The 56,513-nt window shown below is 44.6% G+C and carries 58 protein-coding genes and 4 riboswitches (2 of these 62 only partly in view); of the genes, 45 read left to right on the top strand and 13 right to left on the bottom strand.

The window, feature by feature from the left end; all coding sequences use genetic code 11:
• Together ACQCV8_RS01210 and ACQCV8_RS01205 are read left to right on the top strand one after the other, a co-directional pair.
• Positions 1 to 936 carry the 3' portion of a UDP-N-acetylmuramoyl-L-alanyl-D-glutamate--2,6-diaminopimelate ligase gene (locus ACQCV8_RS01210; protein WP_426842718.1) on the top strand. Its footprint begins 534 nt before the window's first position, so 936 of the gene's 1,470 nt are visible here — the last part of the coding sequence; the start codon falls outside the window, past its left edge; it ends in the stop codon at positions 934 to 936.
• Between the two features lie 157 nt (positions 937 to 1,093).
• Complete coding sequence (locus tag ACQCV8_RS01205) at positions 1,094 to 2,260, top strand: D-alanyl-D-alanine carboxypeptidase family protein (RefSeq protein ID WP_426842717.1); 1,167 nt, start codon at positions 1,094 to 1,096, stop codon at positions 2,258 to 2,260.
• A 299-nt stretch (positions 2,261 to 2,559) separates the two neighbouring features.
• Here ACQCV8_RS01205 and ACQCV8_RS01200 read toward each other — a convergent pair whose 3' ends face one another.
• A complete protein-coding gene (locus tag ACQCV8_RS01200) occupies positions 2,560 to 3,978 on the bottom strand; it encodes an amino acid permease (RefSeq protein WP_426842716.1) in 1,419 nt (472 codons plus the stop codon).
• A 114-nt stretch (positions 3,979 to 4,092) separates the two neighbouring features.
• Positions 4,093 to 4,270, bottom strand: a riboswitch (Lysine riboswitch).
• A 208-nt stretch (positions 4,271 to 4,478) separates the two neighbouring features.
• Between ACQCV8_RS01200 and ACQCV8_RS01195 the strand changes: the two genes are divergently transcribed.
• Positions 4,479 to 4,667, top strand: coding sequence for a twin-arginine translocase TatA/TatE family subunit (locus ACQCV8_RS01195; protein WP_426842715.1), 189 nt, complete (start codon positions 4,479 to 4,481; stop codon positions 4,665 to 4,667).
• 342 nt (positions 4,668 to 5,009) lie between these two features.
• On the opposite strand, the gene ACQCV8_RS01190 is transcribed toward ACQCV8_RS01195, so the two are convergent.
• A complete protein-coding gene (locus ACQCV8_RS01190; RefSeq protein ID WP_426843341.1) occupies positions 5,010 to 5,945 on the bottom strand; it encodes a DUF6612 family protein in 936 nt (311 codons plus the stop codon).
• 228 nt (positions 5,946 to 6,173) lie between these two features.
• Positions 6,174 to 6,313: riboswitch (cyclic di-AMP (ydaO/yuaA leader) on the top strand.
• A 169-nt stretch (positions 6,314 to 6,482) separates the two neighbouring features.
• On the opposite strand from ACQCV8_RS01190, the gene ACQCV8_RS01185 reads away from it, so the two are divergent.
• From ACQCV8_RS01185 to ACQCV8_RS01170, 4 genes are all read left to right on the top strand, one after another.
• Positions 6,483 to 7,730, top strand: a complete 1,248-nt coding sequence (locus tag ACQCV8_RS01185) for a dicarboxylate/amino acid:cation symporter (protein ID WP_426842714.1) — start codon at positions 6,483 to 6,485, stop codon at positions 7,728 to 7,730.
• A gap of 130 nt (positions 7,731 to 7,860) precedes the next feature.
• Positions 7,861 to 8,457, top strand: a complete 597-nt coding sequence (locus tag ACQCV8_RS01180; protein WP_426842713.1) for a DedA family protein — start codon at positions 7,861 to 7,863, stop codon at positions 8,455 to 8,457.
• Between the two features lie 363 nt (positions 8,458 to 8,820).
• Positions 8,821 to 8,966: riboswitch (cyclic di-AMP (ydaO/yuaA leader) on the top strand.
• A 320-nt stretch (positions 8,967 to 9,286) separates the two neighbouring features.
• A complete protein-coding gene (locus ACQCV8_RS01175) occupies positions 9,287 to 9,943 on the top strand; it encodes a potassium channel family protein (RefSeq protein ID WP_426842712.1) in 657 nt (218 codons plus the stop codon).
• 3 nt (positions 9,944 to 9,946) lie between these two features.
• Entirely contained in the window at positions 9,947 to 11,272 is a 1,326-nt protein-coding gene (locus tag ACQCV8_RS01170) for a TrkH family potassium uptake protein (RefSeq protein WP_426842711.1), read from the top strand.
• 74 nt (positions 11,273 to 11,346) lie between these two features.
• Here the strand turns inward: ACQCV8_RS01170 and ACQCV8_RS01165 are convergent, their stop codons facing one another.
• Together ACQCV8_RS01165 and ACQCV8_RS01160 are read right to left on the bottom strand one after the other, a co-directional pair.
• Positions 11,347 to 12,072, bottom strand: a complete 726-nt coding sequence (locus ACQCV8_RS01165; protein ID WP_426842710.1) for a ZIP family metal transporter — start codon at positions 12,070 to 12,072, stop codon at positions 11,347 to 11,349.
• Positions 12,073 to 12,337: 265 nt separating this feature from the next.
• Entirely contained in the window at positions 12,338 to 13,324 is a 987-nt protein-coding gene (locus tag ACQCV8_RS01160) for an ABC transporter substrate-binding protein (protein ID WP_426842709.1), read from the bottom strand.
• 169 nt (positions 13,325 to 13,493) lie between these two features.
• Between ACQCV8_RS01160 and ACQCV8_RS01155 the strand changes: the two genes are divergently transcribed.
• Genes ACQCV8_RS01155 through ACQCV8_RS01135 form a run of 5 tightly spaced genes read left to right on the top strand, consistent with a single transcriptional unit; the run spans position 13,494 to position 17,446 of the window.
• On the top strand, positions 13,494 to 14,498 hold the full coding sequence (locus ACQCV8_RS01155) for a FecCD family ABC transporter permease (protein WP_426842708.1): 1,005 nt from the start codon (positions 13,494 to 13,496) through the stop codon (positions 14,496 to 14,498).
• Positions 14,495 to 15,547 (top strand): FecCD family ABC transporter permease, encoded by a 1,053-nt coding sequence (locus ACQCV8_RS01150; protein ID WP_426842707.1) that lies wholly within the window; start codon positions 14,495 to 14,497, stop codon positions 15,545 to 15,547. The genes ACQCV8_RS01155 and ACQCV8_RS01150 overlap by 4 nt, the downstream gene beginning before the upstream one ends.
• 39 nt (positions 15,548 to 15,586) lie before the next feature.
• The gene (locus ACQCV8_RS01145; protein ID WP_426842706.1) at positions 15,587 to 16,405 is read left to right on the top strand and encodes an ABC transporter ATP-binding protein; all 819 of its coding nucleotides are present in this window, start codon (positions 15,587 to 15,589) and stop codon (positions 16,403 to 16,405) included.
• Complete coding sequence (locus ACQCV8_RS01140) at positions 16,398 to 17,180, top strand: (2Fe-2S)-binding protein (RefSeq protein ID WP_426842705.1); 783 nt, start codon at positions 16,398 to 16,400, stop codon at positions 17,178 to 17,180. Before ACQCV8_RS01145 ends, ACQCV8_RS01140 begins: the two co-directional genes overlap by 8 nt.
• Before the next feature lie 2 nt (positions 17,181 to 17,182).
• Positions 17,183 to 17,446 (top strand): DUF2573 family protein, encoded by a 264-nt coding sequence (locus tag ACQCV8_RS01135; protein WP_426842704.1) that lies wholly within the window; start codon positions 17,183 to 17,185, stop codon positions 17,444 to 17,446.
• A gap of 1,100 nt (positions 17,447 to 18,546) precedes the next feature.
• On the opposite strand, the gene ACQCV8_RS01130 is transcribed toward ACQCV8_RS01135, so the two are convergent.
• Positions 18,547 to 18,894, bottom strand: coding sequence for a spore coat protein (locus tag ACQCV8_RS01130; protein ID WP_426842703.1), 348 nt, complete (start codon positions 18,892 to 18,894; stop codon positions 18,547 to 18,549).
• A 28-nt stretch (positions 18,895 to 18,922) separates the two neighbouring features.
• Positions 18,923 to 19,192, bottom strand: a complete 270-nt coding sequence (locus ACQCV8_RS01125) for a hypothetical protein (protein ID WP_426842702.1) — start codon at positions 19,190 to 19,192, stop codon at positions 18,923 to 18,925.
• 527 nt (positions 19,193 to 19,719) lie between these two features.
• Between ACQCV8_RS01125 and ACQCV8_RS01120 the strand changes: the two genes are divergently transcribed.
• Positions 19,720 to 20,637 carry a proline dehydrogenase family protein gene (locus tag ACQCV8_RS01120; protein WP_426842701.1) on the top strand — a complete coding sequence of 306 codons (918 nt, stop codon included), beginning with the start codon at positions 19,720 to 19,722 and terminating at the stop codon, positions 20,635 to 20,637.
• A 64-nt stretch (positions 20,638 to 20,701) separates the two neighbouring features.
• On the opposite strand, the gene ACQCV8_RS01115 is transcribed toward ACQCV8_RS01120, so the two are convergent.
• On the bottom strand, positions 20,702 to 20,851 hold the full coding sequence (locus tag ACQCV8_RS01115) for a YuzL family protein (protein WP_426842700.1): 150 nt from the start codon (positions 20,849 to 20,851) through the stop codon (positions 20,702 to 20,704).
• A gap of 170 nt (positions 20,852 to 21,021) precedes the next feature.
• Between ACQCV8_RS01115 and ACQCV8_RS01110 the strand changes: the two genes are divergently transcribed.
• From ACQCV8_RS01110 to bla, 20 genes are all read left to right on the top strand, one after another.
• Positions 21,022 to 23,403: a 3-hydroxyacyl-CoA dehydrogenase NAD-binding domain-containing protein gene (locus ACQCV8_RS01110; protein ID WP_426842699.1), complete on the top strand. Its 2,382-nt coding sequence runs from the start codon at positions 21,022 to 21,024 to the stop codon at positions 23,401 to 23,403.
• Positions 23,404 to 23,417: 14 nt separating this feature from the next.
• Positions 23,418 to 24,593, top strand: coding sequence for an acetyl-CoA C-acetyltransferase (locus tag ACQCV8_RS01105; RefSeq protein WP_426842698.1), 1,176 nt, complete (start codon positions 23,418 to 23,420; stop codon positions 24,591 to 24,593).
• Between the two features lie 105 nt (positions 24,594 to 24,698).
• Complete coding sequence (locus ACQCV8_RS01100) at positions 24,699 to 26,483, top strand: acyl-CoA dehydrogenase family protein (RefSeq protein WP_426842697.1); 1,785 nt, start codon at positions 24,699 to 24,701, stop codon at positions 26,481 to 26,483.
• Between the two features lie 185 nt (positions 26,484 to 26,668).
• Positions 26,669 to 27,025 carry an arsenate reductase family protein gene (locus ACQCV8_RS01095; RefSeq protein WP_426843339.1) on the top strand — a complete coding sequence of 119 codons (357 nt, stop codon included), beginning with the start codon at positions 26,669 to 26,671 and terminating at the stop codon, positions 27,023 to 27,025.
• Positions 27,026 to 27,186: 161 nt separating this feature from the next.
• A complete protein-coding gene (gcvH, locus tag ACQCV8_RS01090) occupies positions 27,187 to 27,570 on the top strand; it encodes a glycine cleavage system protein GcvH (protein ID WP_426842696.1) in 384 nt (127 codons plus the stop codon).
• A gap of 60 nt (positions 27,571 to 27,630) precedes the next feature.
• Positions 27,631 to 27,876: a YusG family protein gene (locus tag ACQCV8_RS01085; RefSeq protein ID WP_426842695.1), complete on the top strand. Its 246-nt coding sequence runs from the start codon at positions 27,631 to 27,633 to the stop codon at positions 27,874 to 27,876.
• A gap of 149 nt (positions 27,877 to 28,025) precedes the next feature.
• The gene (locus ACQCV8_RS01080; protein WP_426842694.1) at positions 28,026 to 28,367 is read left to right on the top strand and encodes a toprim domain-containing protein; all 342 of its coding nucleotides are present in this window, start codon (positions 28,026 to 28,028) and stop codon (positions 28,365 to 28,367) included.
• Positions 28,368 to 28,387: 20 nt separating this feature from the next.
• Complete coding sequence (locus ACQCV8_RS01075; RefSeq protein WP_426842693.1) at positions 28,388 to 28,696, top strand: thioredoxin family protein; 309 nt, start codon at positions 28,388 to 28,390, stop codon at positions 28,694 to 28,696.
• Between the two features lie 212 nt (positions 28,697 to 28,908).
• Positions 28,909 to 29,021: riboswitch (SAM riboswitch) on the top strand.
• Positions 29,022 to 29,109: 88 nt separating this feature from the next.
• Positions 29,110 to 30,135, top strand: coding sequence for a methionine ABC transporter ATP-binding protein (locus ACQCV8_RS01070; protein ID WP_426842692.1), 1,026 nt, complete (start codon positions 29,110 to 29,112; stop codon positions 30,133 to 30,135).
• Complete coding sequence (locus ACQCV8_RS01065) at positions 30,128 to 30,796, top strand: methionine ABC transporter permease (RefSeq protein ID WP_426842691.1); 669 nt, start codon at positions 30,128 to 30,130, stop codon at positions 30,794 to 30,796. The genes ACQCV8_RS01070 and ACQCV8_RS01065 overlap by 8 nt, the downstream gene beginning before the upstream one ends.
• Positions 30,797 to 30,808: 12 nt before the next feature.
• Positions 30,809 to 31,642, top strand: coding sequence for a MetQ/NlpA family ABC transporter substrate-binding protein (locus ACQCV8_RS01060; RefSeq protein WP_426842690.1), 834 nt, complete (start codon positions 30,809 to 30,811; stop codon positions 31,640 to 31,642).
• 157 nt (positions 31,643 to 31,799) lie between these two features.
• On the top strand, positions 31,800 to 32,168 hold the full coding sequence (locus tag ACQCV8_RS01055) for a carboxymuconolactone decarboxylase family protein (protein WP_426842689.1): 369 nt from the start codon (positions 31,800 to 31,802) through the stop codon (positions 32,166 to 32,168).
• Positions 32,169 to 32,519: 351 nt separating this feature from the next.
• Positions 32,520 to 33,641: an IS200/IS605 family element RNA-guided endonuclease TnpB gene (gene tnpB, locus ACQCV8_RS01050; protein ID WP_426842688.1), complete on the top strand. Its 1,122-nt coding sequence runs from the start codon at positions 32,520 to 32,522 to the stop codon at positions 33,639 to 33,641.
• Positions 33,642 to 33,931: 290 nt separating this feature from the next.
• Positions 33,932 to 34,084 (top strand): hypothetical protein, encoded by a 153-nt coding sequence (locus ACQCV8_RS01045; protein WP_426842687.1) that lies wholly within the window; start codon positions 33,932 to 33,934, stop codon positions 34,082 to 34,084.
• A gap of 372 nt (positions 34,085 to 34,456) precedes the next feature.
• Entirely contained in the window at positions 34,457 to 35,242 is a 786-nt protein-coding gene (gene sufC, locus ACQCV8_RS01040) for a Fe-S cluster assembly ATPase SufC (RefSeq protein WP_426842686.1), read from the top strand.
• An 18-nt stretch (positions 35,243 to 35,260) separates the two neighbouring features.
• Positions 35,261 to 36,559 (top strand): Fe-S cluster assembly protein SufD, encoded by a 1,299-nt coding sequence (gene sufD / locus ACQCV8_RS01035; RefSeq protein ID WP_426842685.1) that lies wholly within the window; start codon positions 35,261 to 35,263, stop codon positions 36,557 to 36,559.
• The gene (locus ACQCV8_RS01030; protein WP_426842684.1) at positions 36,559 to 37,779 is read left to right on the top strand and encodes a cysteine desulfurase; all 1,221 of its coding nucleotides are present in this window, start codon (positions 36,559 to 36,561) and stop codon (positions 37,777 to 37,779) included. Before sufD ends, ACQCV8_RS01030 begins: the two co-directional genes overlap by 1 nt.
• Positions 37,769 to 38,209, top strand: a complete 441-nt coding sequence (gene sufU / locus ACQCV8_RS01025) for a Fe-S cluster assembly sulfur transfer protein SufU (RefSeq protein ID WP_426842683.1) — start codon at positions 37,769 to 37,771, stop codon at positions 38,207 to 38,209. Before ACQCV8_RS01030 ends, sufU begins: the two co-directional genes overlap by 11 nt.
• Before the next feature lie 37 nt (positions 38,210 to 38,246).
• Entirely contained in the window at positions 38,247 to 39,644 is a 1,398-nt protein-coding gene (sufB, locus tag ACQCV8_RS01020) for a Fe-S cluster assembly protein SufB (RefSeq protein WP_426842682.1), read from the top strand.
• Positions 39,645 to 39,789: 145 nt separating this feature from the next.
• Entirely contained in the window at positions 39,790 to 40,710 is a 921-nt protein-coding gene (gene bla / locus ACQCV8_RS01015) for a class A beta-lactamase (protein ID WP_426842681.1), read from the top strand.
• 192 nt (positions 40,711 to 40,902) lie between these two features.
• On the opposite strand, the gene ACQCV8_RS01010 is transcribed toward bla, so the two are convergent.
• Complete coding sequence (locus tag ACQCV8_RS01010; protein ID WP_426842680.1) at positions 40,903 to 41,547, bottom strand: VC0807 family protein; 645 nt, start codon at positions 41,545 to 41,547, stop codon at positions 40,903 to 40,905.
• Between the two features lie 163 nt (positions 41,548 to 41,710).
• Between ACQCV8_RS01010 and ACQCV8_RS01005 the strand changes: the two genes are divergently transcribed.
• The 5 genes from ACQCV8_RS01005 to yunB all read left to right on the top strand — a co-directional run bounded on the left by ACQCV8_RS01005 (position 41,711) and on the right by yunB (position 45,986).
• Complete coding sequence (locus ACQCV8_RS01005) at positions 41,711 to 42,568, top strand: DUF72 domain-containing protein (protein ID WP_426842679.1); 858 nt, start codon at positions 41,711 to 41,713, stop codon at positions 42,566 to 42,568.
• Between the two features lie 21 nt (positions 42,569 to 42,589).
• On the top strand, positions 42,590 to 43,405 hold the full coding sequence (locus ACQCV8_RS01000; protein WP_426842678.1) for a sulfite exporter TauE/SafE family protein: 816 nt from the start codon (positions 42,590 to 42,592) through the stop codon (positions 43,403 to 43,405).
• A 21-nt stretch (positions 43,406 to 43,426) separates the two neighbouring features.
• Positions 43,427 to 44,821 carry a bifunctional metallophosphatase/5'-nucleotidase gene (locus ACQCV8_RS00995; protein ID WP_426842677.1) on the top strand — a complete coding sequence of 465 codons (1,395 nt, stop codon included), beginning with the start codon at positions 43,427 to 43,429 and terminating at the stop codon, positions 44,819 to 44,821.
• A 105-nt stretch (positions 44,822 to 44,926) separates the two neighbouring features.
• On the top strand, positions 44,927 to 45,193 hold the full coding sequence (locus tag ACQCV8_RS00990; protein ID WP_426843338.1) for a YunC family protein: 267 nt from the start codon (positions 44,927 to 44,929) through the stop codon (positions 45,191 to 45,193).
• Between the two features lie 67 nt (positions 45,194 to 45,260).
• The gene (gene yunB / locus ACQCV8_RS00985; protein WP_426842676.1) at positions 45,261 to 45,986 is read left to right on the top strand and encodes a sporulation protein YunB; all 726 of its coding nucleotides are present in this window, start codon (positions 45,261 to 45,263) and stop codon (positions 45,984 to 45,986) included.
• A 413-nt stretch (positions 45,987 to 46,399) separates the two neighbouring features.
• Here the strand turns inward: yunB and ACQCV8_RS00980 are convergent, their stop codons facing one another.
• Positions 46,400 to 47,383: a M23 family metallopeptidase gene (locus tag ACQCV8_RS00980; protein ID WP_426842675.1), complete on the bottom strand. Its 984-nt coding sequence runs from the start codon at positions 47,381 to 47,383 to the stop codon at positions 46,400 to 46,402.
• 230 nt (positions 47,384 to 47,613) lie between these two features.
• Between ACQCV8_RS00980 and lipA the strand changes: the two genes are divergently transcribed.
• Positions 47,614 to 48,510: a lipoyl synthase gene (gene lipA, locus ACQCV8_RS00975; RefSeq protein ID WP_426842674.1), complete on the top strand. Its 897-nt coding sequence runs from the start codon at positions 47,614 to 47,616 to the stop codon at positions 48,508 to 48,510.
• A gap of 110 nt (positions 48,511 to 48,620) precedes the next feature.
• On the opposite strand, the gene ACQCV8_RS00970 is transcribed toward lipA, so the two are convergent.
• Positions 48,621 to 49,304, bottom strand: a complete 684-nt coding sequence (locus ACQCV8_RS00970; protein ID WP_426842673.1) for a YhcN/YlaJ family sporulation lipoprotein — start codon at positions 49,302 to 49,304, stop codon at positions 48,621 to 48,623.
• Positions 49,305 to 49,426: 122 nt separating this feature from the next.
• On the opposite strand from ACQCV8_RS00970, the gene ACQCV8_RS00965 reads away from it, so the two are divergent.
• Positions 49,427 to 49,702: a YutD family protein gene (locus tag ACQCV8_RS00965; protein ID WP_426842672.1), complete on the top strand. Its 276-nt coding sequence runs from the start codon at positions 49,427 to 49,429 to the stop codon at positions 49,700 to 49,702.
• A 33-nt stretch (positions 49,703 to 49,735) separates the two neighbouring features.
• On the opposite strand, the gene ACQCV8_RS00960 is transcribed toward ACQCV8_RS00965, so the two are convergent.
• Positions 49,736 to 50,002 carry a cytosolic protein gene (locus ACQCV8_RS00960; protein ID WP_426842671.1) on the bottom strand — a complete coding sequence of 89 codons (267 nt, stop codon included), beginning with the start codon at positions 50,000 to 50,002 and terminating at the stop codon, positions 49,736 to 49,738.
• A 125-nt stretch (positions 50,003 to 50,127) separates the two neighbouring features.
• Positions 50,128 to 50,391 (bottom strand): DUF3055 domain-containing protein, encoded by a 264-nt coding sequence (locus ACQCV8_RS00955; RefSeq protein WP_426842670.1) that lies wholly within the window; start codon positions 50,389 to 50,391, stop codon positions 50,128 to 50,130.
• A 213-nt stretch (positions 50,392 to 50,604) separates the two neighbouring features.
• Here ACQCV8_RS00955 and ACQCV8_RS00950 point away from each other — a divergent pair, with 213 nt between their 5' ends.
• From ACQCV8_RS00950 to ACQCV8_RS00940, 3 genes are read left to right on the top strand one after another with little or no spacing between them, the layout of a single operon-like run.
• Positions 50,605 to 51,912, top strand: coding sequence for an EAL domain-containing protein (locus tag ACQCV8_RS00950; RefSeq protein ID WP_426842669.1), 1,308 nt, complete (start codon positions 50,605 to 50,607; stop codon positions 51,910 to 51,912).
• Between the two features lie 14 nt (positions 51,913 to 51,926).
• Entirely contained in the window at positions 51,927 to 52,364 is a 438-nt protein-coding gene (locus ACQCV8_RS00945; RefSeq protein WP_426842668.1) for a DUF86 domain-containing protein, read from the top strand.
• 31 nt (positions 52,365 to 52,395) lie between these two features.
• On the top strand, positions 52,396 to 53,166 hold the full coding sequence (locus ACQCV8_RS00940; RefSeq protein ID WP_426842667.1) for a TIGR01457 family HAD-type hydrolase: 771 nt from the start codon (positions 52,396 to 52,398) through the stop codon (positions 53,164 to 53,166).
• 27 nt (positions 53,167 to 53,193) lie between these two features.
• Here ACQCV8_RS00940 and ACQCV8_RS00935 read toward each other — a convergent pair whose 3' ends face one another.
• Positions 53,194 to 53,691: a phosphatidylglycerophosphatase A family protein gene (locus tag ACQCV8_RS00935; RefSeq protein WP_426842666.1), complete on the bottom strand. Its 498-nt coding sequence runs from the start codon at positions 53,689 to 53,691 to the stop codon at positions 53,194 to 53,196.
• 315 nt (positions 53,692 to 54,006) lie between these two features.
• Between ACQCV8_RS00935 and yutH the strand changes: the two genes are divergently transcribed.
• Both yutH and ACQCV8_RS00925 read left to right on the top strand, forming a co-directional pair.
• Positions 54,007 to 55,014, top strand: a complete 1,008-nt coding sequence (yutH, locus tag ACQCV8_RS00930; protein ID WP_426842665.1) for a spore coat putative kinase YutH — start codon at positions 54,007 to 54,009, stop codon at positions 55,012 to 55,014.
• A 218-nt stretch (positions 55,015 to 55,232) separates the two neighbouring features.
• Positions 55,233 to 56,513, top strand: partial view of a homoserine dehydrogenase gene (locus tag ACQCV8_RS00925; protein WP_426842664.1) — the 5' portion only. The gene runs 18 nt beyond the window's last position; 1,281 of the gene's 1,299 nt are visible here — the first part of the coding sequence; the start codon lies at positions 55,233 to 55,235; its stop codon lies off the right edge, out of view.

Below are 56,513 nucleotides of genomic sequence, written 5' to 3'. Positions count from 1 at the left end.
TCACATGGCATCAGCCAGCATCGCGTGGAAGGCCTTCAATTTGATTACGCGCTGTTTACGAACCTCGACCGGGATCATCTCGATTACCATGATACGATGGAGGAATATTTTCAAGTGAAGTCCCGGCTATTCGCCCAGATGTCCCCTGCAGGGAAGGCGATTGTTAATACGGATACACCGTGGGGAAGGAAGCTTACAGAAAATATAAAGGCAGAAGGACATGATGTTCTGACATTCGGGGAAGGCCTTGAAAATGACCTTAGTTTATCAGAATGGAAGGCAAATACGCTACCGTCTGCCATTTTTAAAGAAACTGAAAATAGAGGTCATTTTATCCAGCTTGCGATTCCAGGTCTTCATAACGTGTTTAATGCAGGACTGGCTTTTCTGGCAGCTCAACAAATCGGGATCGAATCGCGAGTGATTCAAGAGGCGCTGTTAAGCTTTTCCGGAGTTCCCGGCAGGAATGAGATGTATGTGCAGAAGGGCGAGCCTACCTGCATGGTCGATTATGCCCATACTCCTGACGCGCTGTATCATTGTCTGAAAACTGCAAGAGAATGCGGGGCAGAAAATGTTTATCACATTTTTGGCTTCAGGGGAGGGAGAGATGAATCAAAGCGCAGCGAAATGATTCAATTGTCCTCTGATTTGAGTGATGGATACATTCTGACACAGGATGATGCCAACGGTGTACCCGAGCATGAATTAATGGATGAATTAATCAGGCTTCAGGAAACATTCGGCAGTGAGAAGGGATCTCTTATTCCTGACCGTACTATGGCTATCAAGCATATGTTTAAGATTGCAAAACCAAAGGACTGGATTGTCGTTACGGGTAAGGGGGACGAGCCCTATCAGCAGCAATTTGAGCTGCCTGCAGCAACAGATGGAGAAACGATCCGGTATCTTCAAAAAAAACTGATTCAGAAATGAAAAAAAGGAACCCGGGATGCTGCAGGGTTCCTTTTTTTGTTTTCATCCATGTAAGAATATGCAGCGAATTCAATTAATTTACATTGTTTTCAGATTGTGAAGTTGATATTCTAGAAAAGGACTAACTATGAACGGAACAGATAAGGAGAGTAAATCCATGAAGCAGATCCTGCACACGATGATCGCGGCTTTCACACTATTCATTATCATGCACCCGGACAAAGCAAGCGGCATTAAGGATCCTGACCTTTCGCTGAAAAGTGAAGGAGCCGTTTTAATGGATGCAAAAACTGGGCGTATTTTATACGAAAAGAATGGTCATGCTTCTATGTACCCTGCGAGTATTACAAAAATCGCAACCGCTATTTATGCAATTGAAAACGGGGATTTGGATGAAATCGTAACAGTAAGTGAAAAGGCCAGGAATGCAGAAGGGACTAAAGTTTTTCTGGAAGAAGGAGAGCAGGTTCCTCTTAAACGGCTGATTCAGGGAATGCTGATTAACTCCGGAAATGATGCGGCAATTGCTATAGCTGAACATATGAGCGGAAATGTCGAGCAGTTTTCGAAGGATTTGAATGAATATTTACTAAAAGACGTTGGGGTTGAGCAAACGAACTTTGTAAATCCAAGCGGTCTGTTTGATCCGGACCATCGGACAACTGCAGCGGATATGGGCAAAATAACAAAGTATGCCATAAAGAATGAGCAATTTGCAGAAATTTTTGGAACAAAATCTATGGAATGGGAAGGGGAGACCTGGCAAACGACTCTTTTAACCCACCATAAAATGCTGAAGCAGCGGCCTTATGAAGGGGTGACGGGCGGAAAGAACGGGTTCGTGTCCCAATCAGGCTTTACCCTTGTTACAGCAGCGCAAAAAAATGGGTTAAGCTTAATTGCAGTAACACTAAAGTCCCCTAATGACAGTGGTACGTATAATGATACAGAAAAATTACTTGATTATGGATTTGGACACTTTGAAACGAAAGAAATCGCGCCTGCGGCTTCGCTTGTAAATGATAAAAAAGAACCGCTTCAACTAACGGAACCTATTCCCTATACTAAAGGCAAAGATGAAAAGGTGACAACAAAGATAAATCGGCTAAATGAGCTGGTTGTACACGGCGAGGATGGGCAGGAACTGGCTTCAGCAAAACTGGAATCCGCTATTCCGGAAGGCCAGGGCATCAGTCAAAATCTGCAGGAAAATAAAGAAGAAGAGGACAAGTACTTCAGCAGTCATTTTTTCCTGGCAGCAATTGCAGCCTTCCTTTTAGTGACCTTTATTAGCGGTACTTTATATTGGCAGACGAAAAGATAGCAAAAAGTCCATTAGGGCTTTTTGTTATACAGCTCAAAAATAGCGAACAAGACAGCATAACAAGATTATAAAGAAAGACATCCTGGAATAAAAGGCTCTTAAGTCAATGATTGTAACCCTAAAGATACTTAAGATCAGTTTAAAAGAATGGTTATCATAAAGCATTATGCTGATTGCCAGCACCTGTTAATTGGAGCGGAAGGCTTACGCAAGCCTGCTGCGATCAAAAGCCGAGTTGAATAGAATTAGAAAAAGCCCGGGAATGCTTATTCAGCACTCCCGGGCTTTATTTTACAGATTTATAATGTGCCGGAATCTGAATCCGGCTGTTCATGCTTCTTCCGATTAAGAAGAGGATACACAATCAGGCCTGCAAGGAAGAGACCTATGCCGAGGAAGAATGTCTTAAGGTCTGACGTTCCGGAGATGATAACGTACACACTGTAGATCAGCGCCAGTGAAGCAATCAATCCTTCTCTTACTCTGGATCCTTTGATTTCGCTGAACGTTTCGCCGTTTAAAACGAGCTTTAAATAATAGATAGAAGAAACAAGGTATGGAATCAGATAGGCAAGTGTAGCTGAAGTTGTCAGGAACGTGTAAGCTTCACTGATTGTGCCTGAGATAACTGAAAAGATAAACAGCTGTGACATGATATTGGTAATCGTGAGGGAAACCACAGGGCTTCCTTTTTTATTGTTTTTTCCGAATGCAGCCGGGAAAATTCCAGACTTGGCTGCCTGGTAGGCGACTTCTGAGCTCATTAAAATCCAGCCCAGAGTAGAACCGAATAAGGAGATAAGGGCAAGAATGGCCATCGCTGTCCCGCCGGCGTCTCCAAGGAAAAGAGCGAGAACATCAACAAATGGCTTGTCAGACTGCATTAACTCTTCTCTTGGAATAACACCCATTGTAAGCAATGTCGTAATCATATAAATGGATAGCGCAACCAGCAATCCAAAAATCGTTGCTTTTTTTACATCTGATTGGGAGCGGGCACGCCCGGACAGGATCACAGCCGATTCGATTCCTACAAAAGCCCAGAGGGTTGAAACAGCTGCAAGCTGTACCTGCTTAAAAAGTCCTTGTGGTTCCCCGTTTGATTGGACTTCGAAGTACCATTCTCCAGTGCTTGCTCCCTGAAATGCGAACAGGGCAGCGCCAATAAAGAGCATAAAGCCGATTACCTTCGATGCGGTAGCAGCAAAATTCAGCCGGCCTGCTGCATTCAAATTGTTCACAAGAATTGTATGAGTTCCCCATAATAAGATGGTGCAAACAGCAAAAGTAATCAGCCGGCCTTGTTCGATTTCCTGAGGCCCGACAGAAAAGAGGACGGTCGTATCTTTCATGATTGGAAGAAATGCCGATAAGTAACCTGCAAAGCTTGTGATGATGGCAACATTGCTGATCCAGTTTGCTACCCAGTAGCCCCACACCATACTAAATCCTGCAGCCTTTCCGGTTTTCTCTGATTTAAACATGGCCCTTGCGTAGCTTTGAGGCCCCCCGGTTAACTCCGGCTTTCTCACCGAAAGATTTCCAAATACGAGGGCAATCATTAAGACCCCGAGGCCGGTAACCAGCCATGCAGAGGCTACTCCCATAGGACTGGCCATTTGTGCAAGTGTGCTCGGAAGCATGAAAATGCCGGATCCGACCATATTTCCGATTACAAAAGCAGATAGCAGCCAAAAGCCCCATTTTTTTTGTTCCATTGTAAATCCTCCTTATATGATTTGCTGCTTAAAGGAAGATGGAGGACGTTATGCACATAAATAAAAACGCATGGAGCAATCCATGCGTTTCCTATACATAGTCGCCTCAACCTATCTCCTGATAGCGCTCCGCGATGAATACTGCGGCAGTCCTGTATTTATTAAATACAGGCCCAGCAAGGACTGATGATTGGTATCAGCTTGCTTCGGCACCTTTTCCTTTCAACAGACATCAACAGCCCCAACGGCTTCAGCCCGGTTACTAATAATTGGTGCAACCTCTACCTCACCGAGATATGGAGTGAGGATTTTTCTTATTGAATTATGATACTTGAAAATGATAAATGATTTCATAAGAATCGTCAATGGAAACATCAGATTACCTTAACCTTCCACCTGCGAATCCGTCAGAAAATTATAAGTATTCTCTTGGTTTTTCCCAGTAAATCACCTATAATTTAATCAAGACTGACAAACTGTAACACAAAGGGGATTAGAATATGGGCAGTTTGGGATTTGGAGAAATCTTATTGATACTAGTGGTGGCACTGCTGCTGTTTGGACCAAAAAAGCTTCCGGAGCTTGGGAAAGCAGCAGGAAGAACGCTCCGGGAATTCAAAAATGCTACCCGCGGGATGATGGACGAGGATGAAGAAAAAGCAAAAAAGACAGATGAAAATCGTATCTAATAGATAGAAAATGAACCGGCATAAGGCAGCCGGTTCATTTTTTAATTGGCTATGTTAAAGCATGGGGCTGATTACTAAAACCTGTTGACTGAAAAGAAGGGCGTGAGCCTTTACGTTTGAGAGCGGCAGGATAGGGCAGATCCCGCTGCCGCATAGCGGCAAGGAGGCTTACCGCCCGCCCAAAGATAAACGAACGCCTGCTGGCTGTAATCAAAAGCTAAATTAACAGAGCCTTTTATTTAGATTGGATATCCGTATGGATAAGCTTTAAACGGGCTAACCATTTGACGGTGGGGGTTCTTCGCAGTCACACTAGTCCACCGGCAGGTCCAATTTGATTATTTACTCCATTGGCTGTGCAGAATCGGTTACTTCTTCAGGGACTTCCAGGTCATTCAGTTCATTGTACTTGCTGAACGTGCCATCGACTTTCTGATCGAGGGCAATGGTTTGGCCTTCAACATCTACTGTCATTGACATCATGACAGTTGTAGTATTCTGCAAGAAGGTCTCTTTATCAATTGAATAAGAGAGCTTTAAATCAGTTAATTCTGCAGATGCACCGTCTACGCCAAGAGAAGAAGTAATTTGATTAACCATATCTCCATAAAGATTTAGGAATTCTTCCTTCGGTTCATCAATAGAAATGATGTATTCACTGTCTTCTTCTTTGACCTTAATATCTCCTGCAACTTCTTGTAATCCTTCCAAATCAGCCGCCGGGTTTGATTGAGCTTCAGATCGTACCATTGGGTTATTAGGATCTGTGGCCATTACGGCCCACTCTCCGCCATTTTGAGATACATAAGAGTTGTCTTTGGTTACATATGATTCAAAAGAAAATTCAGACCCGTCTGCTGCAGATTTCGTTGTATTTACAGTGTGGATCAGCATTGGATCCATATTTTGCTCTATTTGCATAGAGGCATCCGTTTTGATTTCTTGCTGTCCATCATCAACAGTCTGGTCCACTGTCATTTCACTGGAGAAGCTCTTCACATCTTCATAAGCCGCAATCGACTTTTCCAAAACCTGTTCTGCAGTTAATTCTTCTGCAGGCTGTTCTTCTGATTTTTCTGTTTCTTCCGCTGCAGGCTCCTCAGCTTCTGCTGCTTCTGCTTCTTTTGCTTCTGTTCCATTTTCAGACGCTTCATCCTCTTTTGACCCTGTAGCTGTTTTCTCCTCTTTGGGAGCGGCAGTTGTTTCTTCCTTCGCCGTACCGCAACCGAATAAAACCAATGAAAGGATCAAAAACATGGAAGAAAGTTTTGCTGTCATTTTCAAATGTGTCACTCTCCAGTCGTTTTTTTATACAGCCTTTGGGACTGCTAACATAAAATTCCATACCCTTGGTTTTCATAAACCAAACAGAAATTTAAGATAAAATACCTGTTTTATTTAAAAAAATTTCTATTATACCCTTATTTTGGAATAAAATGACGATTTTTCTCGAAAAATTGTAATTGCAAATTGACAAACTATTCGTATATAATGAAACTACAAAATCATATTTATGCGCTTAATCCCACACGGGAACGGGGGAACCAATCAGTGCGGCCGCACTAGGGGTGAATCCTTTTACAGGTAGGACATATTCTCTTCGTCCGAATCCGACAGCTAACCTCGTAAGCCTAAGAAGAGACGCTTCAGTGGAATGTCAAGCTACGGATCCGAAATTTGACCCTATAAGCCGCGAGATCTCTTCTCGCGGCTTTTTTGCGTATTTTCCAGAATGGGTTTTACAAGCATCTTGTTTTGGGTAAATCTGCTAGGCTACACTTCTAATCTAACAATTCGTAAAACGGGAGGTCATTTATGAAACTAGCGACGAAAATTATTATTGGACTTATTGCCGGAGCTATTGTCGGAATTATTTTAAACGTTACTTCTCCGGATTTATTTAAACAGCTGGATACGTTCCTATTTACTCCGCTTGGACGCATCTTCCTGAATTTAATAAACATGCTCGTTGTTCCCATTGTCTTCTTCTCTATTACTCTTGGTGTAGCAGGCCTTGGAGATCCGAAGAAGCTTGGAAGAATCGGCTTGAAGACCATTGGGTTTTTCCTTTCGACAACAGCTATTGCAATTACAATTGCACTGGGTTTGGCACTCATCATCCAGCCTGGAAATGCTGGGGAGTTTAATACGGAAAGTGCCAGCTATGAAGCGCAGGAAGCTCCTTCCGTTTCAGATACACTGCTGAATATTTTCCCGAAAAATCCAATTGAAGCAATGGCGAGCGGCAACATGCTTCAAATCATCGCATTCTCTGTATTTATTGGAGTTGGAATTGCGATTCTTGGGGAGAAAACATCTGCTCTGAAAAAGGTCCTTGAACAAGGAAATGAGCTAATGATGTATCTTGTCGGGCTTGTTATGAAATTTGCGCCATACGGGACGTTTGGTCTGATTGCGACAGCAATTGGCAGCCAGGGATTCGATGCGATTAAAGCGATGGGAGTTTATTTTATCGTCGTTCTTATTGCACTTATTGTTCACGCAATCGTGACGTATGGTTCCAGTGTCATGATCTTTGCGAAAAAGAATCCAATCTGGTTCTTTAAAGGATTTGCACCGGCAATGACCGTTGGCTTCAGTACGTCAAGCAGTAATGCGACTCTTCCGCTTTCGATGGAAACAGCCCAGAAAAATCTTGGCGTTCCAAAGCAAATCAGCGGATTTGTTCAGCCTCTTGGGGCAACCATTAATATGGATGGAACGGCGATCATGCAAGGGGTGGCTACAGTATTTATAGCCCAGGTTTATGGGGTGGATTTAACGATCACGGCTCTATTGACCGTTGTTCTTACAGCTGTCCTTGCAAGTATCGGAACGGCGGGGGTTCCTGGAGTAGGATTAATTATGCTGGCACTTGTCCTGAATTCAGTTAATCTTCCAGTAGAGGGGATAGCCTTAATACTTGGAATCGACCGTCTTCTTGATATGGCCAGAACTTCACTTAACATTACCGGGGATGCCGCATGCGCAGTAATCGTGGCAGAGACGGAAAAGAAGAATGGAAGCCTGCCAACTGAAGAAAAAGTTGTGCAAAGCATGTAAATCTTTCAGGAGAAAAGCCGGCAGCGGTAAAGCTGCCGGCTTTTTGTATGACCGGAAATTTTCTGCAGAATACTTGTCTTTTTCAGACGTATAGTAGAATAAAGGATTTTAAGGTGCAAAGGAGCAGCATATGAAAGAATTTATTTTTAGTATGTTCGAGGGACTTGCTGATTTAGGCTACTTTGGAATTGCCATTGGCTTGATGATTGAAATGATTCCAAGTGAGATTGTGCTTGGTTATGGAGGATATCTGGTCTCCTTAGGGAGAATAGGATTTGCCGGAGCTGTTGCAGCTGGAGTAATTGGAGGAACACTGGCTCAGCTGTTTCTTTATTGGCTTGGGTATTACGGGGGCCGTCCGATTCTAGAGAAATACGGGAAGTATCTTCTCGTCAATAAAAAACACCTCGACTTATCCGAGCAATGGTTTGGAAAATACGGAACAGGGGTCATTTTTTTCGCGCGGTTTATTCCTGTTGTAAGGCATGCCATCTCGATTCCGGCGGGCGTAGCCAAAATGCCTGTTTGGAAATTTACAGTGTATACTGTTGCAGCCATGATCCCGTGGACCATTTTATTTTTAATTCTCGGCATTCAGCTTGGAAGCAACTGGATGCATATTAAGGAAGCTGCTCAGCCCTATATGATTCCGCTTATTATTATATTTTTGATGGTCATAGCCGTTTATCTGTTTGCTAAAAGCGCAAATAAAAGAAAAACAGCTTAAACTCTGCGGCTGCAGAGTTTTTTATTATGTTTATTGGATTAGCTTATCTATAAGCGGTGCTGAGTCATGGGGAAGGCATAAGACCGGCATCACCCGCCACCGTCCGCCACGGTTAAAAAATCTCTGGATTAAACAACGGCAGGAAAAGTCTCTTCAAGCTTCACTTCAGTAAAAGCGTAAATTTTCATATGATAATCAGGCGCAGGAACCAGTAAATCGAAGGCTGGTTAAGCAATAGGCTGTAATAGGCCGGAAAACTCATCATAAGCAGATAAAATGAAGATATAGAGGTTATTTTCGTTCTTTACTCTGGTTTGTAACAGGAGTAATATACTCTCGTAATTATTTATTATCATTGTTTCACTACCTATATCGCTTAATCCTTAATGGAGCGGGGGACCCATGGACGTGTGGCGGATAATCGCCGCTTGGGGTGAATTCTCTAGCAGAAAGGGCTACTTCCATGCCCTAACCCGACAGCTAACCCCGTAAGCGTTTGGAGAGGCCGATGGAACTTGTGTCGAGTTAAGCACAGGGGCAGTCCTCTGTGCTTTTTTGTGTGGATTTTTTTAAACAGCTTAGTTAAATCAGGCTGTTGATTGCAGCTGGCAGGCGTTCCCTTATCCTTGGGAGGGCGGTGAGTCTTCCCCGATCCCCCAAGTGCAGGGTTTTACGCTCTGCGCCCCAATCAACAGATGTTAAAAAGCTTTAGGGCATAGCCTTTTTAGCAGAAGGCGTAAGGGCGTTGTTTTCAGTAATCTCCCACTTCGAAAGTTCACTGGAAATGAAGTGTGGAAGATTCAATCTAACTTAGAGGGAGATTTCACCGGTGGATAAACAATTTGCAGTTTTTGGATTAGGACGCTTTGGAGGCAGCCTCGTAAAAGAATTCCACGAGCTTGGGAGAGAGGTTCTGGCCGTAGATAAAAACCTCGACCGGGTTCAGCGGTATGCTGCCTATGCGACCCATTCAGTGCAGGCTAATTCTATGGATGAGGAAGCGCTAAAACAGCTTGGAGTCAGAAATGTGGACCATGCCTTTGTGTCTCTTGGAGGTGATATCGAGGGGAGTATCCTGACTTCTTTGCTGTTAAAAGAACTGGGGATCCCGGAAGTGTGGGCGAAGGCTCAAAATGATTACCATCAGCGGGTTCTTGATAAAATCGGTGTCAATCGGGTGATCCATCCGGAAAGGGATATGGCAAAAAGGATTGCCCATCACATAAGTTCTGAAAAAATGATTGATTACATCGAGCTCTCAAAGGAACACAGCCTGGCGGAATTGATGGTGACAGATAAAATAAACAGAAAATCGCTGCTGGAATTAGACGTCCGATCCAAGTTCGGCTGCAACATTGTGGGAATTCAACGGAATGAAGATATGATCGTATCTCCTGCTGAAGAAGAAACCGTAAAAAAAGGCGATATACTGCTTGTTATCGGTAAAAATAAGGACATCTCACGTTTTGAGGAAGAAGGAATGTAGCCTATGAAATTCCCCAGAGTCATAAAGCTTAAACCATCGCAGCTGCTTGTGCTTATATTCTCCGTTGCGATTGCCGCGGGGACATGTTTGCTTAAGCTTCCTTATTCCACAACAGAAGGAATCTCATGGGTGGATGCTCTATTTGTTGCCACCTCAGCCATGACTGTGACCGGTCTGTCGAGTGTCGATCCAAGTACAGCATTTACAGTCTTCGGCCAGAGCATCATTGCTCTTCTCATCCAGCTTGGGGGACTTGGAATTATGTCTTTTGCCGTGCTGATCTATATGGTTCTTGGAAGAAAAGTTGGGATGAAGGACCGTATGATCATCCAGCAGGCTCTAAATCAGACGAATTTAGGCGGGGTTATACGCCTCGTGAAATACATGTTCATTTTTGCATTTGCTATAGAGTTTATTGCCATGATCTTTCTCGCTTTTGTATGGGTCCCTGAACTAGGATGGGGAAAAGGATTGTTTTATAGCTTATTCCATGCAATTTCAGCATTTAATAATGCAGGTTTTGGTCTGTTTTCAGATAACTTAATTGGTTATGTTGGAAACCCTGTTATTAATGTTGTAATCAGTCTGCTTTTTATTATTGGAGGAATTGGCTTTACAGTTTTAGTAGATGTCTGGCAAAAAAAGAAGTTCAAAAAATTCAGCCTCCATACGAAAATCATGCTGATTGCTACGCTTGTTATTAACTTAGTATCCATGCTGATTCTTTTCATTCTGGAATACGGCAATCCGGGAACACTTGGCTCTCTATCCCTTGGAGATAAACTTTGGGCTTCCTGGTTCCAGGCGGCTTCTCCAAGAACGGCAGGCTTCAATACATTGGATATGGCACAAATGCATGAAGCGTCGCTTTTCTATATTATTGTCCTGATGTTTATCGGGGCGGGAAGCGCCTCCACAGGAGGGGGGATAAAGCTTACAACCGCACTGGTGATTTTTCTGGCAACGATTACTTTTTTAAGAGGGAAAAAAGATATTCTGATCGGCAACCGGTCACTTGACGGCGGGTATATAGTCAGAGCCTTATCAATCAGTATCGTATCGATCCTTTTCATTATCGGGGCTGTTTTTATGATGACCATCACTGAGGATGAAGCCTTTTTGGAAATATTATTTGAAGTTGTTTCCGCATTTGGAACAGTCGGGCTCTCAATGGGGATTACAGGCTCCATTTCATCCTTTGGTAAAATCATTCTGATCATGATTATGTTTTTAGGGAAGCTGGGTCCGCTAACCCTGATTTACTCGCTCGCCACTCCGGCTGGAAAACAGATTGTCCGGTATCCGAAGGAGGACATTTTAACAGGGTAAGACGGCCGTACTTTGCAAAAACAACCGAGGCTGAAGATTTTTTAGCTTTGTGCTGCAAATGATTGATTCTCTTTTCAAAGCTGGGATAAAAGCATGGAACAAAGTACTCCCAGCGAGGTAATCATTCCGACGATCGGTCCGCCTTCCTCGAACGCTTCCGGCATCATGGTGGAGGCAACCATAGCAATGATGCCTCCAGCAGCAAACGCGCCTATGGCGGCAGTGAAAACAGGAGAAGCATCTTGAAGCATCGTGTAGCCCAGGAGAGAACTGACCGTAGCCAGGAAAACGACGGTCATCCACATAAATAAAATTTTTCTGCGGGAATATCCATCCTTCATCAAACCAGTGGTGCTTGAGAGTCCCTCTGGGAAGTTGCTGATAAAAACAGCAGCGACCATCAAAATGCTGACGCTGCCCTGCTGAAGGATGCTTACCCCAATAATGACAGACTCCGGGACGGCATCGATAACAGTCCCGATAAAAATGGAGATGCCTGAATGATTTTCAGGGTTTTCTTTAGAGCGTTTCCGCTGATGGCCGCCTTTTCCTGCAATCATGCTTTCGCTGACGGTGAACAATAAAGCACCTGCAAGAAAGCCGGCCGCAGTCGCATTCATGCCCCCTCCTTCAAGCGATTCCTGCAGCAGATCAAATGATGCTGCCCCGATTAGCACCCCTGTTCCAAAAGACATGATCCATCCAACCATCCTGCCCGGGATTTTTTGCATCATCCCCAGCAGTGCTCCAATCAGAATGGAAGAGCCTGCAAATGCTCCCCATAAAGCTGCCTGTCCCATTTTTTCACCTGCCGATTCATTTAAATCTTAGTTTTATCTTTACCCTAAGGGGAAATCCCATATTCTTATTTTTTGCACTTGCTGCATGGGACAGGGGGGGACATTGAAGGCGTATGTTAGCAGGCTCGTTTAATGGAGAGGTTTTTAGCAGGACCGCTCTCTTGAACAATGCCTGGCGGGACCCTTCAGCTATATAGGGAACTGCGCAAAAAAAGCTTCCGCTGAAAGGATGCTGTGTCCTTACCACGGAAGCTTTTTGCAAAAATTATTTTTCTACAACATATTCTTCAATTTCATCAAGCATCTTGTTAGCAGCGATTACCCCGCCGGCAGTATTCCAGATCGCATCGTCTACCTGATAAGCCTTCCCGTTTTTAACGGCATCCAAATTCTTCCAAAGGGGATCCTTTGTAAACTCTTCTTCGGTTTTAACGGCTTCTGTATCGCCTTCAGGTGCATACGTAAAGTAAAAGAGAAGATCGCCATCCATCTCAGGAATCGCTTCCTTACCTACTTCTCTCATGAATTGATCCTCCTGGTCGCTGGCAAACAGTTTATCAGCTGCTTCAGTGTGCTTCATGCCAAGCTGATCGAAAATCACTCCGGAAAATGAATCTTTATAATATATTCGTGTCGTTCCCGCCATAAAGCGAACAACCGATACTTTTTGTGAAAGTTTATCACCGGCTTCTTCTTTAATGGAATCAATCCGTCCATCAAAATCTGCAATGACCTTCTTTCCTTCTTCTTCACGGTCCAGAGCCTTTGAGTAAAGAGTGAAGTTTTCTTTCCAGTCTCCTCGAAGAGTTTCAGATAAAACAGTAGGTGCAATGGCACTAAGTTTTTCATAAACCGCTTCCTGGCGCATTTTGTTTCCGATAATTAAATCCGGTTTAAGAGCTGCGATCGCTTCTACATTGACCTCACTCTCTGTGCCGACTACTTCAACATCCTTCATATCTTCTTTAATATGGTCATACCATGGATCGCCAAGCCAGGATTGAACCGCTCCAACGGGTTTTACACCCATTGCAAGGGCTGCTTCCGTACCCTCGTTCGTCAAAACTACGACCCTTTCAGGCTTTTTGGGAATTTTTGCTTCTCCCATCGCATGCTTCACTGTGTATGCTTCCTCAGGAGCCGCTTCTTCTTTCTGGCTCTCCGTATTGCCGCCGCAGGCTGCCAGCAGCATGGTAAGACTGAGAATGAGTGCAAAAACGCTCAACCAGGACTTTCTATATGTATTCTTCATGAAAAAACCCCCCATTTGATAATGATTTTCATTTACAATTAAAATAATAAGTTTAGTTTGTATGCGATGTCAATATGTAATTGAAAATGATTTTCAAATTCATTCTCATTTGATACAATAACCGTAGACTTGATAAGTCAATAAACGTTGGTATATTCGGAGAATAATTATGCTGGTAAAGACATTTTCACAAAAATTCATCCTGTTAACAGGTCTCATTATTCTATTAGCCGGGGTAATGTGTGCGAGTGTTGTGTACGGTTATGCGAATACAAGCTTTAGATCTGCTTATCAGGCATTTACTGACTTTGACGGTTCAAATGAACATATAATCCTTACAACCGTAAGGCTGCCCAGAGCACTGATTGCCGCTATAGTGGGGGCAAGCCTTGCGATTGCAGGGGCATTAATGCAGGCTCTGACGAAGAATCCTCTGGCATCACCAGGAGTTTTCGGAATTAATGCGGGAGCCGGATTTTTTGTAGTTATTGCAGTTTCCATTTTTCAGGTTTCCTCTCTTCAGACATATACTTGGCTTGCCTTTCTAGGAGCTGCAATTGCTGCTTTAACAGTCTATTTCATTGGATCTATGGGCAGAGAGGGACTGACGCCGGTTAAGCTGACGCTCGCAGGTGCCGCGATGGCCGCCCTGTTCAGTTCGTTAACTCAGGGCTTGCTTGTCGTAAATGAAGCCGCCCTCGATCAGGTCCTGTTCTGGCTGGCTGGCTCTATACAGGGAAGAAAGCTTGAATCGTTGGCAGCTGTTCTGCCTTATCTTGGGGCAGCCTTTATCATTTGCGGATTTCTCGGCCAAAAGATCAATATTCTTACAATGGGGGAAGACGTAGCTAAAGGACTTGGCCAGCGAACAGGCACTGTAAAAATGTTTGCAGCTATTGCCGTCATTCTTTTAGCAGGCGGTGCGGTTTCAGTAACAGGACCGATCAGCTTCGTTGGAATTGTCATTCCCCATCTGGCAAGATATATCATAGGAAATGATCATCGCTGGATCTTACCGTATTCTGCAGTACTTGGCGGAATTCTGCTAACCGTTTCCGATATTGCTGCCCGCTATGTCGTTATGCCCGAGGAAGTGCCGGTAGGAGTCATGACGGCGCTGATTGGAACACCTTTCTTTATCTATATCGCCAGAAAGGGGTTTGATCGGGCATGAAGACTTATTGGACCGTGCGAATCGGAAAGTCCATCTCATTTTTAATCGATAAAAAAGCAGCTAAGGTTTCATTGATTATGGCTGCTATCCTCCTTACCGGATTCTTTATCAGTACTGGAGCCGGCGAGGTAATGATGAATCCTTTGGAAGTGGTTAAAACTTTGGCTGGCTTTGGTTCTGAAATGAACATGCTGATTATTTCATCGTTCAGAATGCCGAGAATTCTGACGGCCATTATGGTCGGGGTCTGTCTGGCAGTGGCAGGAGGAATTCTGCAGGGAATTATCCGAAATCCGCTGGCCTCTCCGGATATCATAGGAATTACTGGTGGCGCTTCATTAGCTGTCGTCACATTCCTTGCCCTGTTCAGTGATAAAAACAATGCTCTTACAGTGAGTATACAATGGATGCCGGCCGCTTCATTCATTGGAGCAATGACCGTAGGCTTCATCGTGTACCTGCTTTCATGGAAAGGCGGATCATCGTCCTTCAGGCTTGTACTTGTGGGGATTGGTTTTTCTTTGTTAACCCAGTCACTGACAACCCTGATGATGATCAAAGGTCCTATATACCGAGCTTCACAGGCAAACACCTGGATAACCGGAACCGTCTATGGGGCTACCTGGCAGCAGGTGAAAATCATGCTCCCGATTACTGTCCTTCTTCTCCTGTTGACAATCATTGTAATCAGAACAATCAACCTGCAGGGACTGGGCGATGATCTTGGTGCAGGAGCTGGGAGTTCGGTGCAAAGAAACAGGCTGCTCCTTCTCGTATTGAGCACAGCACTAACGGGAACGGCTGTTGCTTTTGGAGGGGGCATAGGATTTGTGGGATTGATGGCTCCTCATATTGCCCGGAGGCTTGTCGGCTCCTCATATGGAGCGATGCTTCCTGTCTCAGCTATGGCAGGTGCCTTCCTTGTGATGACTGCTGATCTAATCGGGAGAACTCTGTTTTCTCCGCTGGAAGTGCCCGCCGGAGTTTTTACAGCCGCAATAGGTGCACCTTACTTTATCTATTTGCTTTATAAAACGAGAAACACATAAACAGGCAATGGGCTCGAATTTATAAAAGGGGTGAGATAAATGAGCGCAATTGAAACGAAATCCCTGACTTTATCTTACGGGGATTCCATTATTATAGATGAACTGGACCTGACACTTCCCAAAGGGGAAATTACCGTATTTATTGGAAGCAACGGCTGCGGAAAATCAACATTGCTTCGTTCACTGGCAAGGCTTCTTAAGCCGAGTCATGGATCTGTTCTATTAGAGGGAGGGTCCATTGCAAAGCTTCCCACTAAAGACGTTGCGAAAAAACTCGCCATCCTTCCACAAGGGCCGGCAGCTCCTGAGGGCCTGACGGTTCTTCAGCTCGTCAAGCAGGGAAGATACCCCTATCAAAATTGGCTGAGCCAGTGGTCAGCGGAGGATGAAGAAGCGGTCTATAAAGCTTTGGAATCTACAAAAATGCTCGATTTTGCAGACCGCCCGGTTGATTCTTTATCAGGCGGCCAGCGTCAGCGCGCCTGGATTGCGATGACGCTTGCCCAGGACACGGAAATAATTCTGCTCGACGAGCCGACAACCTATCTGGATATGACTCATCAAATCGAAATTCTTGATCTGCTGTTTGAATTGAATGAACAGGAAAACCGTACGATAGTGATGGTGCTTCATGATTTAAACTTAGCGTGCCGCTATGCCCATCATCTTGTCGCGATCAAGGACAGAAAAATTCATGATCAGGGAAAACCCGAAGAAGTAATCAGCTGCAGCCTCGTGCAGGATGTGTTCCAAATGAACTGCGAGGTCACAGTTGACCCGTTATTCGGAACGCCGCTGTGTATTCCCCACGGCAGAGGGCGCTGTATCCTGAAAGAGGTGAGTATGCAAAATGGCTAAATTTACAGAAGCAGAGCTTGCGGAATTAGAAAGGTTCCGCTTAGGCAGGAAACGCTGGTCTTCCAGCCTCTCTGCTGAAGTAAAGAATCTCCTGGACCCTGATCAGCTGAAGGCTTATTTAGACAAGGTTAAACCGAAAATTGATGCGCCTGACCGGAAAACAGCCGTTTCCATGCTATTGAAGCGCTATGGTTTTCTGGCTGCCCTAACCTTATATTCAATGACGGTATTCGGCAAAGCCCCCAGGCTTAGCCCCGAAAATCTCTCACTGGAAACAGATGATCAGGATCCATTATGGCTCCCCTTTTTTTATTTTCATGAACTGGATGCATCCTCTCCGGATCAAAATCACAGCAGAACGGAATGGAGAGATGCAGTACACCGGGAACTGTTTGCCGAAAACATTGCTCTGCTGATTAAAACAGCAAACAAAAATACTGGTATATCGAAATGGATATTATGGGAAAATATATGCATATACATTAGATGGATGTATGAAAACCTGATGAAATCTGTTCCGGAAGGGCTGTCTAAAGAACAGATTGAGGAAGATTTTCAGTATACTGTATCCGAGGCAGACGGCTCACTGTTTGGAGACTTTCATTTCAATCCGCTGAAGCGCTACGATGGCAATATGGAGATACAGCCCGAGACGGGTCAGGAAATCAGAATGAGACGCACCTGCTGCCTATTCTATTTAACCTCTGAACGGGAAGCCCGGTGCAAAACGTGTCCGGTAAAATGTGTGAAACCGCCAAAAGGATTTGGAGGATAAAAATGGCCCAAAAAACAAAAGAACAATTTAACGGTCTATTTGAAAAGTATTGCGAACTCCTTATCGGCAGCTCAAAAGAAGAAGAACAGACCAAAGTGGAGATGTGGGCTCTGTATACCCACATGGCAAAAACAATGCCGAACCTTGTCAGACACTGGAATGCCGAATATCCAGATTTCAAACAGGCCATAAAAGACATCAGCACCGAGGTCAAGCAAATGAATGAAGATCATCGGACAAATTCTCAGAATAAGAAAGAAGACTAACACCGGCCGGGCTGAAACCTCGACCGGTGTTTTTGGCTTTACAGGGGAGGGAGGGCAGACCGTAAGCGGCGTTTTGCCGCAGAAGTGATCGCAAATTTTGTCGAAAAGTCTTTATATTTATAATATGGACAATAAAACGGGAGTACGGACAATAAAATGAGAGTACGGACAATAAGTTAGAAGTACGGACAATAAAATGAGAGTACGGACAATAAATTAAAAGTACGGACAATAAAATGAGAGTACGGACAATAAAACAAAATTCAACGCAAAAACAAAGATAAACCCAGCTGGACAATTACCGATCAATCACATTCCGGCTGAAATACGATGTGTTTTTACCCAATTCCGGATTATTGTTCAATACTTCAGTTGCTATGAGAAGGGAAATCGCAAATTTTGTCGAAAAGTCTTTATATTTATAATATGGACAATAAAACGGGAGTACGGACAATAAAATGAGAGTACGGACAATAAGTTAGAAGTACGGACAATAAATTAAAAGTACGGACAATAAAACAAAAGTACGGACAATAAAACAAAATTCAACGCAAAAACAAAGATAAACCCAGCTGAACAATTACCGATCAATCACATTCCGGCTGAAATACGATGTGTTTTTCCCCAATTCCGGATTATTGTTCAATACTTCAGTTGCTATGAGAAGGGAAATCGCGAATTTTGTCGAAAAGTCTTTATATTTATAATACGGACAATAAAACAAAAGTACGGACAATAAAATGAGAGAATGGACAATAAATTAAAAGTACGGACAATAAAATGAGAGTACGGACAATAAAACAAAATTCAACGCAAAAACAAAGATAAACCCAGCTGAACAATTACCGATCAATTACATAATGCCTGAAATACGATGTGTTTTTCCCGCAATCCAGAGCAATTTTCTCCCTAACAGTGCAAAAATAGCCGAAAAACAGTGCCCCCATTGAGCGTCCAAGGCTCTGAGCACTGTTTTTCAGTTCACCCTAGCTAGGGACTCAGCAGAGGGCATTCTTGTAGAACTCCGCTCTAAAAAAAGCAAATTACCTGCTAAAGTTCCAAAAAGGTTATTGAAACCTCGGTAAAGCCGTGCCGTCTTTTTAATTCATCATACCTTTATAAGGAGACTGTTCTTGACTGTACCCGGAAAATTGCTGGTAGGACTGCTGCATTTTCTGAGGCTGTTCTGCTTCGACCTTGTACCAGCCGTGCTTAAACATCAGATTGTACAAGTCTCTTTGACAATTTTGAGTCTCATTGAAGATGGCCTGAACATCTTTATAAAGGCTTTCATGGCTCATTTCGTTCATAGCCGTACAATATGCATCGGTCATGTACTTTTCTGTAGCAAGTACATCATTCACGAAATCTCTCTCGTTCATTTGCGGAGTTTTCGGCACTTGGGTTTCCGGATTGCCGATCTTGCCTTGCTGCTGATTTTGATTCATGATATCGATCTCCTTTCCAATCCATTAATTATTGAAGCGGCGGCTGAGACTGGGCTTGCTGCGGCTGAAGATGGGCCAGGATGGTCTGATAATGCCGGTTATGCATTTGGCCGGCCTTTTCAAGCTCCATCTTCAACTCTTGGTTTTGGCAGGCTTGAGCAAAAAAATGTGCTTTTTTCATGGCCAAAAGATTCCATGAAAGCATATCCTGCAGGTAGAGATGATCTTTTGTTGAAACAACATTCGGCGGCTGAGGCATGACGCTTTCTGTCTGGTTTTGCATTGGCTGCTGCTGCATACGAACTCCTCCTTATTTTGCGTATCTATGTTATCGTTCCTCCAGCGGGCCAATTTTTATTCATAAGCTCAGTTAAACTTGACTGTTTTTGCAGCTTGAAGGCATTTGCTTATCCAATGGCGGGTGCAAGCCTTCTCCCGGCGTCACCAATAAAAAGCCTCGCCAGTCCCGCTGATCCTAACTCGCAGCTCCAATCAGCAGGAGTAAAAACCAAGCACCATGTTTGAACAAAGCCTATTTATACATCTGTCTGTCTCAGCTCTTGATTAACGGTGCATGCGTTAGCTATCCAGTGGTTTCGCCCTGCACTCGCCGCCCCAATCAGCAGGTGTTAAAAATCAGCCACAGCTGTGGAATAGTCTATCCATCTGACAGGAAACGACTTTTCCCGATAAAATGATATTCAAATAGTCAGAAAGGTGGTAAAATACTTATAATTGAAGGCGCTTTACATAACGGCTTCAATTGCAGATTGTGCACTTTTTTATTTTTTGAATATAATGTATGCGTTTTCAGGAGGAATGAGGATGGAACAGGTGATGCGCAATTTTTTCTTGTTTTTGTCAAAAAATAGAGGCCTGACGAAAGTAGCGAAAAAGTACGGCTTAAAATTCGGGGCTGCCCGGTTTGTAGCCGGTGAAACAATTGAGCTTGCTGCTGAGGCGATCAGACAGCTTAACAGCAAAGGATTAGATGTCACGATTGATTACTTGGGCGAATTTGTAGATCATGCGGATGAAGCCAATGAAATGGCTGATAACTCCATTAAAGCAATAGAAGCAATCGGAAGGGAGCGTCTGGATTCCCAGCTGTCTTTAAAAATGACCTCCATGGGCCTCGATATTTCAGATGCCCTTGTGATGAACAACATGCGGAGAATTCTTGAAGCTGCCAAGAAAAACAATGTCTTTGTTACCATCGATATGGAAGACTACAGCCGATGCGCCAAGACTATTGAAATTTTTAAAAAGCTGAAGGAAGAGTACGAGAATGTAGGTACAGTCATTCAGGCTTATTTATACCGTACAGAAGATGATATGAAAGAACTGAATAAATACAGTCCGAATCTTCGGCTCGTTAAGGGAGCCTATAAAGAATCTCCTCAAGTTGCATTTCCAGAAAAGAAAGATGTGGACGACAATTTTAAGAAAATCATTAAAATGCACCTTTTAAATGGAAACTATACGGCAATAGCCACTCACGATGAAGCAATTATCGAGTATACAAAGCAAATTGTAAAAGAGTACAGCATCCCGCATGATCAGTTTGAATTTCAGATGCTGTTTGGAATTCGTCCCGAAAGGCAGCTGGAGCTTGTCAGTGAAGGCTATAAAATGCGCGTTTACGTTCCATATGGGAACGACTGGTATGGGTATTTTATGCGGAGACTCGCAGAGCGTCCTGCAAATGTGGCCTTCGTATTGAAGGGTGTCATTAAAAAATAGGCTATCACCAGCTGATTCGGGATAAACGGGGAATCCTCCTGCATAAGCAGAAGGATTCCGCTGATTAAGACTCTCCCATATTATGCTTTTTGTATTGCTGGTTTGTGCTGGTACGCTTGCCCCCGCCATCATGTTCATTGACAGGACCCGCATTTCCCTTAACACTCGCAGCACTGACGCCGCCTTTGGATGGATCTTTCTTCAATTTTGCCACTTTGATTTCACCTCCGTATCTTATCGTTCTCATCATGATCTGAAAAAATCAAAGGAATTCCATGAAATGTATTGAAGAAATTTTCAAAATCTTTTATATTAGTAATGAGAAGGAACTATTTTTTTAAGCAAAAAATGAATGAACATTCATTCAAACAAGGGGGAAAACTTATGGTCCAGCAAATTAATAAAGCTGCGGTGCTTGGATCCGGCGTCATGGGTTCCGGAATTGCAGCACTTTTAGCAAACATCGGGATCCCTGTTTTGCTATTGGATATCGTGCCCGGAGAGCTCACAGGGGATGAGCAGAAAAAAGGGCTGACATTGGAAGATCCTGCTGTTCGAAATCGTTTATCAGCTCAATCTATTCAGAAATTGCTTAAGCAAAAACCGGCGCCGTTAACGTCTAAAAATAATCTCGGCTTGATTGAAGCGGGCAACTTTGAAGATGATATGCAGCGTTTGGCAGAAGCAGATTGGATTATAGAAGTAGTCGTAGAAAATCTGGAAATTAAAAGAAAAGTGTTTGCACAGGTAGAGGTGTTCAGGAAAAAGGGAAGCATTGTAAGCTCCAATACGTCAGGAATTTCCATTGAAGCGATGGCCTCAGAGTGCTCAGAGGAGTTCAGAAAGCATTTCCTCGGGACACACTTTTTTAACCCGCCCCGGTATCTGAAGCTGCTTGAAGTGATACCAACGAAAGATACAGATGAAAATGTTCTGAACTTTATGAGAACGTTCGGGGAAGACGTTCTTGGAAAAGGTGTAGTGCTCGCAAAAGATACACCAAATTTCATTGGAAACCGGATCGGAACTTACGGGCTCCTCATTACGGTAAAAGAGATGGTAGAAAAAGGCTACAGCGTAGGAGAAGTGGATTCTGTTACAGGTCCGCTGATTGGGCGGCCTAAAAGTGCCACCTTCCGCACCTTGGATGTTGTTGGACTCGATACGTTTGTCCATGTCGCCAACAACGTATATGACAATGTGGATGAAAAAGAAAAGGACGTTTTCGACGTACCACCTTTCATGAAACAGATGCTTGAGAATGGCTGGCTTGGAGCTAAATCAGGTCAGGGATTTTTCAAGAAAGAAGGCAAAGAAATCCTGGAACTGGACCCATCCGCTATGGAGTACACAGAAAGAAGAAAACTCAGCGCCCCTTCAATCGAAATGGCGAAACAGGCTAAAGGTTCTGCAAAACTGAAAGCGCTTATTTACGCGGATGACCGTGCCGGCGAGCTGCTCTGGGGAATTACAGCTCCAACCCTCATTTACTCTGCGAAGCTTTTAGGCGAAATAGCTGATGATATCGTTTCAATCGATCAGGCAATGAAGTGGGGATTTGGATGGGATAAAGGGCCGTTTGAACTTTGGGATGCGATAGGCCTTGAAAAATCAGCTGCTAAACTGCAGGAAGAAGGATACGAGATTCCTGAATGGGTGCAGGACATGCTGGAAAAAGGGCATTCCTCCTTCTACCTGGAAGAAAACGGCGTCCGCTTTTTCTATAACCGAGGAGAATATCGCCGTATTGAGACAAGCGAAAAAGCGATAAATTTAAAATCGCTGAAAGAATCAAAGGGAGTCATCAGAAAAAACAGCGGTGCCAGTCTGATCGACTTAGGGGATGGAGTTGCTCTGCTTGAATTCCATTCACAAAGCAATGCGATCGGAATGGATATTATTCAGATGATCAATTATGCCATTGATGAAGTGGCTGTGAATTACAAAGGGCTTGTTATAGGAAACCAGGGGAAAAACTTTTGTGTCGGAGCGAACCTTGCGATGATTTTAATGGAAGCCCAGGACGACAATTATTATGAGATTGATATGGTAGTCCGTCATTTCCAGCAGGCGATGCAAAAAATCAAATACAGCCCGAAGCCGGTAGTCGCTGCTCCTTTTGGAATGTCCTTAGGGGGAGGAGCAGAAATTTGTCTTCCTGCTGCAAGAATTCAGGCCTCGAGCGAAACCTACATGGGACTTGTTGAAGCGGGAGTAGGCCTTATACCGGGAGGCGGCGGAAATAAAGAGCTTTATATCAAGCATTTAAACAGCGTTCCTAAAGGAATGGACTTTGATCTGCAAAGTGTAGCCAATAAAGTGTTTGAAACAATCGCCATGGCTAAAGTATCCACTTCAGCAGCCGAAGCAAGAGACAGCCATTTCCTTGATGCCAGTGACGGGATCAGCATGAACGGCGATCATTTATTGCATGATGCCAAGCGGACGGTCCTTCAGCTGCATGAAAACGGCTACCGTCCTCCAGTAAAAGAAAAGGTGCCGGTCACAGGGGAATCCGGATATGCGACCCTCCTCCTGGCAGCACAGACGATGCATCTTTCAGGGTTTATTTCTGAGCATGATTTAAAGATCGCCAAAAAATTGGCTTACGTCATTGCGGGAGGCAAAATTCCGTTTGGCACGAAGGTAGATGAACAGTATTTGCTTGACCTGGAAAGAGAAGCGTTCTTAAGTCTTGTAGCAGAAGGAAAATCGCAGCAGCGGATGCAGCATATGCTTGTCAAAGGCAAACCATTACGAAACTAAGGGAGGGGCATCAAATGAGAGAAGCAGTCATTGTAGCAGGTGCCAGAACACCTGTAGGCAGAGCTAAAAAAGGAACACTTGCAAGCGTGCGCCCTGATGATCTGGGGGCGTTGGCAGTAAAAGAGACACTGAAACGCGCAGGCGGCTATGAAGGCAACATTGATGATTTAATTATTGGATGTGCGATGCCGGAAGCTGAACAAGGCTTAAATATGGCAAGAAATATCGGCGCGCTGGCAGGGCTGCCACATACGGTGCCGGCGGTCACAATCAACCGCTATTGTTCATCCGGTCTCCAAACAATTGCCTATGCATCAGAGAAAATCATGCTGGGACACTCGGATACCATTATTGCAGGAGGGGCTGAATCGATGAGCCTCGTACCGATGATGGGGCATACAGTACGACCTAATGCCAGGCTTGCTGAGGAAGCCCCTGAATATTATATGGGAATGGGCCATACAGCGGAGCAGGTTGCACAGAAATACGGAGTAAGCCGCGAAGATCAGGATGCATTTGCTGTACGAAGCCATCAGCGGGCAGCCGCTGCCATTCTGGAAGGCAAATTCGATGAAGAAATCGTTCCGGTTGAAGTAACCCTTCGTACTGTAGGATCAGACAATAAACTGCAGGAAAAATCCATTCTTTTCTCAAAGGATGAAGGGGTCCGTCCCGGTACAACACAGGACGTGCTTGGAAAACTCCGTCCGGTGTTTAATGTCAGGGGATCCGTAACGGCTGGGAATTCATCCCAAACAAGCGACGGAGCAGCAGCTGTGATGGTCATGGACCGTGAAAAAGCCGAGGCGCTCGGATTAGCTCCAATGGTGAAGTTCCGCTCCTTTGCCGTTGCAGGCGTTCCCCCTGAAGTAATGGGGATCGGCCCGGTCGCAGCCATTCCAAAGGCGTTGAAGCTTGCCGGTCTGGCGGTTTCGGATGTAGGCCTATTTGAACTGAACGAAGCATTTGCTTCCCAATCCCTGCAGGTCATCCGTGAACTGGGATTAGATGAAGAGAAAGTAAATGTAAACGGGGGGGCAATCGCCATCGGTCACCCGCTCGGATGCACGGGTGCGAAGCTTACGCTATCCCTTATTCACGAAATGAAACGAAGAAATGAACAGTTTGGCGTCGTAACCATGTGCATCGGCGGCGGAATGGGTGCCGCAGGCGTCTTTGAATTAATCTAACAGACTTCTAAAAGGAAGCCGTGACGTGTATGAGGACCGGCCGGCTTCCCGGCTGTCTGATTATTGTTGAAAAATATCCAGTAAAAAAATTGGAGGGTTTATACTATGGCAAAATCATTGGAAACAGTCAGTAAAGGCGGAAGCTTTTTAATCGAGGATACTTCATACGACCGTGTCTTTACACCGGAGGATTTCACAGAAGAGCACAAAATGATTGCTAAAACGACAGAGGACTTTGTCGTAAATGACGTCCTTCCACAGCTTGAAGATATTGAAAAACATGAGTTTGATAAGTCTGTAAAGCTTTTAAAGAAGGCAGGAGAGTTAGGACTGCTGGGAGCGGATGTACCTGAAGCTTACGGCGGACTTGGACTAGATAAAATCAGTTCCGCACTAATCACTGAAAAATTCTCCCGTGCCGGAAGCTTTTCGCTGTCGTATGGAGCCCATGTAGGGATTGGGTCCTTGCCTATCGTACTTTTCGGGAACGAAGATCAGAAAAATCAATACCTTCCAGACTTGGCAGCAGGGCAGAGAATTGCAGCCTATGCACTTACTGAGCCGGGCTCCGGGTCTGATGCATTAGGCGCAAGAACAACGGCGAAGCTTAACGCAGAGGGAACCCACTACGTTCTGAATGGTGAAAAACAGTGGATTACAAACTCCGCATTTGCTGACGTGTTTGTCGTCTATGCAAAGGTGGATGGAGAGCATTTTTCCGCATTCATCGTGGAGAAAGAATTCCCTGGCGTTTCAACAGGTCCAGAGGAGAAAAAGATGGGAATCAAAGGCTCGTCCACGAGAACGCTGATACTCGAAGATGCAATGGTTCCAAAGGAAAACCTGCTTGGTGAACTTGGAAAAGGACATGTCATTGCCTTTAATATCCTGAACATCGGCCGCTATAAGCTGGCAGTTGGAACCATTGGCGGTTCAAAGCGGATCATTGATGTATCCGTTCAGTATGCCAATCAGCGCCAGCAGTTTAAAACTCCGATTTCAAAGTTCTCACTTATTCAGGAAAAACTGGCTAACATGGCATCCAAAACATATGCGATGGAAAGCTCTGTATACCGAACAGTTGGCCTTTTTGAAGAAAGAATGGGGCTGCTTTCCGACGAAGAACAGAAGGATGGCCGCGCTGTTGCTGCGTCAATCGCTGAGTACGCCATCGAGTGTTCCCTTGGTAAAGTCCTCGGATCAGAAACACTTGATTATGTGGCTGATGAAGGCGTACAAATTCATGGCGGATATGGATTTATGCAGGAATATGAGGTGGAAAGAGCTTACCGTGATTCCCGCATCAACCGGATTTTTGAAGGAACAAATGAAATTAACCGGCTTCTGGTGCCGGGTACTTTCCTCCGCAAGGCAATGAAGGGTGAGCTTCCGCTTCTGCAAAAAGCACAGGCATTGCAAGAAGAATTGATGATGCTTATGCCGGAAGAAGTCGGTGAGGGAACTCTTGAGCAAGAAAAACACCTGCTTAAAAACGCGAAGAAAATCGGCTTGATGATTGCCGGTCTTGCAGCTCAAAAATATGGCCAGGAGCTTCAAAAAGAGCAGGAAGTTCTTGTGAATATAGCGGATATAGTGAGCAATATTTACGCGATGGAATCAGCCATTCTGCGCACTGAAAAAGCAATTGCAGCTTCCGGAGAAGCGAAGAACAGTCAAAAGCTTCTTTACACTCAAGTGTATTGCCAAGAGGCATTTAATGAAATTGAAGCACATGCCAAGGAGTCATTAATCGCCATTGAAACGGGTGATTCACTAAGAATGATGATTTCCGCTCTTCGCAAATTTACGCGATTTACTCCAATAAACGTCATTGCAAAAAAACGCGAGATTGCAGCAGCAATCATCGATGCAAATCGCTACGTTCAATAAACGGTCGAGATTCTGGAGCGCACAGCCGAATGGTCTGTGCGCTCCTTATCTGTATGGAAAAGTCCCATCCTTGCAAACGGCAGACCAAGCCGGGTAAAATAGGGCTGTATGAAAATCTGCAGCCGCTGCCGGAGGAGAATGTATATTTCACCCTATTCCGCAGGCAGCGTGATACAATAAGGAGGATTGCATTGGATTTCTATTGGTATCCTAAGTGCAGCACGTGCAGAAAGGCAAAAACATGGCTTGAAGAGCACGGGCATGAATTAAATACAATACATATTTCTGAAAATCCTCCGGGAAAGGAAGAGCTTAAGAACCTTTACGCCAAGAGTGGTCTGGAACTTAAGAAATTCTTTAATACAAGCGGCCAGAAGTATAGAGAGCTTGGACTTAAGGACCGCTTAAGCAGCATGTCCGAGGATGAAATATTTTCTGTGCTGTCATCAGATGGTATGCTTATCAAAAGGCCGATTGTATCTGACGGACAGAACGTCACACTTGGCTTCAAAGAAAATGAGTTTGAGCAGGTGTGGAAATAAGATGATATGCAGACAGCGCAGCAGAAGAACTGTCCATTTTTAAAGGGGTTCGGAAGGATGCGCAGCTTCGCTAAAGCTCAGCAGCTAATGGCGGACAAATTTTTTATACGAAGAAGAGACTCTGTCTTTTCCATTAACAATTGACTCATGGAGGGAATAAAATGACGACACCAAACGATCTTCGTTATTCTGAGGAACATGAATGGGTAAAGGTTGAAGGCGATAAAGTACGAGTGGGGATTACACATTTTGCACAATCTGAGCTTGGGGATATCGTGTTTGTAGAGCTTCCTGAAGCAGGTACTGAAATTAAAGCAGATGAGCCTTTCGGTTCTGTAGAATCTGTTAAAACGGTTTCCGAGCTTTATGCACCAATCAGCGGAAAAGTAGTAGAAGTGAATGAAGACCTTGATGATAATCCTGAATATGTAAATGATTCTCCATATGAAAAAGCTTGGATGATCGTAATAGAGCCTGCAGATTCAAGTGAAATCGAAGGTCTCATGACGGCAGAGCAATACACAGAAATGACCAACGAAGACTAATTTAACCAGCATTTCAAAAATCAAGTTAGGCCATCCTATATAGGAAAAGGAGGGCTTAATTTGACTTTGAAAAAACAGCGTATCGATGTGACAGATCGAATAACAGGCAAGTTTGAAAATGGAGAAATGAATTTATATTTGCAGCACGAACACATTGGCAAAATGACGTATGGTGACAACGGCAGCCGCTTTGAATTGAAAAAAGGGATTGAGGCATCACAAAACCGTTTTTTTCAAATGGCAGACGTTACACAGGAACCCGATCAGAAATATGTGGATTGCGATGATGAGAACGGCTGGTGTTAAGCATAAGGCAGTGGAGCCGTCCACTGCCTTATATGCTTTAGCAGCAGGCAGGCGCCGGTCTTTTGCATAGACCCTGTATCCTCCCGGCAGGAAACAACACAAGGAAAAGAGAATAAACTAAAGAAAGACAAAATGAACAGGTGATGGTCATGTCAGAGGCTGCTAAAATCATTATTGTTGAAGGGAAATCCGACAAGAAAAAAATACAGGCAGTCATTAACGAGCCTATAGAAATTATATGTACGAATGGAACAATCAGTCTCACCAAAATGGATGAACTAATTGATGAGTATTTTGAAAATGATGTGTATATATTGGTGGATACGGACGAAGCAGGAGAAAAACTGAGAAAACAATTTGTAAGAGAATTTCCGGAGGCTTCGCATTTATACATTGATAAAATGTATAAAGAAGTAGCTTCAGCACCAGAGCATCATATTGCTTCCGTACTGCTGAGTGCAAATATTGATGTTCAGGCGAAATATTTATAGCAGGGAGTTCTGGTTTTATCATGATTGAAGTAAATGAAAAGCAACTGTCTTCATTGATTGAAGAAGATCGCTTAATCTTGTATCTTTATACTCCTTTTTGCGGAACTTGCCAGCTCGCAAAAAGGATGCTTACGGTAGTGGATGAAACGGTACCGGAAACAGATATCCATATGGCAAATTTAAATTATTTGCCGGGATTCCCTGAACGCTGGGAAGTAGAGAGTGTTCCGTGCCTGCTTATTTTTGAAAAAGGGAAGCTTCACACTAAGCAGTACGCCTTTCAATCAGTGGAATTTTTATATAAGCTTATTAAACAGAACGGCGCATAACGCGGCGTTTCTATTCTATATATCCGTGTTATTTCCCCCGTAATCTCCATATTTCTCGGGAAATAAACAAGAGTCCGGCTGCAACGGCGGGAAGAGGGAGAAAATTATTTAAAGGTTTTACATTGACACACCCTTTTCCCCGTGATAAAATCACTGTCAGATCTGAAATATTTTTAAAATTTAAAACCATCATAATTTAATAATAGATTGTTCTCTTATAAAGAGAGGTGGAGGGAAGTGCCCTATGAAGCCCGGCAACCGTCAGTTTTATGACTGAAATTGGTGCCAATTCACTCAAAATGCGCTGCATTTTGAAAGATGAGAGAAAGGTAACCTTACGTTTAATGCCTTTCTGCTTGTCTACGCAGAAAGGCATTTTCTGTTTCAGATCGATGGAGAAAGAAGGTGGGAGCATGATCACATTAACAAACGTATCTAAAATTTATTCCGTCAAATCTGGAAACATCAAAGCTGTAGATAAGGTGAACCTCGAAGTGGAAAAAGGAGAAATCTTCGGGATCATCGGATACAGCGGTGCAGGAAAAAGCTCGCTCATCCGGCTCCTTAATGGGCTGGAAACACCGACAGAAGGCAGCATCGAAGTAGCGGGTAATAGAATTGGAGTTATTAAGGGGAGAAAGCTCCGAAAGGCAAGACAGAAAATCAGCATGATATTCCAGCACTTTAATCTTTTATGGTCCAGGACTGTAAGTGAGAACATAGCGTTCCCGCTTGAAATAGCAGGCTTCCCTGCAGCTGAAAGAAAAGAACGTGTTAAAGAGTTAATCCGGCTGGTCGGATTAGAGGGAAGGGAAAATGCTTACCCGGCCCAGCTCAGCGGCGGCCAAAAGCAGCGTGTAGGCATTGCCAGAGCGCTTGCCAATAACCCAAAAGTTCTTCTTTGTGATGAAGCAACCTCAGCCCTTGATCCGCAGACGACCGATTCAATCCTCGAGCTTCTCGTCGATATCAATCAAAGGCTTGGACTGACAATCGTCCTTATCACCCATGAAATGCATGTAATACGCAAGATCTGCCATAAAGTAGCTGTGATGGAGGAAGGTAAGATTGTGGAGGAGGGAGAGGTGCTTACTGTCTTCAGAAAGCCTCAGGCACCAATCACAAAACGATTTGTCCAGCAGGTGACAGAGCCTGAAGAAACAAGGGAGACCATCGCTCATCTCATTGATTCCTACCCTACCGGCCGGATTGTCCAGCTCACCTTTGTAGGGGATTCTACAGAGCAGCCGGTCGTTACCGGGTTAATCAAAAATTACGACGTGAAGGTGAATATTCTTCAAGGAAAGATCTCGCAAACACAAAGCGGGGCATATGGAGCCCTGTTTCTCTACATAGATGGAGAAGAAACAGAAATGGATCGCGCTTTGCAATTTTTATATGATCATCATGTAGAAGTGGAGGTAGTTGCCCATGCTTGAGCAATTATTTCCGGAAGTCAAATGGGAAAATGTTTGGGAAGCAACTTTTGAAACGCTTTATATGACGGGAATTTCCGTGCTCGTTACGTTTATTCTGGGAATAATCCTTGGCTTGCTTTTATTCCTCACATCAAAAGGGAACATATGGGAAAACAGATTCGTGAATTTCATCATATCAGCTACTGTGAACGTGTTCCGATCCATCCCTTTTATCCTTTTAATCATCTTGCTGATTCCATTTACAAAGGCTTTGGTGGGATCGATGCTCGGAGCAGAAGCAGCACTTCCAGCTTTAATTATAGGAGCAGCTCCATTCTACGCAAGAATGGTTGAAATTGGATTGCGGGAAATTGATAAAGGGGTCATTGAAGCAGCAAAATCTATGGGAGCTTCCACTTTTACAATTATTACAAAAGTTCTGCTTCCCGAATCGATGCCAGCCCTCGCTTCAGGTATTACCGTGACGGCAATCGCTTTAGTCGGCTACTCGGCTATGGCTGGAGTCATCGGTGCAGGGGGGCTGGGGGACCTTGCTTATCTGGAAGGCTTTCAGCGAAGCAACAGCCAAGTCACGTTAGTGGCCACCGTATTGATATTGATTATTGTATTTATCATCCAATTTATTGGAGATCAAATAACTAAAAGAATAGACAAACGCTAGGGGGAATTTTTAATGAAAAAATTATTATTAAGCTCAGTATTTGCAGTATCCGCTTTTGCTTTAGCGGCCTGCGGCACAGCCGGTTCCGGAGAAGCAGGCAGCAGTGAGAGCAGCAAGCTCATCGTTGGTGCGTCTAACGTTCCGCATGCAGAAATTTTGGAAGAGGCAAAGCCTTTGCTTGAAGAACAAGGTGTAGAGCTTGAAATTAAAACCTTCCAGGACTACATCCTGCCTAACAAATCGCTTGCAGGAGAAGAGCTGGATGCGAACTACTTCCAGCACATCCCGTATCTTGAATCCCAAATGGCAGAAAATGAAGACTATGACTTTGTTAATGCAGGCGGGATCCACATTGAACCAATCGGTGTTTACTCAAAAAAATACAAATCACTTGAAGAGCTTCCAGAGGGTGCAACGATCATCATGAGCAATTCAGTAGCAGACCACGGCCGCATCCTTACTATGCTTGAAAGCGAAGGGTTAATTAAGCTGAAAGAGGGAGTGGAAAAGACGACGGCAACTGTTGAAGATATTGCAGAAAACAGCAAAGACATCCAATTCAAAGCAGACGTTGAAGCCAGCCTTCTTCCGCAAATCTACAACAATGATGAAGGGGATGCAGTTCTAATCAATACGAACTATGCGATTGACGCCGGACTTAGCCCGCAAAACGATGCGATTGCACTTGAAGGCGCTGACTCTCCATATGTTAACATCATCGCTGTCAACAAAGGGGATGAAGGTAAAAAAGAAGTAAAAGCGCTTGTAGAAGTTCTTCACTCAGAAGAAATTCAAAAGTTCATCGAAGAAAAATACGAGGGTGCAGTTGTACCGGTAGATAAGTAAAAACGAAAAAGAGCCCCATTTGGAGCTCTTTTTTACTATCTGAAAACAGACCATTCAAGCCCGGTCTCCGATTGAAACGAGGTCAGAACTGAGTGTGCATGTCTTATATGTTTCGTGGCATACTAACTCTGACATTTATAAATGGGAGTGGAATAGGATGGAACATATGGAGCCGCGCAACTCAACAGAAGCCGCCCTGCACCAGTATAAGATGGGTCTGGGAGCCTTTACTCAAAAAATGCCCGACCTTGCACATCAGTATAATGCATTCACGGAAGCATGTTTTCAGGCAGGGGAGCTCTCCCAAAAGGACAAGCAGCTGATTGCTCTCGGAATCAGTCTATATTCACAGGATGAATATTGCATCATCTATCATACAAAGGGCTGCCTCGATCAGGGAGCAAGTGAAAAGGAAATTCTGGAGGCAATTGGCGTAACTGCAGCGTTTGGCGGCGGTGCAGCGATGAGCCAGGCAGTGACCCTTGTTCAGGAATGTATGACTGAGCTTAATCAGCTTAAACAATAAGACGATGGTGAAAAGAGCCCGGATTTTCGGCTCTTTTTTTAGCTTTGTTAAAGGGTGGTGCAGATTTTAACGGCTGTTGATTGGAGCGGAAGGCGCAAGATTTTATGCTTGAAAGCAGCGGGTGAGGTGAGACACGGCAGCCGCGAAGCTAGGAGGAGGGTCAAAGCCCTAAGTGAACGCCTGCAGGCTGCAATTAACAGCTATGTTTTACAGAGCACTTTAATAAAAAATTTATCCTCTCTGGCGAGAAGACCCCCACTTCCTACGTAGTGTAAAGTGGGGGATGAATTGCTTTTTCACTTGAATAAAAGAACGTCAGTTCCCTATAATAGACAGAGGGGGTGAACTGTTTTGAAAACACACAAAGCCTATAAGTTTCGGATCTATCCAGACAAAGAACAGGAAATTCTTATCAACAAAACGATCGGGTGCTCCCGCTACGTGTTCAATCATTTTCTTCGGAAATGGGAGGACGCCTATCAATCGACTCAAAGAGGGCTCACGTATAACACCTGTTCCGCGTTGCTTACCGTATTGAAAAAAGAGCTGCTTTGGCTGAAAGAGGTCGACAGCGTCTCCCTCCAGTCGTCGCTGAAAAATTTAGCGGACGCTTACACCCGTTACTTTAAAAAACAAAACGAAAAGCCCATTTTTAAGTCAAAGAATAACCCAGTCCAGTCCTACACCACGAAACAAACGAACGGCAACATCGCCATCGTCGGTAAAAAGATCAAACTCCCGAAGCTCGGGGCTGTGACATTTGCCAAAAGCCGCGAGGTCGAAGGCCGCATCCTCAGTGCGACCGTGAGGCGAAGCCCGAGCGGCAAATACTTTGTTTCGCTTCTAGCCGAGACGGAAGTCGCCGAGCTGCAAAAGGCAGACTCTTCAGTTGGCATCGATGTTGGGTTAAAGAGTTTCGCCGTCCTCTCAAACGGGACGATTTACCAAAACCCAAGGTTTTTTCGAAACCTCGAAGAAAAGCTCGCCAAAGCACAGCGTGTCTTGTCCCGCAGAACCTTCGGTTCAAGTAACTGGAAAAAGCAAAAGACGAAAGTTGCCCTTATCCACGAACGCATCGTGAACGCACGAAACGATTATCTTCATAAGATTTCGACCGAGATCGTCAAAAACCACGACGTGATTGGCATCGAAGACTTAATAGTGAAAAATATGATTCAAAACCGTAAACTCGCAAAAGCGATCAGCGAAGCGAGCTGGTCCGAGTTTCGTTCAATGCTCGAATACAAAGCCAAATGGTACGGCAAACAGGTCATCGCTGTCGGAAAAAGTTTCCCGTCGAGCCAGCTCTGTTCCCATTGCGGCTATCGCCACAAAGAAGTAAACAGTCTCGCCTTGCGAACGTGGGACTGTCCGTCGTGCGGCATACGCCACGACCGTGATGCAAATGCGAGCCAAAATATTCTGACCGAAGCCTTGAGGCTTCTAACCGCAGGGACTGCGGGGATCGCCTAATCAATAACGGGCGGATACGCCCGTGTTCTTAGGAATCCCCCACTTCAAATTTTAAATTAAGTGGGGGCAGTTCAAAAGCACTGTCTAAAACGAAGCATTTGCAAGCAAAACTGCCAATAGAGGTTTAGGGTTTCGCTAATCAGGCTAACTCATAAGTGAAAGGATTTTACAGCCTCTCAGCCGCATTGGAAATAAAACAGCAGTTTGGTATGATGAAACTGTTGAAAAAACCGAAAGGATGATTCATTATTCTTACTCAGCAAAAGCTGGAATTGGAACATACGGCCGAAATGGAAAAAGCAATGCATCAGGCACATGGTATGAGTTATGCAGAATATGGCCGTAAACTTGATAATCGTCTTAAAGTTGAACAGGAACGTGAAAAAAGCTATCGTGAAAGTATGAGAATGGCCGCAGCCCATAATCGGAAAGCACATCAATAATAGAATGAAAAGCTGGCCGTGAATGCACGGCCCTTTTTTTGTTGAGTTCGGTTTTTTGCTGATATAATGGTATGATTGGGTCACCGGGCGCTTGTGTAAGAAGGTTTCCTTTCTGAAAAGCTGCCTGATCTACATAAAGAATATGGAACTGTGTAACGGTTGTATTCAGATTTCATTTGTTATAAGATTAGAATGAGAATAAAATGAGAATCATTTGTTTTTAAAACTGCTGGAAAGAAGGGCAGTGACCTGCCGCGCGTCTTGAACGTTTTCCGCATTTCCGCGCTTCTGCACGGGTTTGCAGGGAGGTCCACAGCCGGCGTCACAAGCTGTTCTTTACGCATAAAATCCGTTATCGATGGAGGTAGTAACATGTCAGGTTCAACTTTAACTATTAAGGATTTACACGTTGAGATCGACGGGAAAGAAATTCTGAAAGGGGTCAACCTTGAAGTCAAGAGCGGGGAATTCCATGCAATTATGGGACCGAACGGAACGGGTAAATCCACTCTTTCTTCTGCTATTATGGGACATCCTAAGTACGAAGTAACAAAAGGCAGCATCACGTTTGACGGTGAAGATGTTCTGGAAATGGAAGTAGATGAGCGCGCACGCGCAGGACTGTTCCTCGCCATGCAATACCCAAGCGAAATCAGCGGTGTTACAAATGCTGACTTCCTTCGTTCTTCTATTAACGCACGCCGTGAAGAAGGACAAGAAATTTCTCTAATGAAATTCATCCGCAAAATGGATGAAAACATGGAATACCTTGAAATGGATCCAGATATGGCTCAGCGTTATCTGAATGAAGGGTTTTCCGGCGGGGAGAAAAAGCGCAATGAAATCCTTCAGCTGATGATGATTGAACCGAAAATCGCGATCCTTGATGAAATAGACTCAGGTTTGGATATTGATGCTCTTAAGGTCGTTTCCAAAGGAATCAACCAAATGCGCAACGAAAACTTCGGATGCCTGATCATTACCCACTATCAGCGCCTTCTTAACTACATTACACCGGATAAGGTTCATGTAATGATGCAGGGACGCGTAGTGAAATCCGGCGGACCTGAGCTTGCTCAGCGTCTTGAAGCGGAAGGCTATGAGTGGATCAAAGAAGAACTTGGGATCGAAGACGAAACTGTCGGACAAGAAGCGTAAGCGTTAGGAGGGCTCAATTTGGAAACGCAAATCAAATTCGATAAAGATTATGTAGCCGGCTTTTCTGCTAAGAACGGCGAACCGGATTGGATGAAGAACCTTCGCTTGCAGGCGATGGAGAAGTCCGAAGACCTTCCGATGCCAAAACCGGATAAAACGAATATTAAGAACTGGAACTTCACAGAGTTTACCCGGCATACCGTTGACAGCCAGGCGTATACATCTCTTGATGAACTGGATGAAGCGGTTAAAATCCTTGTAGATTCTGAAGACCAGGACCAGACCCTTTACATTCAGCGAGATCATACTCCAGCCTATGTTTCGCTGTCAGAAGAAGCAAAAGCAAACGGAGTGATCGTGGCGGATATTTTCACAGCCGTTAAGGAGCACGGCAGCCTTGTTCAGAAATATTTCATGCAGGACGGGGTAAAGACGGATGAGCATAAGCTCACGGCTTTGCACGCAGCCCTTTTAAATGGAGGTACATTTGTCTATGTACCAAAAAACGTGGAGTTAAAAGCACCTCTTCAAGCGGTTTTTATCCACGAAAAAGCGAATGCTGTCTTTAATCATGTGCTAGTCGTTGCGGAAGATAACAGCTCTGTAACATATGTTGAGAATTATATTTCTGTTGGTGAGGAAGAAGCGATTTTCAATATCGTGACAGAAGTAATTGCCAATACCAATTCCCGCGTAACATACGGGGCAGTAGACACCCTTTCAAAAAATGTTACTTCCTATGTAAATCGCCGTGGTGTAGCTGGCCGGGATGCCCGGATCGAGTGGGCTCTAGGCATGATGAACGACGGAAATACGGTTTCAGAAAACGTAACCAATCTTGTAGGGGACGGATCTTTTGGGGACACCAAAACTGTCGTAGTAGGACGGGGAGAACAATCCCAGAACTTTACGACAAAGGTCGTTCACTTCGGAAAACACTCTGAAGGCTACATTTTAAAACACGGTGTGATGAAAGACAGTGCCACTTCCATTTTTAACGGTATCGGAAAAATTGAGCTTGGCGCTTCTAAATCCAATGCAGAGCAGGAATCCCGTGTGCTGATGCTTAGCGAAAAAGCCCGCGGAGATGCCAACCCGATCCTGTTAATTGATGAAGACGATGTAACAGCCGGACATGCTGCTTCCGTTGGCCGTGTGGATCCGATCCAGCTATTCTATCTGATGAGCAGGGGGATATCACAGGCTGAAGCAGAACGTCTTGTTATTTTTGGCTTCCTTGATCCGGTGGTAAGGAAGATGCCGGTTGAGGGTGTTAAAAAACAGCTTGTTGAAGTGATTGAAAGGAAAGTAAGATAATGGATATTCAATCCATCCAAAAACAGTTTCCGATTCTTGACCAGAAAGTCAACGGAAGGGATCTTGTTTATCTGGACAGCGCAGCGACTTCTCAAAAGCCGCTCGCAGTGATTGAAGCATTGACAGCTTACTATCGGGAATATAACTCAAATGTGCACCGCGGTGTTCATACCCTCGGGACAAAAGCAACCGACGGATATGAAGGAGCCAGAGAAAAGGTCCGCAAATTCATAAATGCATCCTCATCTGAAGAGGTAATCTTCACTAGAGGAGCTACAACTGCAATAAACATTGTTGCCTTAAGTTATGCCCGCGAGAATTTAAAAGAGGGCGATGAAATCGTCATTACCCATATGGAGCACCATGCGAACGTGATTCCATGGCAGCAGGCAGCCAAAGCGACGGGCGCCCAATTGAAGTATATTCCCCTTCAGGAGGATGGAACCATCTCTTTGGAAGATGCTGAGAACACGATTACGGAAAATACGAAAATCGTCTCTGTTATGCAGGTTTCAAACGTTTTGGGCACAATAAATCCTGTAAAAGAGATTGGTTCGATTGCCCACAGGCACGGTGCTGTTATGGTTGTGGATGGAGCGCAGAGCACTCCGCATATGCGTGTGGATGTTCAGGATTTGAACTGTGATTTCTTTGCTTTCTCAGCTCATAAAATGTGCGGACCCACCGGCACGGGAGTTCTTTATGGGAAAAAGGCACTTCTTGAAAACATGGAACCAGCCGAATTCGGCGGTGAAATGATTGATTTCGTCGGTTTGTATGAATCGACTTGGAAAGAGCTTCCCTGGAAGTTTGAAGCAGGTACGCCGATCATTGCGGGAGCCATCGGTTTAGGGGCGGCTATTGATTTTCTGGAAGACGTCGGTCTTGACAGCATTCTTGAACATGAGCATAAGCTTGCTGCCTATGCGATGGAGAAGATGAGCGATATTGAGGGAATTACGATTTATGGACCTAAAGAGCGTGCAGGTCTGGTTACCTTTAATATTGAGGATGTCCATCCTCATGATGTGGCTACCGTTTTGGATGCCGAGGGAATCGCAGTCCGCGCGGGGCATCACTGTGCACAGCCGCTTATGAAGTGGCTGAATGTTTCAGCGACTGCCCGGGCGAGCTTCTATCTCTATAACACGGAGGAAGACATTGATCAGCTCGTCAGCGGGCTCATCAAAACGAAGGAGTACTTCACAAATGTCTTTTAACAACCAAAATCTTGATACACTGTACCGCCAAGTGATCATGGATCATTATAAAAACCCCCGCAATAAAGGCTCTCTTGAGGATAGCCTGACCGTGGATATGAACAATCCAACCTGCGGGGACCGGATTCACCTGACCATGAAGATTGAAGACGGAAAAGTCGCAGATGCGAAGTTTGATGGCGAAGGATGCTCCATATCCATGGCTTCCGCCTCCATGATGACCCAGGCAATCAAGGGTCAGGATATTGAAACGGCTTTAAAACTGTCAGAAATCTTTTCAGATATGATGCAAGGAAATGAATACGATGATACGATAGACTTAGGGGATATCGAAGCTCTGCAAGGAGTATCCAAATTCCCGGCCCGCATAAAATGTGCGACGCTCTCATGGAAAGCGATGGAAAAAGGTGTTCAAAGCCAAGGGCAGTGACATTTATTATAAAATCTGAAAAAAGGAGTGAAGACGGATGGCTAAAAAAATGCCTGATATTGGGGATTACAAATACGGCTTTTCTGATAAAGACGTCTCCATCTTCCGTTCAAAGCGCGGTTTAACGAAAGAAATCGTCGAAGAAATTTCGCGCATGAAGGAAGAGCCTCAGTGGATGCTTGATTTCCGTTTAAAATCACTTGAACATTTTTACAATATGCCGATGCCTCAATGGGGCGGAGATTTAAATGCCCTTAATTTTGATGAAATTACGTACTATGTAAAACCATCAGAAAAATCTGAGCGTTCGTGGGATGAAGTCCCTGAGGAAATCAAGCGGACTTTTGATAAGCTCGGGATTCCTGAAGCTGAGCAAAAATACCTTGCCGGTGTTTCTGCGCAGTACGAATCTGAGGTTGTATACCACAACATGAAGGAAGACCTTGAAGAAATGGGAATCGTATTTAAGGATACGGACAGTGCTTTGAAAGAAAATGAAGATATTTTCCGCGAGCACTGGGGCAAAGTAATTCCTCCTACCGACAACAAGTTTTCAGCATTAAACTCTGCGGTTTGGTCGGGCGGATCTTTCATTTATGTTCCAAAAGGAGTAAAGGTGGATACACCGCTTCAGGCGTATTTCCGCATCAACTCCGAAAATATGGGTCAATTTGAAAGAACGCTGATTATCGTTGACGAAGGTGCACATGTTCATTACGTAGAAGGCTGTACAGCACCGGTATACACAACCAATTCCCTTCACAGTGCGGTTGTTGAAATAATTGTTAAGAAAGGCGGCTACTGCCGTTATACAACGATTCAAAACTGGGCAAACAACGTCTTCAACCTTGTTACAAAGCGCGCTGTTTGCGACGCACAGGCAACCATGGAATGGATCGATGGTAACATCGGCTCCAAGCTGACTATGAAGTATCCAGCCGTGGTTCTTAAAGGGGAAGGCGCACGCGGAATGACTCTTTCCATTGCACTTGCAGGAAAAGGACAGCACCAGGATGCCGGAGCAAAAATGATCCACCTTGCACCGAATACGTCATCCACCATTGTATCGAAGTCCATTTCCAAGCAGGGCGGAAAAGTAACCTATCGTGGTATCGTTCATTTTGGACGCAAAGCGGAAGGCGCCCGTTCCAACATCGAGTGCGATACTCTGATTATGGATAATGAATCCACATCAGATACCATTCCTTACAATGAAATTTTGAACGACAACATTTCTTTAGAGCACGAAGCGAAAGTTTCGAAAGTATCTGAAGAGCAGCTGTTTTATCTTATGAGCCGCGGAATTTCTGAAGAAGAAGCAACTGAAATGATCGTAATGGGCTTCATCGAGCCATTTACAAAAGAACTTCCAATGGAATATGCCGTTGAAATGAACCGTCTGATTAAGTTCGAGATGGAAGGTTCGATCGGTTAATGATTCAAAAGCCCTGATATAGTGGATATATCAGGGCTTTTTGTATGGAAATATTATCAGGAATCAGGTAAGGAAAATTACTTAGCCGGGCCCGTCATGCAGCCTTCTGATTTAGTGAAAATTTCAAAAAAGAAAGGGTTATTTGATGAACAGGATTTTTCCTTTAGGAATGATTGCAGCAATGTTTTTTCTTACATGTGCAGTGCTTACAGGGTATACAAATAAGAATGTTGATGCTGAATCTAAGTCCCAAAAACAACAATGTCCGGCCAATCATCATTTTGCCAAGCTTGAAAAAAAATATGATGCCAAACTCGGTGTATTTGCGGTGGATACCGGTTCAAACGAAACTGTAAGCTATCAGCCTGATGAGCGTTTTGCTTATACATCTACTCATAAGGCTCTGGCCGTTGGGGCGCTTTTGCAGCAGAATTCAATAGAAGACCTTGACCAAACCATCCTCTATTCCCAGCAGGATCTTGTCCCTTACAGTCCGATTACAGAAAAATATGCTGATAAAGGAATGACCCTCAAGGAGCTTTCCGATGCTTCCCTTCGTTACAGTGACAACACGGCTGGGAATCTTATTCTTAAACAGCTGGGAGGACCGGCTGGGTTTAAAAAAGCGTTAGAGGGGATCGGTGATGATGTTACCAACCCTCAGCGTTATGAGCCCTACCTAAATGAAGTCAATCCAGGAGAAACTCATGATACCAGTACAGCGCGCGCACTAGCATCGAGTCTTCAGGCTTATGCACTAGGAGATGTATTGCCAGCTGATAAAAGGGAATTACTAGTGGATTGGATGAAGAATAACACGACTGGAGATGAGTTAATTCGTGCGGGTGTCCCAAAAGGCTGGGAAGTGGCTGATAAAACAGGCGGGGGATCATACGGTACGAGAAATGACATAGCCGTCATATGGCCGCCAAAAGGGGATCCGATTGTTCTTGCTGTTCTTTCAAACAGGGATGAAAAAGATGCGGAATATAACGACAAGCTTATTGCCGATGCGGCAAAAGAAGTAATGAAGGTCTTTAAAGCAAAGGCCGATAAAAAAGAATAAAAAGTCACGATCACAAAAACAGGGAAACGGATACCAGCGTTTCCCTGTTTTTGTTTGGGCAGATGGAAGCAGAAGGGCAGCTTTCCATGGGGAAGGGATATTCCCGCAACCGCAATGGGATGAAGAAGCTTAGGACCCGCCCGGTGAGAGAGAAGATTCTTTCAGGACAGCCCTCATTTTTAACGCGTTAAATCATCCATTTATCATCTTATCCGAATCATCCGGACCCGGAGTCTCACCGCTGATCTTCATTCCTGTATAAACAAAGGCAATCATTATAATAACCGTAAAAACCCAACCGTAAATCTTCATGAAGAAAAGAATTTTATCGTATTGGGCAATGCCGTAAAGGTTGAGCAGGAATGCCCTGAGAGCAGCATTGAGGAAGTTTTGTACAGCGAATACAAAGCTCAATAGGTAAAAGAGAGGCAGCAATTTCGGCCGATTATAAAGCTTCAGGCTGTCTTCTCGTTTTTGTCCCTGGAGAAAGGCAATATCCGCCATTAAATACAGCCCGAACGGTTTTTTTATTGCGATGGAAGCCATCCAGAACAAGCCGAAGCCGATTGATACCCATACATTATTATGCTGCATTCTTTCTGCATTCTGAGAGAGAAGGTCAATAATCGTGTTGATGCTCAAGGAAGCCATGATAAATAGTCCGGTTACATTAAACTGCTTCTCAGAGAAAAAGCGGTATATGGTATAAAGAATACCTGGCACAGTGGAAAGAAGCATGGCGTAATAAAATCCAAGCGGTTCTTTTCCATACTCCCAGATCGCATATGGCAATATTAGATAAAAGAGAATATCCGATATGATCAGGTATTTTTTCACGTTCTCCCTCCTATCTCAATAGTATATCACGTCCTTTCTCTCAAATCGCCGGGAACTTGGCCGTCTATTTTGTGACCGGATCGTTACAGCTCAGGGATTTTGTTTATAGGGGGCTTCATTTGATATAATAATGAAATGATAGGATGCAGGAAGGGGAAAAGCGATGATTCAAATTGGTGTAACGGGCTGGGGTGATCACGATTCCATCTATCCGGATGGGATAAAGCCTGCTGATAAGCTAAAGGAATACAGCGCTTATTTTCCTGCAGTCGAAATTGATGCCAGTTTTTACGCTGTGCAGCCTGAGCGGAATATGAAGAAGTGGGCTGAAGATACCCCGGAGGGATTTCAATTTATTGTCAAAGCCTATCAGGGGATGACAGGGCATGAAAGGGGAGAGATTCCCTTTGAAACAAAAGAAGAGATGTTCGAGGCCTTTATCCGTTCCTTGTGTCCCTTAAAGGCTGCGGGTAAGCTCGCCATGGTTCTTTTTCAATTTCCGCCATGGTTTGATTGTAAAAAGGAAAACGTGGAATACTTGCGCTGGTGCAAGCAGCGTATGAATGATATCCCCTGTGCTTTAGAGTTCAGGAACCAGTCCTGGTTTAAGGCGGATGTGAAAGAGCGTACGTTAGATTTTATGAGGAGTGAAGGCTGGATCCACAGCATTTGCGATGAGCCCCAGGCAGGGGAGGGATCCATTCCGGCCATACCGGTGCCTACAGATTCTATTAAAACGCTGGTCCGGTTTCACGGAAGAAATGTCCATGGCTGGAACAAAACCGGAAGTGGTGAAGAATGGAGAGAGGTCCGCTACTTGTATCTTTATAGCCGGGAAGAATTAGAAGAATGGGCAGAAAAACTGAAAGAGCTGGAACAGGATTCACAGGAAATCTTCGTGCTTTTCAATAATAATTCAGGCGGGGATGCAGCAGGCAATGCTTTGGATTTGATCGGAATACTCGGGATCCGTTATGATAATCTTTCGTCCAGGCAGCTGAATTTGCTGGACTTTGAATAGAAGAGGAAGAAGGAATACGCTATGGAATGGGCAGTGTTGGTTTTACTTGGTTTAGCAGCAGGAACGCTCGGCAGTCTCGTAGGATTGGGAGGAGGGATCATTATCGTCCCGGCTCTTCTTTTTCTATCGGGCTTTCTAGCAGAAGTTACACCGCAGGAAGCAGTGGGGACATCGCTGTTTGTGCTGATTTTCACGGGTCTATCCTCCACTCTGGCCTATATGAAATACAAAAGAGTGGATTACAAAAGCGGCTGGATTCTTTTTCTCGGCAGCGGTCCCGGGAGTCTCGCCGGTGCATGGGTTAACCGCTCTTTTTCAGCAGATTCTTTTTCCTTATGGTTTGGGATCTTCATGATTGCTATGGCCGCGGTTCTTATGATTAAGGTGAGAGAGGTCAAGGCGTCAGACCGGGCTGCTGTAAAGGGGATTGAACGGATCTACATAGATGAAGCAGGAAAAGAAATCCGCTATTCCTATCATCCTTTGGCGGGCATTTTTGCTGCCTTCGGAGTTGGCTTCCTTGGCGGGCTGTTTGGCATTGGCGGAGGATCACTCATGGTGCCTGTTATGGTTATGCTTTTTTTATTTCCCCCTCATGTGGCAGTCGGTACGTCCATGTTTATTATTTTCCTCTCTTCCATTGCGAGTTCAGGGATTCATGCTTTTATGGGAAATGTAAACTGGCTGTATGCGCTGGCTTTAATCCCCGGTGCATATGGAGGGGGCAAGCTTGGCGCGTATATTAATAACAAACTTAAGAGCAAAACCATTCTTGTATTGCTCAGAATTGTCCTCGTCATTGTAGGAGTCCGTTTAATCTGGCAAGGAATCAGTTAAGAGGCTGAAGGAGAGAAATAAATGAAGAAGCTGCATATTTATCATACGAATGACCTTCACAGCCATTTTGAGAATTGGCCCCGGATTGCTCATTATGTAAAATCCGGCAGAAAGAAGCATGATCAGGACGGCGAATACAGTTTACTGTTTGATATAGGAGATCATGTTGACCGTTTTCATCCGATCAGTGAAGCTTCCTATGGCAGCAAGAACATCGAGATGATGAATGACTTAGGTTACGATGCTGCAACAATCGGGAACAATGAAGGAATTACACTGCCATATGATTCTCTTGATCAGCTCTATGAGCAGGCCAAATTTCCGGTCATTCTTTCCAACCTGTTTTACAAAGACGGCTCCCGCCCTGAGTGGGCCAAGCCATATGAGATCCTGACCATGCCTGATGGCTTTAAGATTGGATTGCTTGGGGTGACGGTTAATTACAAGCCCTTTTATGAAAAACTGGGATGGTCCATAGAGGATCCATTTGACAGTCTGAAAGAGGTTCTCCCTTATGCTGCAGAGCATTCGGATTATCTTATCATCCTTTCGCACCTGGGTCTTTCTGACGATGAAAAGCTTGCAGAGCAATTTCCAGAGCTTAATCTCATTTTAGGCGCTCACACCCATCATTTACTTGAAGATGGAAAGTGGATTGGACGATCGCTGCTGTGCGGAGCAGGCAAGTATGGTGCCTATACGGGTCATGTAGAGATTGAATACGATGAAAAGTCGAAGGAGATCAGAAAGCAAACCGCTTCCGTACAATCGATGGCAGAGGGAATGAAAAGCAGCGAGGATGAGGAGAGGCTGAATGCACATTTAGCTGATAGCATCGCTTTGCTGGAGAGCCCGATTGCGGAACTTCAGGAGGAACTTACGATTCGCTGGTTTGAGGAGTCGGAATTTGCCGCCCTGCTGGCAAAGAGCCTCCATGCCTGGTGCGGCGGAGATGCATCGATGATTAATGCCGGGATGCTTCTGGAGTCTTTGCCGAAGGGACCGGTTACCAGAAAGGATTTGCACCGCATCTGTCCCCATCCGATTAATCCATGCCGGGTGGAGCTTCCGGGGGACCAGCTTCTTGAAATCATCCGCCAGGCATCCACAGAGGAAATGGAACAGCTGAAATTAAAGGGACTTGGCTTCAGGGGGACGGTTATGGGGAAAATGATATATGATGGGATATCCGTAGAATATAAGTACGGCAAGGATGGGAGTAAGCACGTTTCTTCTGTTCATATGAATGGCAAGCCTTTGAATCCTGACCGGACCTATTCTATTGCAACAGCAGATATGTTCACGCTCGGTCCATTGTATCCGGTAATGGGGCATGCAAAGAAAAAGGAATATTTTATGCCGGAATTTATGCGTGATTTGCTTGAATGGACGCTTGCAGGAGAAAACTCTCTGTAACCGGATCATTTTCCTATTCATTTCCAGCCTTTTTGCTCATAAGCTTTAAGCAGGAAGGAGTGTGGAAATGTGGTAACCATTTCGCCCGTTGTTTTAGAAGGTCATATGTTCACAGCCGTCACTGTAAAGCTCCCTAAAACAAACTTCATGGCTGTATCAAGCGATAAAGGCTATATTGCCTGCGGAGCATTAGATGTATCTCTGCTGAATCATAAGCTTAAAGACCGGGAAATTATTGCAGGCAGAGCCGTTGGAGTGCGTACGATTGAGGAACTCCTTGACGCCCCGCTTGAGTCCATTACATTTGAAGCAGCAAAATCCGGTATTTCTGAGGGAATGACAGGCAGGGAAGCGCTCCTGCTGATGCGGTAATAGAAAAATTAGTAGCGTACATCCCCCCTGGCATGCATACATATAGCATGTGAAGGGGGTATTTTTTATGGCCAAAATCCGCAGAGGTCTCCCTAAAAAAGGAGCAATGCCATTCCGTTACGTTCTGCTCTTATCTTTTATTTTTTTCATCCTCTCCACGGCAGCGGGGTTATACATTGTGAACAAGGAAATTCAGCCGGTTCTTATGAGTATCGCAGAAACGGAAACGCAAAAAATTGCTTCCCTTATCATCAATGACGCTCTGAAGAAACAGCTTGAGGAAGAGGGAGATCCAAGCAAGCTGATTCAGACAGACGTAAATAAAGAAGGAAAACTGATTGACCTGGATGCCGCCGGAGTCCGGAAAATGATGGCGAGCTATACGGACCATCTTCAAAAAAATCTCATCCTTGCTGAAAAAGGAAATCTGAAAACGTTGAACATCCCAGAGCTCGGTGATACATCCGAAAATTTCATTTACCAAATCCCGCTGGGGCAGACGACAGGTAATGTCCTGCTTGGAAATACCGGTCCCAGAATTCCAGTTCGCTTTGAGATGATTGGCCATGCCTTGACTGATTCCAAAATAATAGCGGAACCATACGGCATTAACAATGCTCTAATAAAAATAAATATACATGTAAAAGTTAACCTGCGTGTGATTATTCCATTTTCAAGCAAAAGCACAACCGTTACGGCCAATATTCCAGTAGATCTTAAATCGGTCATTGGAGACGTACCTGATTATTACAATAATGGCGGAGGCCAGGCACCATCCATTGAGCTGGATTAGCGGCCGATGAGCAGGGCATGGTCTTTTGCCTCCGATAATGGCTTTGAAAGTCCCTCTAAGCAAGTACAAAAACAGCATTTGTATTGGAGCTTTTGCAGCATGGAATGACAAATGCCTGGCCCCATATCCATTTAGGGGCCTGAACGAGGCTCTTACCGCATCGCTTCATCCATTTTTCAAAAAAATGAACTAGCCATTTTTAAGCGGACTCTTCCTAAAAAATGCAAAACTTCTTTACTAAGTCTAATTCTCTCGCTCAGGACGTCCATTGCAGAATGGAACTTTGGTTCCGATCGCCCTCCTCTGTCAGTGAGACCTGTGAACTTTCAATGTGAGAAGAAAAGCATAGCAATAGAACAATCCGATTATTCCTCATTTGTCTCCATTTTGTACGCCTGAAGGCAGCCCATAGCCTATTTCTTTTTATCCATCCGCTCCCATATTCTTAAATAAGGGTACGGGTCAAATGACCATTCTGTCCGCCCGTTATCCTTATACATGCCATAATGCAAATGAGGCGGAAATTTTCCTGCTGTTCCGGGAGGACCATAGCCGGAGCTTCCTACAGATCCAATTACTTGTCCCGGCTTCACAACCATTCCCTCACGCAGATTTTTAGCGAAGCCGTTAAGGTGGCCGTAATAATGATACGTATTCCGGATATCACGGATCCCGACTCTCCATCCTCCATAGCGGTTCCAGCCCTTCATCTCAACGATCCCATAGGAAGTGGCTAGAACGGGCACACCATAATCAGCGAATAAGTCAGTTCCTTCGTGAATTCTCCGTCCGCCCCACCCCCGTGCATCTCCCCATGTGCTTTTATAGCTGTAGTTGTAGCGAAGGGGTACGGGAAAAGACCGGCCGCTTAAATTAAGAGTGTTAGCACGATCGATAATTTTGAAATGGCCAAGGATCAGACTCACCGATTTGTCTCTTTGGTAATAATCCCACAGGCCTATCTTTGTGTTTTCTAATCCTCTGCCATACTGGCTCAGAAAAGAGGCGTAGGAGTACAGAACATCTTCATCATTGGCGGGATCGGCTTTTCCATCGCCGCTCCCGTCTTTTCCTATCCCGCCAAAAAGCTGGATGCGCGCAGGGTCTGTTTCTGAAGGTGCAGGGCTTAGCGGTCCGCTCCAGCGCTCAGGCTGGATGTAAATTCCGATTAATCCGGTTTGCTTCGGCAGATCTCTTCTGGATAAACGGACATTCCGTTCAAATTCATCTGCTGCAGCAAGGAGCTTCCAGGGTATATGGGTGCGTTTCTCCATATCCTTGAAAAGCAGGGTTCGCTGAGTGTTTATTTGAGCTTCTTCATCTGTCTGAGAAGCAACTGCAGCGGGCGGGAAGCAGAAAGTCAAAAAAATCATGGCAGCAACTGCTAAACGAAACATGAGTAGCCTCCTTTCAGGCTGTTTACATTACATATAGTTTGAAGCCATTTAAAAATTTCATTAATAGTAAATCTTAGAAAAACAGTAAGTCCGGTTTTCCTTGTCGTTCAATCCTTTTCTATGTTAAAGTGAAGGTTGTAGGAGAAAAATGCTTGGGGAAAATGCGCAATTGTGGTGACGTTTTCATTTGCTTCATTCACTCACAAGACTACATACTGGAGATGATTTTTTTGATCAAACAAGAAGAACATTTACGCAAACCTGACTGGTTGAAAATAAAACTGAATACGAATGAGAATTATACAGGCTTGAAGAAGATGATGAGAGAAAAAAATCTCAATACGGTCTGTGAAGAAGCGAAATGTCCGAATATTCATGAATGTTGGGCGGTTCGGCGTACAGCCACCTTTATGATTTTAGGTGCTGTTTGTACGCGGGCATGCCGCTTTTGCGCAGTAAAAACCGGATTGCCGACTGAGCTTGATCTTGAGGAGCCGGAACGCGTCGCTGATTCTGTTGCTCTGATGAATCTGAAGCATGCGGTTGTTACAGCAGTAGCACGTGATGATCTGAAAGATGGCGGTTCACAGGTATTTGCTGAAACGGTTCGTGCGATTAGAAGAAAAAGCCCGTTTACCACTGTCGAGGTTTTGCCTTCTGATATGGGCGGATCATTTGAAAACTTGAAGACGCTTATGGATGCCCGCCCTGACATTCTGAACCATAATATTGAGACGGTTGAACGTCTGACACCTAGAGTGCGGGCGCGTGCAAAATATCAGCGGTCTCTGGAGCTTTTGCGGCGCTCTAAAGAGCTGCAGCCGGATATTCCAACAAAGAGCTCAATAATGGTCGGTCTCGGCGAAACGAAGGAAGAGATTATTCAAACGATGGATGATCTGCGTGCCAGCCATGTAGACATCATGACGATCGGGCAGTATCTGCAGCCTTCCAAAAAACACTTGAAGGTTCAAAAATACTACCATCCGGATGAGTTTGCAGAGCTTAAAGAAATTGCGATGACAAAGGGCTTCAGCCATTGTGAAGCAGGGCCGATGGTCCGTTCTTCCTATCATGCGGATGAACAGGTAAATGAAGCATCTAAGAAAAGACAGGCAAACGCATAAAACAAAAGTGTCACTGCTGAGGCAGCTGACACTTTTTTGCTGTTAAGGAAATTAGTATTCACAAATCTTTGCGGGAACGTTCATCTGTTGTGCGATCAACGGTTTTATTCCTAGTTGGAGCGTGTTTTCTCATAGGAATCCTTCATGTCCTGATCCAGGCTCTCATTTGTTTCTCCATAGCCTTCCCCGTTTGCATTCTCGCCTTTATTCAAGCTTTTACCCTGAGGGGATTCTTTAAGCATCTGCCGGATGAGCTTTGCCAGGACGGCATCTGCTTCAGGGCTTTCGGAATCCAACGTGCGGTAGGATTGGAGCTGGTCGATCGCTGCCTCGTTATCGGATATATAAACATGATAATAGCGGGGAACAGCAGAAATCCCTGTTTTGCTGACCATATCCGCCATTTCATTCCGGTTTTTGCTGCTGCCGCGATATGCAACAAGGACTTCTTCGTCTGTAACAAGAGTAGCCGCTTCTTCAATGCCCGGCAGCTGAACGGTTAACCCGCTTACCGTATCCGCAAGTGCTTCGCGGTCAATAGCGTAAAATTCAGTCTGTTTGCCATTTTTCATCAGAGTGTTTCTCTTGTGATGAACATAGCCGAAGCTTTCCGTCCTATTTGTTTTTTTACTGTCACTTTCCGTTTTCTTATACATAGTTGTGTTTTCGTCCACATTGATGGTGCTTCCATTCTCATCTGTCAGATCGCTTTTCCCCTCTTCGTTCATCTGGCAGCCTGAAAACAGGATCGTCATCAGTGGAAGGATCAGTATCTGCTTGCTGAAGCTTCTCATACTTCTGCACCTCCTTTCCTTAAGATAACCAGAGTTCAGCAAATTTTCCCTAGTAATTGATGGAGAAGCAAAAATCAGATATGATAAAGGAAACAAATGTCCGCTATAAGGAGCGCTGTCCATTGGTAACGGTACAGAATATTCATTATGAAATTTTCAAGAATGAGCGTGATGGCTTCAACGAGGAAGCATTTAAGGCCAGATACTCGGACATATTGAATAAATATGATTACATTGTCGGGGACTGGGGCTATGGCCAGCTTCGTTTAAAAGGCTTCTTTGAAGATCAGAACCAAAAAGCATCGTATGATACAAAAATAAGCACGCTTGATGAGTATCTGTACGAGTATTGCAATTTTGGCTGTGCTTATTTTGTGTTAAGAAAAATCCGTAAATAAAAAAGAGCCTCGCTTTAAGCGAAAGCTCTTTTTTTACTGTTCATTTTTATCCGGGTCATCATGGGTTGGATGCGCACCTGGATGCTGGCGCGGAAGTTCCTGATGAAGATTTTTATTTTCATAATTAAAAGCGCTGTAGTAACGCTGGTTCTTTTTCCAAGGCGAACTTTTATTTTCCACAGGCGTATGCTTCCCTCTCGGTGCGCCGTAGGGTCCTTCCGGAGTAATTTCCGGAAGAATATAATTCCGCATCGCTTCAACATTTGAAAAATCATGATACTCTTCGTTGTTTTCGTCCATTTTCATCCCTCCGAGAATTATTTTCACCGGAAGGAAGCCTTTTTATCCAATTGCCAACGCTTCCTGCGAAGTGCAAGCGGGGATGAATCCTATATTCACCTGTTTAAAACAGGCTTCAGGACAGCTCAAACAAGCTCAAAGAGGAAATCCCTTAGCTCCTCCGCTTCTTCTTCAGACAGCTGAAAAGCATGTTCCAGGTAGCCCGGCTCATCAAGATCATCTTCTCCAATAATGGCAAATCGGCTGCTTTGCAGGTTTAATACAATCGCTTTTCCAAAGAACCGGTCAGTCTGCATGAGGGCAAGGTCAAAACGCTGGTGCTCTCCTGTAAAACTGACAAACCTCGTTTTCGTCTCCACCATGTCATCATAAAGAAAAAAACGCTCCATCCCTTTTCATCTCCAATCCTGTTATGATTTCCGGTTAAATATCAAGGTATAGCAGATGGTGTTCACAGAAAATTCCAGGCTTTTAAAAAAATTATACCAAAAGAAACAAGAGATCCATTGAAAAACAGAAATTTTCTCTCAAAAAATCCGATTTGAGCTTGTTTATGGTAAAATGTGATCATATATAAGTTCATAACTAGAAGGGCTGAGGAAATGTTCCGTGAATTTTGCACTATAAATGTGAAACGGATTAATAAATGGAGCAAAATATTACTACCATATACCTATTTGAAATATTTCCCGCCGCAGTTCACTTTACGGAACCCGCTTCTTGAAGGTGTCTTTGAGGCAGTTAAAAACGGAGAAAAAACGGCAGCGGTTGTGATTAAATTTACCAATATGAAGGATTTTGCTTTGCAGCTTGAACCCTCTCAGGTAAAAGAATTTTGTCAAAGCTTTAAAAAAGAGTCAAAAGCCATACTGGAGACGTCCGTGTTCCAGAATGATATACTTGTGGTGCATGATTATTATAATAGAGGGTTAACCGTCTTTCTGAAAATTGGGGAGAATAAACAAAGCGTTACGCATATTGAGCATTTTATTCATTTCTTCGTTTCTGAACTGCAGAAATGGCTCTCTGCCTCCTATCCTTACATCCAATTTACAAGCGAGTCCGGGTACATGTTCGTGGACAGAGCAAGCGGATCTATTCATGATGCCATTCTGAAGGCTCAGCAGCAGGCTGCAGAAATGGCTGAGAAGCGTGTTCATTCCAAATACATAGATATGGTCCTAACCATCAGGGAAATTGTCCAGCAGCAGAAAATCATGCTGCTCGCTCAGCCGATCATTGAGCTGGATACCGGAAAAGTGAAGGCGTGGGAAATGCTGACAAGAGGACCAGCAGGAACGCCGCTTGAAAATCCTTTGCAGCTGTTCTCAGTAGCCAGACAGACCAATATGGTGTATGAGCTGGAAATGCTCATTTTGGAAAAAGCACTGCTTATGATTGAAGAGACGGGGACCACAGAGGACATTTACATTAATTTTACCCCTCTGACGCTTGGCAACAAACGGTTCACTGCCTCTGTATTAAAAGCATTTGAAAGGCATCCCGGCGTCAGCCCCCGTCAAATTATCCTTGAAATTACCGAGCGCGACTCTATAGAGGGCATGGCATTTTTTATGGAAAACATCCGGAGGCTCAGGGATTTGGGCATCCGGATTGCAGTTGATGATACGGGGGCGGGCTATGCAAGTCTGCATACAATCAGCGAAATTCTTCCTGATATTATCAAAATAGATCGTTCAGTTATTGAAAACATTGATACAAACCGGGTGAAGGAGTCGATGCTGAAAGGGCTTCTGCTGATCGCCAGGGAGACAGGATCACTCGTTGTAGCCGAGGGGATAGAAAAGAAAGAAGAAGCGGATGTACTAACAAGAAACAGGGTAGACTTGGCCCAGGGATATTTTTATGCGAGGCCGGGATTGCTTCAAAAAGAACGGGTAGCCTTCTAGAAGGGGATGACAGCATGTACTTTGTAGACCGGGGGAAAATAGAAGAGACGCTGAAGCTGATGGAGGAACTGACAGGATTTTTTTCAGAAACAGAAGCGTTTGAGACAAAGATGGAAAAGCTTGCTTTGCAAAGGCTTGGACATTTGCTGATGGAAAGTGTACTCGATACGGGCAATGCACTTATTGATGGATTTATTATGAGAGATCCAGGCAGTTATGAGGACATCATCGACATTCTGCTTGATGAGAAAGTAATCGGTGCTGAGGATGAAGGCGGCTTGAAAGAGCTGGTTGCTTTCAGAAAATCACTTATTCAGGACTATCTGTCAGCTGACACCGGCCAGCTTGAACAGCTTTTACAAAGGCAGTTTACCGTCCTGCAAGCATTTCCTGAAAAAGTCCGCAAGTATTTGCTGAACGAGCTTGGACCGGTTTCGGCCTTCAAGAAGTAATTTTTCAAACGGCTTTAGAGGAGTGAGCAGCATGAAATCATACAAAGGGTACTTAATTGACCTGGACGGGACCATGTATAAAGGTACGGAGCGGATTGAGGAAGCGGGACAATTTGTAAGGCTATTAAAGGAAAAAGAAATCCCGTATTTATTTGTTACGAACAATTCTTCTGCAACTCCTGAAAAAGTGGCGGAAAAATTGAATGCTTTTGACATTCCATGTTTGCCGGAGCAAGTTTTCACCACTTCCCAGGCAACCGCTAATTATATGGATGAACAGAAGGCAGGAAGATCTGTGTATATCATTGGGGAAGAAGGAATCCGAGAGGCTCTCGCGGATAAAGGCTTTGAAGAGGGAGATGAGACGGCAGATTTTGCAGTAGTCGGCATTGACCGGGGAATTACGTACGAGAAGCTGGCCAAAGCCTGCTTAGCGGTCAGAAATGGCGCGCGCTTCATCTCGACAAACGGCGACATCGCCATCCCCACAGAACGCGGATTGCTCCCCGGCAATGGCTCTTTAACATCCGTCATCGCTGTTTCCACCGGGATAGAACCGACTTTTATCGGCAAGCCTGAGCCAATTATTATGGAGCAGGCACTCGAAGTGCTCGGAACAGCCAAAGAGGATACATTAATGGTAGGGGACAATTATGCTACGGATATTATGGCAGGAATCCGCACTGGAATGGATACCTTAATTGTCCACACAGGGGTAACATTAAAGGAGCATCTTGAGGCAGTGGAAATACAGCCCACTTATGCAGTTCATTCCCTGGAGGAATGGTTTAGCCGCATTTAACAAAAGCCGGGGAATACCTCCCGGCTTTTACTCTGTATTTGCAGCCCTGTGCGCGAGCCTGCTCGATGCAGCAGCCGCAATTGCGCCGACCAGATCGTCAAGAAAGGTATGGCACATACCCGTCGATTTATCATTCAGAAATTGGAGAATCCCTGGTTTTTCTTTATCAATGTAGCCGTAATTCGTAAACCCGATGGAGCCATATATGTTGACGATGGAAAAGGCCATAATCTCGTCCACCCCGTATAAGCCCTCATCACTTGCAATAATGCTTTGAAGCGGTTCCTCAAGCATGTTCTTTTCTGCGAGCATATCCAGCTGAATCCCTGTTAAAATGGCATTTTGCACTTCCCTCTTAGCAAGGACTCTTTCTACGTTTGCCAGACAGTCATCCAGCTCTAGCTCAGGATGATATTTTTTTTGCAGAAAATACACAAGCTCTGCTATGTCCTTTGTTTGAACTCCGCGTGCTGCCATCATTTCACGGGCTTTTTTTTCTACTATATCCATGCTGCGCTTCTCCATCCGCATCATCCTATCTGTTTTAATCTTCTATAAAAAATGGCTGTGTTAAAGCTTCATGCTGCTTTTGCTGCACCTGCTGGCTGAAGCGGAAGGCGTGAGTTCCTGAAGACGCTGCACGCTTGGGAGGCACAGCGCCCTTGGATAAACGAATGCCGGCATCGGTAATCAACACAAATTTTAACAGAGCTTTAAAATAAATTAGATTTTCTTATTATGGTATACATTCTGCTGAAAAAGGTGTGAGCGAACGCCATCAAAAATTAGCATATTCCTTTATGGCTCTGATTAGGATAGGGTAAGACTGCTGAAACGGAGATGGTCCCCCTGAAAGATTTCTTAAAAGAACACTTTGGGCTTCAGGTGCCGGAAGTATTTAAAGCCGGGAGCTATGATGCCTTCCGGATCCACGGTACAATCGGAATGCTGATTCCTGTCCAGCATATGGATGAACAGGAGCTGTATGAGCTTTATTATATGAGTCAGTATTTACAGGAAAAAAGAGAACCATACGTTGCAGCATTCTGGCCGAGCGTAACCGGAACATTGTCGGCAGAAAGAAACGGGAAACGCTTTGCCGTCTTAAAATGTCCGGACCGGCTTGTTTCCCGCAGCCAATCCACTGGGAGAGAGCTGGCGCAGTTTCACCAAAGGGCCCGCAGCTTCCCTTATCAGGCCGATAAAACGAAGCGGATAGGACAGTGGAAGGAATTATGGGAAAAGCGGCTCGATCAGCTTGAGGCGTTTTGGAGAGGGAAGGTTCAGGCACACCCGCTTGACCATTTTGAAAAACTGTTTATTGAATCCTTCCCTTATTATCTTGGATTGGCAGAAAATGGTATCCAGTACCTCGTGGATACCGAGCTGGATGATGAACCGCAGGCATCAGACTCTGCCACGATCTGCCACAACCGCTTTCATTCCGCTGTCTGGAAAAAGGAATATCCAATGAAGCTTCCAACAGACTGGGTTTTTGACCACGCAAGCCGGGATCTTGCAGAGTACCTCCGGCATGAATTTCTTCAGCATCCAGAAGATTTAAAGCGTGAGGGAGGCAGCTTCCTTGCCGACTATGACCGGACGGTTCCGCTGTCTTCTTTTTCCTGGCGGCTTGTTTACAGCCGGCTGCTTTTTCCGATTCATTATTTTGAATGCATTGAGGATTATTATCTTGCTTCTGATTCCAATAAACCTCACTATGAGAAAAAGCTGCATGAACTTCTTCAGCGCTCCTCAGAGTATGAACAATTTTTAAGATCCTACTCAGGCATGCTCTCGATGAGAACCCGCAGAATTCAGCTGCCCGTCCTTCATTGGCTTGCGTAAACCTGTCCCGGTACAATATGGGCAGGTTTTTTTTAGACTGGTAAAATCAGGCGGGACGTTATCGGAAGCGTTTACAGGATTAGTTAGCTGAAAATTCAGCCTTGTAAAATAATATGACGGGATTTATAATGCAACTATATATAAATTGTCTATTACATAAATACAAATGTACTTCTTAAGAGGACATTTGTGCTTTTAAAAGAGAGGAGACCGTGTACATGGAAGCAATTCAAGTAGGACTGCTTGGTTTAGGTACGGTTGGGAGCGGCGTTGTGAAAATCATTCGGGAACATCAGGACAAATTAATGCATCTTGTAGGCTGTCCGGTTGAAATAAGAAAAATCCTTGTCAGGGAAAAAGACAAACAGCGGCTGATTGACGTGGACCCCTCTTTGCTTACGACAGATCCGTATGAAGTGATCCAGGATCCAAAGATCGACGTATTAATTGAAGTAATGGGCGGGATTGAACAAACAAAAGAATACTTGCTGGAAGCCCTGAATAAAAAGAAGCAGGTTGTCACTGCCAACAAGGATTTAATGGCTCTGTACGGATCAGAGCTGCTCGCTGCTGCTACAACTAACGGGTGTGACCTGTTTTATGAAGCGAGTGTTGCTGGAGGCATCCCGATTCTCAGGAGTCTTGTGGATGGTCTTGCATCTGACCGGATCACGAAAATGATGGGAATTGTAAACGGCACAACAAATTTTATCCTGACAAAGATGAGCAAGCATGGCAGCCCATATGCTGAAGTACTGAAAGAAGCCCAGGATCTCGGCTACGCCGAATCTGATCCGACAGCAGATGTGGAAGGGCTGGATGCAGCAAGGAAAATGGCGATTTTGGCACGGCTTGGCTTTTCTATGAACGTTGATTTGCAGGACGTCCAAGTAAGAGGGATATCAGCCGTTTCGGATGACGATATCAGCTACAGCAAACGGCTTGGATACACGATGAAGCTGATTGGCATTGCCCATCGTCAGGCAAACAGAATTGAAGTAAGCGTGGAGCCGACGCTTCTCCCGGACCACCATCCGCTTTCAGCGGTCAATGACGAGTACAACGCCGTCTATGTATATGGAGAAGCGGTAGGGGAAACCATGTTTTACGGACCGGGCGCAGGCAGCATGCCGACAGCTACAGCGGTGGTGTCTGACCTAGTGGGTATCATGAAAAATATGAGACTTGGAGTAAATGGAAGAAGTGCGGTCGCTCCCCAATATGAGAAACAGATGAAAGAACCGGAGGAGATTTCTGCGCAGCATTTTCTCCGCATTCATGTAAAGGATCAAGTTGGCGCCCTCGCTAAGATTACCGGCCTGTTCTCCCAGCGCGGAGTGAGCTTTGAAAAAATTCTGCAGCTTCCATTGAAGAACAGTGAACTTGCAGAGATTGTCATCGTAACACACCACGCATCCCAAAAGGATTTTGACGAAATTCAATCTCAGCTTGACGATTTAGAGGTTGTTTCGCAGGTGAAAAGCACGTATCGAGTTGAA

Origin of the sequence: Metabacillus sp. 84, assembly GCF_050107715.1 — a bacterium.
Classification (GTDB): domain Bacteria; phylum Bacillota; class Bacilli; order Bacillales; family Bacillaceae; genus Metabacillus_B.
This window is presented reverse-complemented; position numbering and strand designations above follow the sequence as displayed.

Excerpts from the sequence above, each read along its gene's own strand:
- ACQCV8_RS01205 (WP_426842717.1), top strand. The coding sequence starts at position 1,094 with ATGAAGCAGATCCTGCACACGATGATCGCGGCTTTCACACTATTCATT.
- ACQCV8_RS01200 (WP_426842716.1), bottom strand. The coding sequence starts at position 3,978 with ATGGAACAAAAAAAATGGGGCTTTTGGCTGCTATCTGCTTTTGTAATC.
- ACQCV8_RS01195 (WP_426842715.1), top strand. The coding sequence starts at position 4,479 with ATGGGCAGTTTGGGATTTGGAGAAATCTTATTGATACTAGTGGTGGCA.
- ACQCV8_RS01190 (WP_426843341.1), bottom strand. The coding sequence starts at position 5,945 with ATGACAGCAAAACTTTCTTCCATGTTTTTGATCCTTTCATTGGTTTTA.
- ACQCV8_RS01185 (WP_426842714.1), top strand. The coding sequence starts at position 6,483 with ATGAAACTAGCGACGAAAATTATTATTGGACTTATTGCCGGAGCTATT.
- ACQCV8_RS01180 (WP_426842713.1), top strand. The coding sequence starts at position 7,861 with ATGAAAGAATTTATTTTTAGTATGTTCGAGGGACTTGCTGATTTAGGC.
- ACQCV8_RS01170 (WP_426842711.1), top strand. The coding sequence starts at position 9,947 with ATGAAATTCCCCAGAGTCATAAAGCTTAAACCATCGCAGCTGCTTGTG.
- ACQCV8_RS01165 (WP_426842710.1), bottom strand. The coding sequence starts at position 12,072 with ATGGGACAGGCAGCTTTATGGGGAGCATTTGCAGGCTCTTCCATTCTG.
- ACQCV8_RS01160 (WP_426842709.1), bottom strand. The coding sequence starts at position 13,324 with ATGAAGAATACATATAGAAAGTCCTGGTTGAGCGTTTTTGCACTCATT.
- ACQCV8_RS01155 (WP_426842708.1), top strand. The coding sequence starts at position 13,494 with ATGCTGGTAAAGACATTTTCACAAAAATTCATCCTGTTAACAGGTCTC.
- ACQCV8_RS01150 (WP_426842707.1), top strand. The coding sequence starts at position 14,495 with ATGAAGACTTATTGGACCGTGCGAATCGGAAAGTCCATCTCATTTTTA.
- ACQCV8_RS01145 (WP_426842706.1), top strand. The coding sequence starts at position 15,587 with ATGAGCGCAATTGAAACGAAATCCCTGACTTTATCTTACGGGGATTCC.
- ACQCV8_RS01140 (WP_426842705.1), top strand. The coding sequence starts at position 16,398 with ATGGCTAAATTTACAGAAGCAGAGCTTGCGGAATTAGAAAGGTTCCGC.
- ACQCV8_RS01135 (WP_426842704.1), top strand. The coding sequence starts at position 17,183 with ATGGCCCAAAAAACAAAAGAACAATTTAACGGTCTATTTGAAAAGTAT.
- ACQCV8_RS01130 (WP_426842703.1), bottom strand. The coding sequence starts at position 18,894 with ATGAATCAAAATCAGCAGCAAGGCAAGATCGGCAATCCGGAAACCCAA.
- ACQCV8_RS01125 (WP_426842702.1), bottom strand. The coding sequence starts at position 19,192 with ATGCAGCAGCAGCCAATGCAAAACCAGACAGAAAGCGTCATGCCTCAG.
- ACQCV8_RS01120 (WP_426842701.1), top strand. The coding sequence starts at position 19,720 with ATGGAACAGGTGATGCGCAATTTTTTCTTGTTTTTGTCAAAAAATAGA.
- ACQCV8_RS01110 (WP_426842699.1), top strand. The coding sequence starts at position 21,022 with ATGGTCCAGCAAATTAATAAAGCTGCGGTGCTTGGATCCGGCGTCATG.
- ACQCV8_RS01105 (WP_426842698.1), top strand. The coding sequence starts at position 23,418 with ATGAGAGAAGCAGTCATTGTAGCAGGTGCCAGAACACCTGTAGGCAGA.
- ACQCV8_RS01100 (WP_426842697.1), top strand. The coding sequence starts at position 24,699 with ATGGCAAAATCATTGGAAACAGTCAGTAAAGGCGGAAGCTTTTTAATC.
- gcvH (WP_426842696.1), top strand. The coding sequence starts at position 27,187 with ATGACGACACCAAACGATCTTCGTTATTCTGAGGAACATGAATGGGTA.
- ACQCV8_RS01080 (WP_426842694.1), top strand. The coding sequence starts at position 28,026 with ATGTCAGAGGCTGCTAAAATCATTATTGTTGAAGGGAAATCCGACAAG.
- ACQCV8_RS01075 (WP_426842693.1), top strand. The coding sequence starts at position 28,388 with ATGATTGAAGTAAATGAAAAGCAACTGTCTTCATTGATTGAAGAAGAT.
- ACQCV8_RS01070 (WP_426842692.1), top strand. The coding sequence starts at position 29,110 with ATGATCACATTAACAAACGTATCTAAAATTTATTCCGTCAAATCTGGA.
- ACQCV8_RS01065 (WP_426842691.1), top strand. The coding sequence starts at position 30,128 with ATGCTTGAGCAATTATTTCCGGAAGTCAAATGGGAAAATGTTTGGGAA.
- ACQCV8_RS01060 (WP_426842690.1), top strand. The coding sequence starts at position 30,809 with ATGAAAAAATTATTATTAAGCTCAGTATTTGCAGTATCCGCTTTTGCT.
- ACQCV8_RS01055 (WP_426842689.1), top strand. The coding sequence starts at position 31,800 with ATGGAACATATGGAGCCGCGCAACTCAACAGAAGCCGCCCTGCACCAG.
- ACQCV8_RS01045 (WP_426842687.1), top strand. The coding sequence starts at position 33,932 with ATGGAAAAAGCAATGCATCAGGCACATGGTATGAGTTATGCAGAATAT.
- sufC (WP_426842686.1), top strand. The coding sequence starts at position 34,457 with ATGTCAGGTTCAACTTTAACTATTAAGGATTTACACGTTGAGATCGAC.
- ACQCV8_RS01030 (WP_426842684.1), top strand. The coding sequence starts at position 36,559 with ATGGATATTCAATCCATCCAAAAACAGTTTCCGATTCTTGACCAGAAA.
- sufU (WP_426842683.1), top strand. The coding sequence starts at position 37,769 with ATGTCTTTTAACAACCAAAATCTTGATACACTGTACCGCCAAGTGATC.
- sufB (WP_426842682.1), top strand. The coding sequence starts at position 38,247 with ATGGCTAAAAAAATGCCTGATATTGGGGATTACAAATACGGCTTTTCT.
- bla (WP_426842681.1), top strand. The coding sequence starts at position 39,790 with ATGAACAGGATTTTTCCTTTAGGAATGATTGCAGCAATGTTTTTTCTT.
- ACQCV8_RS01005 (WP_426842679.1), top strand. The coding sequence starts at position 41,711 with ATGATTCAAATTGGTGTAACGGGCTGGGGTGATCACGATTCCATCTAT.
- ACQCV8_RS01000 (WP_426842678.1), top strand. The coding sequence starts at position 42,590 with ATGGAATGGGCAGTGTTGGTTTTACTTGGTTTAGCAGCAGGAACGCTC.
- ACQCV8_RS00995 (WP_426842677.1), top strand. The coding sequence starts at position 43,427 with ATGAAGAAGCTGCATATTTATCATACGAATGACCTTCACAGCCATTTT.
- ACQCV8_RS00990 (WP_426843338.1), top strand. The coding sequence starts at position 44,927 with ATGTTCACAGCCGTCACTGTAAAGCTCCCTAAAACAAACTTCATGGCT.
- yunB (WP_426842676.1), top strand. The coding sequence starts at position 45,261 with ATGGCCAAAATCCGCAGAGGTCTCCCTAAAAAAGGAGCAATGCCATTC.
- ACQCV8_RS00980 (WP_426842675.1), bottom strand. The coding sequence starts at position 47,383 with ATGTTTCGTTTAGCAGTTGCTGCCATGATTTTTTTGACTTTCTGCTTC.
- ACQCV8_RS00970 (WP_426842673.1), bottom strand. The coding sequence starts at position 49,304 with ATGAGAAGCTTCAGCAAGCAGATACTGATCCTTCCACTGATGACGATC.
- ACQCV8_RS00960 (WP_426842671.1), bottom strand. The coding sequence starts at position 50,002 with ATGGACGAAAACAACGAAGAGTATCATGATTTTTCAAATGTTGAAGCG.
- ACQCV8_RS00955 (WP_426842670.1), bottom strand. The coding sequence starts at position 50,391 with ATGGAGCGTTTTTTTCTTTATGATGACATGGTGGAGACGAAAACGAGG.
- ACQCV8_RS00950 (WP_426842669.1), top strand. The coding sequence starts at position 50,605 with ATGTTCCGTGAATTTTGCACTATAAATGTGAAACGGATTAATAAATGG.
- ACQCV8_RS00945 (WP_426842668.1), top strand. The coding sequence starts at position 51,927 with ATGTACTTTGTAGACCGGGGGAAAATAGAAGAGACGCTGAAGCTGATG.
- ACQCV8_RS00940 (WP_426842667.1), top strand. The coding sequence starts at position 52,396 with ATGAAATCATACAAAGGGTACTTAATTGACCTGGACGGGACCATGTAT.
- ACQCV8_RS00935 (WP_426842666.1), bottom strand. The coding sequence starts at position 53,691 with ATGGAGAAGCGCAGCATGGATATAGTAGAAAAAAAAGCCCGTGAAATG.
- yutH (WP_426842665.1), top strand. The coding sequence starts at position 54,007 with ATGGTCCCCCTGAAAGATTTCTTAAAAGAACACTTTGGGCTTCAGGTG.